The sequence below is a fragment of the Microbacterium sp. 05N427 genome (assembly GCF_056397105.1).
Map to the genome: position 1 here is coordinate 1 of NZ_JBFTMT010000017.1, position 56,671 is coordinate 56,671.

General features: G+C 69.3%; 49 protein-coding genes, 2 tRNA genes and 1 other RNA gene. 29 read left to right on the top strand and 23 right to left on the bottom strand.

The features are described 5' to 3' along the window. On the bottom strand, window positions 1–815 hold an 815-nt coding region (locus AC1DG4_RS15560), incomplete at its 3' end, for a DUF222 domain-containing protein (RefSeq protein ID WP_477421328.1). Window positions 816–995: 180 nt separating this feature from the next. Here AC1DG4_RS15560 and AC1DG4_RS15565 point away from each other — a divergent pair. From AC1DG4_RS15565 to AC1DG4_RS15580, 4 genes are all read left to right on the top strand, one after another. Beyond that, window positions 996–1,646 carry an FMN-binding negative transcriptional regulator gene (locus AC1DG4_RS15565; protein ID WP_477381497.1) on the top strand — a complete coding sequence of 217 codons (651 nt, stop codon included), beginning with the start codon at window positions 996–998 and terminating at the stop codon, window positions 1,644–1,646. Continuing rightward, window positions 1,643–3,151 (top strand): amidohydrolase, encoded by a 1,509-nt coding sequence (locus AC1DG4_RS15570; protein ID WP_477381499.1) that lies wholly within the window; start codon window positions 1,643–1,645, stop codon window positions 3,149–3,151. Before AC1DG4_RS15565 ends, AC1DG4_RS15570 begins: the two co-directional genes overlap by 4 nt. Before the next feature lie 108 nt (window positions 3,152–3,259). Further along, complete coding sequence (locus AC1DG4_RS15575) at window positions 3,260–4,624, top strand: sensor histidine kinase (protein ID WP_477381501.1); 1,365 nt, start codon at window positions 3,260–3,262, stop codon at window positions 4,622–4,624. Between the two features lie 61 nt (window positions 4,625–4,685). Continuing rightward, window positions 4,686–5,357: a response regulator gene (locus AC1DG4_RS15580; RefSeq protein WP_477421329.1), complete on the top strand. Its 672-nt coding sequence runs from the start codon at window positions 4,686–4,688 to the stop codon at window positions 5,355–5,357. Between the two features lie 30 nt (window positions 5,358–5,387). On the opposite strand, the gene AC1DG4_RS15585 is transcribed toward AC1DG4_RS15580, so the two are convergent. Continuing rightward, a complete protein-coding gene (locus tag AC1DG4_RS15585; RefSeq protein ID WP_233309955.1) occupies window positions 5,388–5,873 on the bottom strand; it encodes a Dps family protein in 486 nt (161 codons plus the stop codon). A 205-nt stretch (window positions 5,874–6,078) separates the two neighbouring features. Here AC1DG4_RS15585 and AC1DG4_RS15590 point away from each other — a divergent pair, with 205 nt between their 5' ends. The 3 genes from AC1DG4_RS15590 to AC1DG4_RS15600 all read left to right on the top strand — a co-directional run bounded on the left by AC1DG4_RS15590 (window position 6,079) and on the right by AC1DG4_RS15600 (window position 8,887). After that, window positions 6,079–8,187, top strand: a complete 2,109-nt coding sequence (locus AC1DG4_RS15590) for an acyltransferase family protein (protein WP_477381505.1) — start codon at window positions 6,079–6,081, stop codon at window positions 8,185–8,187. Window positions 8,188–8,227: 40 nt separating this feature from the next. Continuing rightward, a complete protein-coding gene (locus tag AC1DG4_RS15595; protein WP_477381507.1) occupies window positions 8,228–8,758 on the top strand; it encodes a gamma carbonic anhydrase family protein in 531 nt (176 codons plus the stop codon). Between the two features lie 55 nt (window positions 8,759–8,813). Then, window positions 8,814–8,887, top strand: a tRNA-Ile gene (locus AC1DG4_RS15600). Window positions 8,888–9,057: 170 nt separating this feature from the next. Here AC1DG4_RS15600 and AC1DG4_RS15605 read toward each other — a convergent pair. Both AC1DG4_RS15605 and AC1DG4_RS15610 read right to left on the bottom strand, forming a co-directional pair. Beyond that, window positions 9,058–9,327 carry a hypothetical protein gene (locus tag AC1DG4_RS15605; RefSeq protein WP_477381509.1) on the bottom strand — a complete coding sequence of 90 codons (270 nt, stop codon included), beginning with the start codon at window positions 9,325–9,327 and terminating at the stop codon, window positions 9,058–9,060. Between the two features lie 553 nt (window positions 9,328–9,880). Next, window positions 9,881–10,087, bottom strand: coding sequence for a CsbD family protein (locus tag AC1DG4_RS15610; RefSeq protein ID WP_477381511.1), 207 nt, complete (start codon window positions 10,085–10,087; stop codon window positions 9,881–9,883). Window positions 10,088–10,241: 154 nt separating this feature from the next. On the opposite strand from AC1DG4_RS15610, the gene AC1DG4_RS15615 reads away from it, so the two are divergent. Next, the gene (locus AC1DG4_RS15615; RefSeq protein ID WP_477381513.1) at window positions 10,242–10,559 is read left to right on the top strand and encodes an ArsR/SmtB family transcription factor; all 318 of its coding nucleotides are present in this window, start codon (window positions 10,242–10,244) and stop codon (window positions 10,557–10,559) included. Further along, on the top strand, window positions 10,556–11,080 hold the full coding sequence (locus tag AC1DG4_RS15620) for an SRPBCC domain-containing protein (protein WP_477381515.1): 525 nt from the start codon (window positions 10,556–10,558) through the stop codon (window positions 11,078–11,080). The genes AC1DG4_RS15615 and AC1DG4_RS15620 overlap by 4 nt, the downstream gene beginning before the upstream one ends. 38 nt (window positions 11,081–11,118) lie before the next feature. Here the strand turns inward: AC1DG4_RS15620 and AC1DG4_RS15625 are convergent, their stop codons facing one another. Both AC1DG4_RS15625 and AC1DG4_RS15630 read right to left on the bottom strand, forming a co-directional pair. Further along, complete coding sequence (locus AC1DG4_RS15625) at window positions 11,119–12,381, bottom strand: alpha/beta fold hydrolase (RefSeq protein WP_477381517.1); 1,263 nt, start codon at window positions 12,379–12,381, stop codon at window positions 11,119–11,121. After that, entirely contained in the window at window positions 12,381–14,381 is a 2,001-nt protein-coding gene (locus AC1DG4_RS15630; RefSeq protein ID WP_477381519.1) for a DUF262 domain-containing protein, read from the bottom strand. The genes AC1DG4_RS15625 and AC1DG4_RS15630 overlap by 1 nt, the downstream gene beginning before the upstream one ends. 174 nt (window positions 14,382–14,555) lie before the next feature. Here AC1DG4_RS15630 and AC1DG4_RS15635 point away from each other — a divergent pair, with 174 nt between their 5' ends. Further along, entirely contained in the window at window positions 14,556–15,329 is a 774-nt protein-coding gene (locus AC1DG4_RS15635; RefSeq protein ID WP_477381521.1) for a hypothetical protein, read from the top strand. Between the two features lie 199 nt (window positions 15,330–15,528). Next, a complete protein-coding gene (locus AC1DG4_RS15640) occupies window positions 15,529–16,029 on the top strand; it encodes a DUF3145 domain-containing protein (protein WP_477421330.1) in 501 nt (166 codons plus the stop codon). A gap of 251 nt (window positions 16,030–16,280) precedes the next feature. Here the strand turns inward: AC1DG4_RS15640 and AC1DG4_RS15645 are convergent, their stop codons facing one another. The 8 genes from AC1DG4_RS15645 to AC1DG4_RS15680 all read right to left on the bottom strand — a co-directional run bounded on the left by AC1DG4_RS15645 (window position 16,281) and on the right by AC1DG4_RS15680 (window position 26,251). After that, window positions 16,281–17,522 carry a beta-ketoacyl-[acyl-carrier-protein] synthase family protein gene (locus tag AC1DG4_RS15645; RefSeq protein ID WP_477381525.1) on the bottom strand — a complete coding sequence of 414 codons (1,242 nt, stop codon included), beginning with the start codon at window positions 17,520–17,522 and terminating at the stop codon, window positions 16,281–16,283. 84 nt (window positions 17,523–17,606) lie between these two features. Continuing rightward, window positions 17,607–17,855: an acyl carrier protein gene (locus tag AC1DG4_RS15650; protein WP_045250084.1), complete on the bottom strand. Its 249-nt coding sequence runs from the start codon at window positions 17,853–17,855 to the stop codon at window positions 17,607–17,609. 63 nt (window positions 17,856–17,918) lie between these two features. Next, the gene (locus tag AC1DG4_RS15655; protein WP_477381527.1) at window positions 17,919–18,917 is read right to left on the bottom strand and encodes a beta-ketoacyl-ACP synthase III; all 999 of its coding nucleotides are present in this window, start codon (window positions 18,915–18,917) and stop codon (window positions 17,919–17,921) included. Then, on the bottom strand, window positions 18,914–19,834 hold the full coding sequence (locus AC1DG4_RS15660; RefSeq protein WP_477381529.1) for an ACP S-malonyltransferase: 921 nt from the start codon (window positions 19,832–19,834) through the stop codon (window positions 18,914–18,916). The genes AC1DG4_RS15655 and AC1DG4_RS15660 overlap by 4 nt, the downstream gene beginning before the upstream one ends. A 111-nt stretch (window positions 19,835–19,945) precedes the next feature. Beyond that, window positions 19,946–21,154, bottom strand: a complete 1,209-nt coding sequence (locus tag AC1DG4_RS15665) for a PucR family transcriptional regulator (protein WP_477381531.1) — start codon at window positions 21,152–21,154, stop codon at window positions 19,946–19,948. A 31-nt stretch (window positions 21,155–21,185) separates the two neighbouring features. Next, window positions 21,186–23,909, bottom strand: coding sequence for a pyruvate dehydrogenase (acetyl-transferring), homodimeric type (aceE, locus tag AC1DG4_RS15670; RefSeq protein WP_477381533.1), 2,724 nt, complete (start codon window positions 23,907–23,909; stop codon window positions 21,186–21,188). Window positions 23,910–24,041: 132 nt separating this feature from the next. Beyond that, the gene (locus AC1DG4_RS15675; RefSeq protein ID WP_477381535.1) at window positions 24,042–24,803 is read right to left on the bottom strand and encodes an IclR family transcriptional regulator; all 762 of its coding nucleotides are present in this window, start codon (window positions 24,801–24,803) and stop codon (window positions 24,042–24,044) included. Then, entirely contained in the window at window positions 24,800–26,251 is a 1,452-nt protein-coding gene (locus AC1DG4_RS15680; RefSeq protein WP_477381537.1) for an aromatic amino acid lyase, read from the bottom strand. The genes AC1DG4_RS15675 and AC1DG4_RS15680 overlap by 4 nt, the downstream gene beginning before the upstream one ends. A gap of 122 nt (window positions 26,252–26,373) precedes the next feature. Here AC1DG4_RS15680 and AC1DG4_RS15685 point away from each other — a divergent pair, with 122 nt between their 5' ends. Beyond that, the gene (locus AC1DG4_RS15685) at window positions 26,374–27,702 is read left to right on the top strand and encodes an MFS transporter (protein ID WP_477381539.1); all 1,329 of its coding nucleotides are present in this window, start codon (window positions 26,374–26,376) and stop codon (window positions 27,700–27,702) included. A 45-nt stretch (window positions 27,703–27,747) separates the two neighbouring features. Here the strand turns inward: AC1DG4_RS15685 and AC1DG4_RS15690 are convergent. Next, window positions 27,748–27,820 (bottom strand) — tRNA-Val (locus AC1DG4_RS15690). 42 nt (window positions 27,821–27,862) lie between these two features. On the opposite strand from AC1DG4_RS15690, the gene AC1DG4_RS15695 reads away from it, so the two are divergent. Continuing rightward, entirely contained in the window at window positions 27,863–28,993 is a 1,131-nt protein-coding gene (locus AC1DG4_RS15695; RefSeq protein ID WP_477381541.1) for an aminotransferase class V-fold PLP-dependent enzyme, read from the top strand. 27 nt (window positions 28,994–29,020) lie between these two features. Here the strand turns inward: AC1DG4_RS15695 and AC1DG4_RS15700 are convergent, their stop codons facing one another. Beyond that, window positions 29,021–31,189, bottom strand: a complete 2,169-nt coding sequence (locus AC1DG4_RS15700) for a heavy metal translocating P-type ATPase (RefSeq protein WP_477381543.1) — start codon at window positions 31,187–31,189, stop codon at window positions 29,021–29,023. Window positions 31,190–31,259: 70 nt separating this feature from the next. Between AC1DG4_RS15700 and AC1DG4_RS15705 the strand changes: the two genes are divergently transcribed. After that, a complete protein-coding gene (locus tag AC1DG4_RS15705; protein WP_477381545.1) occupies window positions 31,260–31,664 on the top strand; it encodes a YchJ family protein in 405 nt (134 codons plus the stop codon). A gap of 48 nt (window positions 31,665–31,712) precedes the next feature. Continuing rightward, window positions 31,713–32,465 (top strand): zinc ribbon domain-containing protein, encoded by a 753-nt coding sequence (locus tag AC1DG4_RS15710; RefSeq protein WP_477381547.1) that lies wholly within the window; start codon window positions 31,713–31,715, stop codon window positions 32,463–32,465. Between the two features lie 13 nt (window positions 32,466–32,478). Here the strand turns inward: AC1DG4_RS15710 and AC1DG4_RS15715 are convergent, their stop codons facing one another. Further along, window positions 32,479–33,318 carry an aldo/keto reductase gene (locus tag AC1DG4_RS15715; protein WP_477381549.1) on the bottom strand — a complete coding sequence of 280 codons (840 nt, stop codon included), beginning with the start codon at window positions 33,316–33,318 and terminating at the stop codon, window positions 32,479–32,481. Window positions 33,319–33,460: 142 nt separating this feature from the next. On the opposite strand from AC1DG4_RS15715, the gene AC1DG4_RS15720 reads away from it, so the two are divergent. Next, complete coding sequence (locus AC1DG4_RS15720; RefSeq protein ID WP_477421331.1) at window positions 33,461–35,191, top strand: bifunctional 3'-5' exonuclease/DNA polymerase; 1,731 nt, start codon at window positions 33,461–33,463, stop codon at window positions 35,189–35,191. A gap of 12 nt (window positions 35,192–35,203) precedes the next feature. After that, an RNA gene (gene rnpB, locus AC1DG4_RS15725) (RNase P RNA component class A) lies at window positions 35,204–35,567 on the top strand. A 63-nt stretch (window positions 35,568–35,630) separates the two neighbouring features. Here rnpB and ppgK read toward each other — a convergent pair. Continuing rightward, window positions 35,631–36,374, bottom strand: coding sequence for a polyphosphate--glucose phosphotransferase (gene ppgK, locus AC1DG4_RS15730; protein ID WP_477381553.1), 744 nt, complete (start codon window positions 36,372–36,374; stop codon window positions 35,631–35,633). 66 nt (window positions 36,375–36,440) lie between these two features. Here ppgK and AC1DG4_RS15735 point away from each other — a divergent pair, with 66 nt between their 5' ends. From AC1DG4_RS15735 to AC1DG4_RS15750, 4 genes are read left to right on the top strand one after another with little or no spacing between them, the layout of a single operon-like run. Then, entirely contained in the window at window positions 36,441–36,644 is a 204-nt protein-coding gene (locus tag AC1DG4_RS15735) for an SPOR domain-containing protein (RefSeq protein ID WP_477381555.1), read from the top strand. A 5-nt stretch (window positions 36,645–36,649) separates the two neighbouring features. Continuing rightward, window positions 36,650–37,987 (top strand): glutamine synthetase family protein, encoded by a 1,338-nt coding sequence (locus tag AC1DG4_RS15740; RefSeq protein WP_477381557.1) that lies wholly within the window; start codon window positions 36,650–36,652, stop codon window positions 37,985–37,987. Window positions 37,988–37,999: 12 nt separating this feature from the next. Further along, window positions 38,000–40,975 carry a bifunctional [glutamine synthetase] adenylyltransferase/[glutamine synthetase]-adenylyl-L-tyrosine phosphorylase gene (locus tag AC1DG4_RS15745; RefSeq protein ID WP_477381559.1) on the top strand — a complete coding sequence of 992 codons (2,976 nt, stop codon included), beginning with the start codon at window positions 38,000–38,002 and terminating at the stop codon, window positions 40,973–40,975. 48 nt (window positions 40,976–41,023) lie between these two features. Beyond that, window positions 41,024–41,947: a diacylglycerol/lipid kinase family protein gene (locus AC1DG4_RS15750; RefSeq protein ID WP_477381561.1), complete on the top strand. Its 924-nt coding sequence runs from the start codon at window positions 41,024–41,026 to the stop codon at window positions 41,945–41,947. A gap of 54 nt (window positions 41,948–42,001) precedes the next feature. Here the strand turns inward: AC1DG4_RS15750 and AC1DG4_RS15755 are convergent, their stop codons facing one another. Continuing rightward, complete coding sequence (locus AC1DG4_RS15755) at window positions 42,002–42,607, bottom strand: TetR/AcrR family transcriptional regulator (protein ID WP_477381562.1); 606 nt, start codon at window positions 42,605–42,607, stop codon at window positions 42,002–42,004. Between the two features lie 120 nt (window positions 42,608–42,727). Between AC1DG4_RS15755 and AC1DG4_RS15760 the strand changes: the two genes are divergently transcribed. From AC1DG4_RS15760 to AC1DG4_RS15770, 3 genes are all read left to right on the top strand, one after another. After that, the gene (locus tag AC1DG4_RS15760; RefSeq protein ID WP_477381564.1) at window positions 42,728–44,170 is read left to right on the top strand and encodes an MFS transporter; all 1,443 of its coding nucleotides are present in this window, start codon (window positions 42,728–42,730) and stop codon (window positions 44,168–44,170) included. Next, the gene (locus AC1DG4_RS15765; RefSeq protein WP_477381566.1) at window positions 44,167–45,126 is read left to right on the top strand and encodes an alpha/beta hydrolase; all 960 of its coding nucleotides are present in this window, start codon (window positions 44,167–44,169) and stop codon (window positions 45,124–45,126) included. Before AC1DG4_RS15760 ends, AC1DG4_RS15765 begins: the two co-directional genes overlap by 4 nt. Before the next feature lie 63 nt (window positions 45,127–45,189). After that, a complete protein-coding gene (locus AC1DG4_RS15770) occupies window positions 45,190–47,478 on the top strand; it encodes an alpha-L-rhamnosidase (protein ID WP_477381568.1) in 2,289 nt (762 codons plus the stop codon). 52 nt (window positions 47,479–47,530) lie between these two features. On the opposite strand, the gene AC1DG4_RS15775 is transcribed toward AC1DG4_RS15770, so the two are convergent. The 3 genes from AC1DG4_RS15775 to glnA all read right to left on the bottom strand — a co-directional run bounded on the left by AC1DG4_RS15775 (window position 47,531) and on the right by glnA (window position 51,448). Continuing rightward, a complete protein-coding gene (locus tag AC1DG4_RS15775; protein WP_477421332.1) occupies window positions 47,531–48,979 on the bottom strand; it encodes a YibE/F family protein in 1,449 nt (482 codons plus the stop codon). A 180-nt stretch (window positions 48,980–49,159) separates the two neighbouring features. After that, complete coding sequence (locus AC1DG4_RS15780; protein ID WP_477381572.1) at window positions 49,160–49,783, bottom strand: hypothetical protein; 624 nt, start codon at window positions 49,781–49,783, stop codon at window positions 49,160–49,162. Window positions 49,784–50,023: 240 nt separating this feature from the next. Then, window positions 50,024–51,448 (bottom strand): type I glutamate--ammonia ligase, encoded by a 1,425-nt coding sequence (gene glnA, locus AC1DG4_RS15785; protein ID WP_477381574.1) that lies wholly within the window; start codon window positions 51,446–51,448, stop codon window positions 50,024–50,026. A 222-nt stretch (window positions 51,449–51,670) separates the two neighbouring features. On the opposite strand from glnA, the gene AC1DG4_RS15790 reads away from it, so the two are divergent. From AC1DG4_RS15790 to AC1DG4_RS15805, 4 genes are all read left to right on the top strand, one after another. Continuing rightward, window positions 51,671–52,576: a MetQ/NlpA family ABC transporter substrate-binding protein gene (locus AC1DG4_RS15790; protein ID WP_477381576.1), complete on the top strand. Its 906-nt coding sequence runs from the start codon at window positions 51,671–51,673 to the stop codon at window positions 52,574–52,576. A 5-nt stretch (window positions 52,577–52,581) separates the two neighbouring features. Further along, window positions 52,582–53,664 (top strand): methionine ABC transporter ATP-binding protein, encoded by a 1,083-nt coding sequence (locus tag AC1DG4_RS15795; RefSeq protein ID WP_477381578.1) that lies wholly within the window; start codon window positions 52,582–52,584, stop codon window positions 53,662–53,664. Beyond that, window positions 53,661–54,362 (top strand): methionine ABC transporter permease, encoded by a 702-nt coding sequence (locus tag AC1DG4_RS15800; protein ID WP_477381580.1) that lies wholly within the window; start codon window positions 53,661–53,663, stop codon window positions 54,360–54,362. The genes AC1DG4_RS15795 and AC1DG4_RS15800 overlap by 4 nt, the downstream gene beginning before the upstream one ends. A 108-nt stretch (window positions 54,363–54,470) precedes the next feature. Further along, window positions 54,471–54,899 carry an RDD family protein gene (locus AC1DG4_RS15805; RefSeq protein ID WP_477381582.1) on the top strand — a complete coding sequence of 143 codons (429 nt, stop codon included), beginning with the start codon at window positions 54,471–54,473 and terminating at the stop codon, window positions 54,897–54,899. Window positions 54,900–54,901: 2 nt separating this feature from the next. Here AC1DG4_RS15805 and AC1DG4_RS15810 read toward each other — a convergent pair whose 3' ends face one another. After that, window positions 54,902–55,393: an ATP-dependent zinc protease family protein gene (locus AC1DG4_RS15810; protein ID WP_477381584.1), complete on the bottom strand. Its 492-nt coding sequence runs from the start codon at window positions 55,391–55,393 to the stop codon at window positions 54,902–54,904. A 17-nt stretch (window positions 55,394–55,410) separates the two neighbouring features. Between AC1DG4_RS15810 and AC1DG4_RS15815 the strand changes: the two genes are divergently transcribed. Beyond that, on the top strand, window positions 55,411–56,607 hold the full coding sequence (locus tag AC1DG4_RS15815) for a RimK family alpha-L-glutamate ligase (protein ID WP_477381586.1): 1,197 nt from the start codon (window positions 55,411–55,413) through the stop codon (window positions 56,605–56,607). Window positions 56,608–56,671: the final 64 nt, after the last annotated feature.

The following is a 56,671-nucleotide window of genomic DNA, read 5'->3' on the forward strand; positions in this document are numbered from 1 at the left end:
TCGACGAATCGGGGTCCGCCGCGGCGGGGGCGGAGTGCGGCGTTGAAGATCGTGTCGAGGTAGGCGCCGCCTTCGTCGTCGAACGCGATCGAGGCGCGGCGGATCCCGTCGGGGTCGAACCAGGTCCGAAACGCTCGCTTCTCGTACCGCGCCAAGAACCGCAACTCAGCCCCGTCAGGGTCGAGCAGGTCCCGCACCGTGCGGGCCGAGGCCGCGAGTTCTTCCACGGTCCGCCGCCCCGCTTCGCCGACAAGCTGCACGGCGGCGTGTGCCCAGGCGTCGTCGGCGGCTTCGGGTGGGTTGCCGAGTCCGCGGCGGATCGCGTCGAACTGTGCCGACGTGAGCCTCCCGGATCGCAATCCCTCCCGCAACACCTGCCGCCAATCGCTCACGGGTGTGGGCTCCGGGGCAGGATCACCATCCGAGCCGACTCCAGCACCATCCGACCCGACTCCAGCACCCTCCACCACGGCATCGTCGAGGAGTGCTTCCCCGACCCGCACCTGCCTCGCAGCTTCGCMCTTCGTGATCCCGCCGAGCTCCTGCACCAGCGACGCCGCGGTCCGGTGCCCGCGCGACTGCGCCAACCCGGCATGCCCGGCGTCCCGGGTGGAGCGGCGGGCGATCACTCCGGCGCAGATCACCTGCACCTGTTCCACCAGCCGGCCGACCTCACCCGCCTCGCGAAGCACCGCCACCGCCTCCGCATCACCCAACCCCTCCACGACCGCCTGCACGTCCGACGCGCCCGCACCCGCACCGACCCGCCCGGCCAGGGCCGGGATCAGTGCCGCGATCGCATCCCACGTCCTCATACCCCCATCCTCCCCGCCACCACCGACATTCGAACCCCAGATCAACCCACATATCCAAACCGGAGACAACTCGGCCGAAGACCAGATTGTGGAGGACGAAACGCGACCCCCGCCCGAGGCGCTCCTGCGTAAYGATTCCGAAGACAGCCGCCCCGACCCCGCCGTGAATAGCATGGTTCCATGCGCCAGAATCCGAGCTTCGCCATGACGGACGTCTCCGAGCTACGGCGGGTCATCGCCGCCAACCCGTGGGCGACCCTCGTGGGTCGCGACGAGAACGGCATGACCGCGTCGCATTATGCGGTGCTCCTCGATCCGGAACGCGACGACCTCACGATCGTCGCCCACGTCGGCCGCCCTGACGACATCGTTCTGGGGCTGGGGGCGCAGGAGCTGATGGTGGTCTTCCAAGGGCCGCACGGCTACATCTCGCCCGGCTGGTACGGCGATGTCGCCGCGGTGCCCACCTGGAACTACGTCGCGGTGCACCTGTCCGGCGTGCCCGAACTGCTCGACGGCGAAGAGAACCTGCGCGTGCTGGAGCACCTCGTCGAACACTTCGAAGGCGGGCTCGCAGACCCCCGCGGCATGTGGAGTCCGCCGAACGACGAGGCGTTCGTCCGTCGTCTCGAAGCGGGTACCGTCGGCTTCCGGCTCACCCCGACCCGGGTCACCGCCAAGCGCAAGCTCAGCCAGAACAAGCCCGACGAGGTGATCGAGAACGTGATCCTCGAACTGCGGGGGGACGGTGCGTACGCGAATCCGTCTTTGGCCGCCGAGATGCAGCGCGCCCACGACGCGCGCCTCGCCGCGCGGGCGGACGCCCGGTGACGGCGGCGGAGGCCGGCACGCATCTCGACGGGATCCGTGCGGTACGCATCGCCACAGCGGATCGCCGGCTGCTCGCCGTGGACGGTCCGGTGGACGTGCTGCTCGAGGACGGTCGGATCGCCGACATCGCACCGACTGGAGCACTCCCGCTGCGGGGGCGGGTGTGGGAAGGCGACGGCGCGTGGATCGTCCCCGGCCTGTGGGATCACCATGTGCACACCGTGCAATGGGCCCTTGCGGCGCAGCGCGAAGACCTCTCCGGCGCGACGAGCGCCGTCGACGCCGCCGCACGTATGGCGCGCGCGGCCGTGCTGGGCGATGGGCGCAGGGTCGGCACCGGCTTCCGCGACGTGCGCTGGCGGGACCGGCCCGACCTGGCCCTGCTCGATGAGCACACGGGCGAGGTCCCGACCTACCTCATCAACGCCGACGTGCACAGTGTGTGGCTGAACTCGGCGGCTTTCCGCAGAGAGGGCTTCTCCGCCGCTGCGGACGGGGTGCTTCGCGAGGAGGACGCGTTCGAGATCTCGCGTCGACTGAACGCCGCGGATCCGGTGGTCGCCGATGAGGCGGTGCTGGAGGCCTCGCGGCAGGCGGCGAGCCGTGGCGTCGTAGGGCTCGTCGACTTCGACATGGCATGGAACGCCGAAGCCTGGACGCGGCGCCTCGCGCAGGGCTTCGACACCCACCGCGTCGAATTCGCGATCTACCCGCACGACCTCGACCGCGCGATCTCCGAGGGGCTGCGCACCGGACAGGTCGTGGCCCCTGATCCGCACGACCTCGTGCACGCGGGGCCGCTCAAGATCATCTCCGACGGCTCGCTCGGGACGCGCACGGCCGCGTGCAGTCACGGCTACTCCGACGATCCGCACAATCACGGCGTGCTCACCGTGCCGCCCGCCGAGCTGCAGGAGCTGTTGCTGCGCGCCACCGGGGCGGGGCTCGAGATCGCTCTGCACGCGATCGGTGACCTGGCGGTCTCCGCAGGGTTGGATGCGTATGCCGCGACCGGCGCACAGGGGACGATCGAGCACGCCCAGCTCGTGAGCCACGGGGATCTCGCCCGGTTCGGCCGGCTCGGCATCGCGGCGAGCGTGCAGCCCCAGCACGCGCTCGACGACCGGGACGCCGCGGATGCGCTCTGGGCCGGGCAGACCGCCATCGCCTATCCGCTCGCGGCGCTGCACGGCGCGGGCGCGACGCTGCGTTTCGGATCCGACGCGCCCGTGGCGGCGCTCGACCCCTGGCAGGCGATCTCCGCGGCCGTCTTCCGGACCGATGACGCCCGCGCGCCCTGGCATCCCGAGGAGCGCCTGGACCTGCAGACCGCCCTCGCCGCGAGCGCGCGAGGCGGAACCGGTGGCGACGCGGGCATCCGCCCGGGGGCGGTGGCCGACCTCGCTCTCCTGGGCGCGGATCCCGCGACCGCCGACGCGAGCGCACTGCGCGCGATGCCGGTCGAGGCGACGATCGTCGCCGCCCGGGTGACGTACGGGGGTTAACCCCCCGACGGATCCGGCAGTCCGCGCCCTGTCGGGCGCGGCCCCGGAGCGGCATCGTGGTATCAGGCGCCGATCCGCGCCTTCAGACGCACGACATAGGAGACCTCGATGACGACCGCCACGCGACCCCTCGACTCGCGCCTCTCGGCGCCGCCGACCGCGCCCCGACGCGGATACGGACGTGCGTGGGCCGCGGCCCCCGGGAACGCCCTCTTCCTGGTGCTGCTGTCCGTGCCGCTCGCGATCGTGGCGATGGCGGTCACCTGGGTGGTCTTCGGCGTCGGCATCGGCGCGCTGCTGCTGGTGATCGGCGTGCCGGTGCTGGTCGGGTCCCTCTATGTCGCCCGTGGCTTCGCCGAGGCGGAGCGGGCGCTTCTGCGGACGACGGACCACCCGGCGATCCCGGTGCCGGACTGGAGCCGCGGCACGAAGAAAACCGGCTTCTGGGTGCGTCTTACCCAGCCGCTGCGGAACGCGCACTACTGGATGGCGTTGCTGTCGAGCCTGCTCGTGCGACCGATCGTGGCGATCGTGACGTTCGCGGTCGCCACAGTGTGGATCGTGATGGCCCTCGGCGGCCCGACGTACTGGTTCTGGTCGCAGTTCGTCCCCGACGGCAACGCCGAGAGCATCTGGGTTCCGTGGGCGGTGCAGCACATCTTCGGCGGGGTCGACCCGTCTCCGGATCCGCACCAGTGGGCGTCGATGCTGTACCTCGGCGTCGGGATCGTGTTCCTGGCCACGCTGCCGCTCGTGCTCAGCGGTCTCGTTCGACTGCACGGCACGGTCGCCGCAGCACTGACCGGGCGGTGGGAATCCGACGACCTCGTCGCTCAGGTCGAGGGTCTCGACGCCTCTCTCGACGCCGCCGTGCAGGCCGAGGATGCGGGCCTGCGCCGCCTGGAGCGGGATCTGCACGACGGCCCTCAGCAGCGCCTGGTGCGCCTGCAGATGGACCTCGCCGCCCTGGAACGGCGCGCTGCGGACGGCGATGCAGCCGCTGTCGCGACACTCGCGCAGGAATCCCGCGTCCATGCGCAGGCCGCGCTCGACGAGCTCAGGGCGCTGGCCGGCGGCGTGGCGCCGCCGCTGCTGCAGGACCGCGGAGTCGCCGAGGCGATCACCGGGCTCGCGGCCGCCAGCGCGCTGCCGGTCCGGGCCGATATCGCGCCCGAGATCACCGCGGCGCTGAGCCCGGAGGCCGCACGCAACCTGTACTTCGTGGTCTCTGAGCTGCTGACCAACGCAGCCAAGCACGCGGGCGCGCACAGCGCCACCGTGTCCGCAGTTCGCGAGGGTCTCTCGGTGCGCGTGACCGTCCTGGACGACGGCCGCGGCGGCGCGGCCCCGCGGCCCGGGGGCGGGCTCGAGGGTCTCGCTCACCGTGTGCAGGGTCTCCGTGGCACGATGCACATCGACAGCCCGAAGGACGGCCCGACCATCGTGACGGTCACCGTGCCCGTCTCCGCCTGATCCTGCGGGCGAACAGGGGAGGAGCCGGAGGCGCGATCGCCCGCCCCCTATCCTGAAGGGCGTGATCGATCAGCAGACTCCGTTGCGGGTGATCCTCTTCGAGGACTCCATCCTGCTGCGCGAAGGGCTCGTGCGCCTCTTCGCCGAGGCCGGCTTCGAGACCGTCGGCGCGCATGCCGATGCCGAAGACGTGGTCGACCGCACCGAGGCAGCCGCGGCGGAGGTCGCGGTGCTCGACGTGCGGATGCCTCCCACGTTCCGGGACGAGGGCATCCGCGCGGCGCTGGCCCTCCRGGCGGCGCTCCCCGAGGTGGGGATCCTCGTCCTCAGCCAGTACGTCGAGGGGGTCTACGCCAGAGAGCTGCTCAGCGCGGGCGACGGCGGAGTGGGCTACCTCCTCAAGGACAGGGTCACCTCGCTCGAGGAGCTCTCCGCGGCGGTCCGGCAGGTGAGCCGGGGTGGCACGGTGCTGGATCCGCGCGTGGTGCAGCAGCTGATGCGCACCGGACCGGATCCCGTCGGCCGGCTCACCCCGCGGGAGCGCGAGGTGCTCGAGGCGATGGCAGAGGGGCGCAGCAACGTGTCGATCGCTGCGGGCATGAGCGTCGGGGTGGGGGCGGTCGAGAAGAACGTCTCCGCGATCTTCGCCAAGCTCGGTCTCGAGGACTCCGGCACCGACCACCGCCGCGTCCTGGCCGTGCTCGCGTATCTGCAGAAAGACCCCCGTCCCTGAGCGAAACGGGGGCCTTTCGCCGAAGCGGTATCAGGCGGCGACGTGCGACACGAGGAACCAGCGGTCCTTCTCAAGACCGCGCTGGATCTCGATCGCGACGTCCTGGCTCGTGAGGTCGATCTCGTCGAGGCCCTCGACGGCGGCCTTGACGTTCACGAGGATCGCGTCGATGTCGGCGATCACGGCGCGGACGAGGTCATCCGAGCGGGTGAAACCGGCCGGCACCTGGGTTGCGCCGGCCTTCTCTGCGACCACGGTGGCGCGGGCGTCGATCGGAAGGCCGAGGGCGACGATGCGCTCCGCGGCGGTGTCGGCGAAGTCGCCGGCGTGGTCGACGATCACGTCGAGCAGCTCGTGCACGCCGACGAAGTTCGCACCACGCACGTGCCAGTGAGCCTGCTTGCCGTTCACGGTGAGAGCCTGCAGGCCCAGCACGACCGGGGTCAGGAACTGGGCGGCGCCGGCCGCGACGGTCGGGTCGACGGAGGTTGCGGTGATGGTCTCGGCGTTGCTCATGGTGTCTCCTCGATGATCATTCAGATCCGTGCGTGCTGATGTCTTGACCCCAACGCTACTCAGCTCAGAATGTTCCGCAAGCAAGCTGAGGCAACGCTAACCCGCAGATCACGCCGTATTTCGGCAAGGCTTGCCTTCCCTGCGGATTCGGCCGAGCGCCGCGTGGATCACCGGCGGGCACAGCGATCCGGGATACCTTCGTCAGGTGGCAACAGCTGGTACCTCCTCCCGTGCGGCCCTGCGCCGTTCCCGCACATCCGCAGCGCAGAAGGTCGGATCGAACTTCATCCCTCATGTGCAGGGTCTGCGCGCGATCGCGGTTCTCGCCGTCGTGCTCTACCACTTCTGGCCGGGACGGCTGACCGGCGGCTACGTCGGCGTCGACATCTTCTTCGTGATCTCCGGCTTCCTGATCACGGCGCATCTCGCGAGAGAGCTGAACGCGACCGGCCGGGTGAACCTGGGCCAGTTCTGGGCGCGTCGCGCCCGTCGTCTGCTGCCGGCCTCGCTGCTCGTGCTGCTGTTCTGCGCGATCGTCGCGGCGATCCCGGTGCTGTCGCCGCTGTCGCAACTCCCCGCGGAGCTGCAGGAGATCGTCGCCTCCACCTTCTACGTGGAGAACTGGTTCCTCGCGCTGAATTCCGCCGACTACCTCGCGCACGCAGGCGACCCGACCATGGTGCAGCACTACTGGTCGCTCTCGCTCGAGGAGCAGTTCTACGTGCTCTGGCCGCTGATCATGCTGCTCGCGGCATGGATCGCGGTCAAGTACTTCCGGGGCTCCCGGCTGCGCGCGGCGGCGATCGCGATCGGTGTGGTCTCGGTGGCCTCCTTCGTGTTCTGCGTGTGGTTCACCCTCACGAACCCCGCGCCCGCGTACTTCGTCACGTTCGGCCGCATGTGGCAGTTCGGCGTGGGTGCGGTGCTCGCCCTCGTGCCGCGCCTGCGCGTGAGCAATGCGCTCGGCAGCTTCGTCCTGGGCTGGGGCGGCATCATCGTGCTGCTCGTCGTGATCTACCGCTTCGACGGGCAGACGCCCTTCCCCGGCTACATGGCCGCGATCCCCACGCTCGCGGCGGCCGCGATCATCGCCGCCTCGAACACGGAACGGTGGTGGTATCCGACCCGCATCCTCGCGATCCGCCCGATGCGCTTCACGGGCGACATCTCGTACAGCCTGTATCTGTGGCACTGGCCGCTCATCATCATCGCGCCGTCCCTGCCCTTCTGGGGCCTCACGATCTATCACCGCATCGCTCTGGTCGCCATCTGCTTCGTGCTCGCCTGGCTCACCAAGAAGTTCGTCGAGGACCCGACCCGCACCTGGAAGCCGCTGACGTCTCGCAAGCCCCGGCTTTCTCTCTGGGCGGCCTTCGCGGCGATGGTGATCGTCGCAGGAACGGCCGGTGCCGGCTGGGCCGCGAACGCGGGCACCTACCAGCAGGGAGTGCAGGCCATCGCCGACCTCCGCGCCAACCCGCCCGCCTGCTTCGGTGCGGCGGCCGTGCTGGACGAGTCCTGCGCGGGTACCAAATCCGATGAGATCCTGCCCGCACCCGGATTCGCAGGTGTGGACCGTCCCGAGCAATCGCAGTGCTTCGTGCAGCTCAACGATGCGCGTGCGGTCGCGTGCGAGTTCGGATCGAAGGATCCGAAGGCCAAGCAGGTCGCCCTGATCGGCGACAGTCACGCCTATCAGCTGCTCACGACGTTCCAAGGCATCGCAGAGAAGGAAGGGTGGCACCTCACCACGTACTTCAAGGGTGCCTGCCCGTGGAACACCACGCCGTTGTCCACCGGCGGTGCGTTCGGCGACGCGTGCACGCAGTACCGCGCCGCGGTCGCGAAGCAGCTCGAGCAGAAGCACTTCGACGCGATCTTCACCGCGGCGCTCTCCACGACGCCGTTCGCGGCCGGGGATCACGGATCCTCCTACGACGCGGCAGTCGCCGGATACCGCGAGGCGTGGGCCACGCAGACGTCGAAGGGCACGCCCGTGGTCACTGTCGTCGACAACCCGGTGTGGGAGACCGACCCGAACAAGTGTCTGCGTACGCGCGCGCAGAGCGCCTGCGACGGCGCGCGTTCCGATCTGCTCACGGAGAAGGATCCGCTGCGCGCGGCCGCGGACGGCCAGAAGGACGTGACACTGCTCGATTTCACGAAGGTCTTCTGCGACGACGAGAACTGCCGTGCTGTCGTCGGCGGCGCGAACATCTACCGCGACCAGGACCACATCACCGTCACGTTCGCAAACTCCCTCGCGCCGCAGTACACGGCGGCGCTGAAGAGCGCGATGGGGATCGGCGGCTGATCGGATCCGTGCGCGGGGACAGGGCGGATAGGGTCGCAGTATGAGCGACGACGCCACGATCCTGTCCCTGCCCGGTCGCCGTCCCGCGATCGATCCCACGGCGTTCCTCGCCGCCGGAGCGCGCGTGATCGGATCCGTGACGATCGGCGAGGGATCCAGCGTCTGGTACAACGCGGTGCTGCGCGCCGACTCGGATGCGATCACGATCGGGGCGGGCAGCAATGCGCAGGACAACGTCTCCGTGCACGTCGATCAGGGGCACCCGGTCGTGATCGGTGACGACGTCTCGATCGGTCACAATGCCGTGGTGCACGGCTGCACGATCGGCGACGGCTCGCTGATCGGGATGGGCGCCGTGGTGCTCTCGGGTGCCGTGATCGGCGCGGAGTGCCTGATTGCCGGGGGTGCGCTGGTGCTGTCGGGGACGGAGGTGCCCGACGGTTCTCTCGTCGCCGGGGTGCCCGCCAAGGTCCGGCGCGCGCTCACCGCCGACGAGCGCGAGGGCCTCAGGGAGAACGCGCGCGTCTACCGCGACCACTCGGCGACGCATCGCGAGGCCATGCCCGCCTGACCCCGTGCGCGAGGCGTGCTCGATCGACCTCGGGGACCGGTAGTCTCGAAGACCCGGGGCGGTGGCCAAGCTGGTGAAGGCAGTGGGCTCATAACCCAACGATCGCGGGTTCAAGTCCCGCCCGCCCCACTCGCACCTTCGTCGACAGCATCGCGGCCGTCCGCCCTGTTTGCTCAGTTCCGCTGAACCCGGTCGCCGCGTGCGTCGGTGACGACATACGCGCCTTGGGTCGCCTCCCGTTCTCGTGACGCCGGGAGAACAGAGCGGAGACCCCTACCGGGGCCTCCGCTCGCCGCTATTCAGTCAGCTTCGTCACTTGTGCGGCGGGGCGCACCGAGGCGGCTCGTGAGGTTCGAGCCAACGAGGAACGCGAGGAGTCCGACCAAGAGATAGCTGGCAAGCCCTCTCCCTTCCGCGCTATCGAGAGTGTTCGTCGACGCCAACCACGCCAGGACGCCGAACCACACCAGAACAGGAACAACGGCGAGGATCGTGCCAAGCGTTCGGCCGACCCTTCCCGCTAGCGCGCCCCAGCCGAGAAGAATGACCCCAACGAGGAAGTAACTCATCGTCGGTCCTAGCACTTCCTGATCCAGGGCCACCACACACCTGCAGGTCCGCCGACTCCGACGAGGTAGTGGTTCGAGACGCAGCGTGTGTCCACCGTTGCTCCATCCCGAATAGCGGGTGACGATGCTTCGGCCGGGGTCGGCACTCCGACCGCGGCAAGCTCTGCCTTCTCGATGACATCAGCCACGGAATCGGCATCGATGGTCGTCGCGTCCTGCCCGCTCGAATCGGTCCGGTGGACAGAAGCCATAGCAGGGGGAGCAGTCACCGCTGCCCCGAACGCTATCGCGACGACGAGCGCCCCGCCTCCGAACGTCGTGCTCAATCTGCGTGTGCTCATGCTTCTCCAGTCGTCGTACAGTTACGGCGGCCCGAGCATCACCACACTATTTCAAAACTGGTTCCAAAATCTGTCCCCCGTTCGGAGGACGAGCACCAACAGCAACACCACGCTTCTCGCCGTTGCGCCCCGTCGAGGACCGTGCTGACTTCCTGCGATTCCTGAGCACCCCGCCGCCTGCTGCTCGCACCCGGCGGGGTGCCACAGGTGCGTCAGTCGTTCATCGCGTCCTTGACGTGATCTCCGGCCTTCTTCACGTCGTCCTTGAGGTGCTCGCCGGCCTCCTTGAGATCGGCCTTGGCCTGATCCATCCGGCCCTCGTTCTCGAGCTTCTCGTTGTCGGTGACCTTGCCGGCAGCCTCCTTGGCCTTCCCGCCCATCTTCTCGGCAGCGTTCTTCACGTGATCAGCAGCGCTCATTGTGCGTGCTCCTCTCTTGTGGTCGTGAACCCCACAGTCACAGACCTGCCCCGGGATGGCCACGGGGTTGACGGGAGCGTGCGGCGCCGCTAGTGCAGGGGCCGTTCAGGAATGTACCCTTGTAGGTACGTAACCACACAGGTACGTTAAGTTCATGGACGCAGTACTGCAGGCTCTCGCCGATCCGAGTCGTCGTGTCGTGCTGTGCATCCTGCGTGATCACGAAGCGACGGCGGGCGAACTCGCCGAGGCGCTGCCGATCGCGCGGCCAGGGGTGTCACGACATCTGCGCGTGCTGCGCGAGGCGGGTCTGGTCGACGTGCGGCAGGACGCGCAGCGGCGCATCTATCGCCTGCGTCCGGAGGCACTGAGGGACCTCGACGAGTGGCTCGAGGAGTACCGCGATCTGTGGGTGCAGCGCCTGGACGCTCTGCACACCGAGATCGCCCGAGGGAAGAAGGACAGGACATGATCGCGACCGGGACGATGTGGGATCTCGACGACACCCGCGGGGCGATCCGCGTCGAGTGCGTCTACGACACCGATGTCGACGACCTCTGGCAGGCATGCACGGATCCGGAGCGGCTCGCGCGCTGGATCGCCCAGGTGTCGGGCGAGTTCCGCGTCGGCGGAATGCTGGACGCCACGTTCACGAGCACCTGGACCGGACCGATGCGCATCGACGTCTGCGAGGCTCCGCGCCATCTGGTTCTCGCTCAGGAGCCGGGCACCGACGAGGAGACCGTGATCGAGGTCTGGCTCTCCGCAGAAGGCGAGAAGTCGCGGCTGGTGGTGGAGGAACGCGGGCTGGGCATCGGAGTGCTGCACTTCCACGCCGCCGGGTGGCAGGTGCACCTCGAAGATCTCGGCCGCTCGCTGCGGACCGCGGCCGCCGCGCATCCGTCCGGCTGGTCATCCTCAGAGCCGGCGCCCGCCTGGAAAGAGCGGTGGCAGGCGCTGCTCCCGGAGTACGAGGCGGTGCGCACAGGCTGATCGCGGGCGCGCACGACGCCCCGTTGCGTCGAGACGGCTCAGCGCACCCGGCGGTCGTGGGCGAGGTCGACCAGGTGCTCGAGCACACGCCCGGCGCGCAGGCCGTTGTGCTCGTGCTCGCTCGTGATCCACAGGCGGAGGTCCGGAAGCAGAGCAGCGGTCTCCAGCGAGTACTCGAGCGGCACGTAGGGGTCGTTCACGTAGACCGAGGCTGCGCCGCGCGCGCCGGATGCGGCGAGGGCCGTCGGATCGTAGATCGCGGGCCACTCGTGCTCCGCGAGCGCGAGGGCGACCTCGCGCCAGGGCTGGAAGGCCGGGACCGTCTCGGTCCAGTCGCGGCGGATGTGCTCGCCCGTGAACAGCGTGACGTCATCGACGAAGTCGGCGGGCTCCATGCGCTCCGCAGACCAGCGGGTGACGTGGCCGTTCGCGTAGCTGGACTCGTGGAACACGAAATACAGCGGGTTGCGGCCGCCGAACGGCATCGCGCCCGCGAGGTCGTACCGGAAGGCGTTGGTCGTGGGATCCAGCTCGAGCAGCTGCCAGAGCGTCTGCCAGCCGTCGTTGGTGCCGAGGGCCGATCCCACTGAGCGCAGCCGGGACGGTGAGACGACCTCGCCGCTGGGCAGTACGATCTCGCCGGACGCGGCGAGATCCACGAGGCGGCGCATCCGCTCGCGGTGCTCCGGGAAGCGCCGGTAGTAGCGTTCCGAAGCGTCGCGCATCTTGTCATAGCAGAGCGCGTACACCTCGTCGGGGCCGCGGGTCACGGTGCTGAGCCCGCCGGTGAGGTACGCGCGGTCGATCGACGAGGCATCCGTGGAGAGATAGGCGAGGGTCGTGAACCCGCCGAACGACTGCCCGAGCATGTTCCAGCGGTCTGCGCCGAGGTGCTCGCGCATGGCCTCGCAGTCCCGCACGATCGCGTCCGCGCGCAGGTGCGTGAGTTGCTCGGCGACCGCCTCGGCGCCGTGGGACAGGATCCCGTCGCCGACCGGCGTGGAGCGTCCGGTCCCGCGCTGGTCGAGCATGACCACCCGGTGGTGTGCGAGGGCCTGATCCAGCCACGACGGCGCCGCCGGCGCATGCAGCGCGCGCGGGGCCTCGGATCCCGGGCCGCCCTGAAGGAAGACCAGATAGGGGAGATCCTCGCCGCCTTCACGCGACACGACAGAGGCGAAGACGTCGATCGTCCGGGTGTCGGACGGATCCGACCACACCAGGGGCACCGTGAGCGTGTGCTCCTCGAGGGTGAGGTCCATCATCCGGCGGCGGATCACAGGGGCGGCAGAGATCGTCATCACATCACATTCCCGATATAGGAGTACTTCACGAACACTTCCGCGGCCAGGCCCGACTCCTCCAGGAGGCCCTGCACCGCGCTCATCATGTACTTCGCGTCCCACCCCATGTAGAGGAAGTGATCCGCGTCGAGCTCGTCCCATGTGCCGTTCCACGCCTTCTCGTCGTAGATCGGTCCGCCGTTGCGGGCGTTGAACGCATCGAGGGCCTCGCGAGTGTCGGTCCAGCCGCGCCGGAACACCCGGTTGAACAGGTACTTCACGTCGGGCACCTCCCAGCGCTCACCGCGGTACTCGACGTAGTCGAACTCCCGCTCCCAGCCGGTCGGCCAGCCCCGTCGCCGTACGGCGTCGAGGATCGGGGTGAGCCCGTCGTCGTCGATCTCGACGACCGCGGGCCGGCGCCAGACCTGGACGAACGCGTCGGTGAGCGCTGCGGTGCGCTCGGCGATCGCGGCAGTGCCCCAGGAGTCGAGGCCTGCCAGGGCTGAGTTCTCGTCGACCCGGCTGCGGCGGTAGGCGTCGCGCTTGTCCGGGAAGGACGCGCCGTACACGCGTTCGGCGAGCCGCTCCTCGAGCAGAGTCAGGTTTCCCAGCGTCCCGGCGAGGGCGCGGTGGCTGTTCTGCTCGTCTTCGGAGTACTCGCTCCAGGGACGAACGCCGTCACCGGACCACGCGTCGTGCGGGGCGGCCGGCACGATCTGCTCGACGTCGAAGCCGTGCGGATCCGGGATGCCCTCGATCCGGCCCAGCACGTAGAGCGCATGCGGCAGATCGGTGAACTTGAGCGCCACCCGGATGCGCTCGTCCGAGGGCGTGATCCGGGCGAAGGCCCGCAGCAGCTGCTCCGGCCCCTGCGACCGGGCGCGGCACAGCCGGGCGATGAGGCGGTCGTTCGAGACCCCGACCACGGCACGACGCAGCAGCAGCGACTGGATGCGCTCCAGCGTCTGCACGAGCTCGTCCTTCGAGATCGCACCGAGCCGATGATCACGGTAGGCGCTGAGCACCAGAGGATACGTCGAGCGGCCGAACGTGTTCACGTACGCCAGCTGCCGGCGGATCTCCGGATCCTCCTCCTGGGACGGATCCAGGAGGATCCGGTAGATGTCCGAGAACTCGCGCCACACGCGGGCCTGTGCGGGCAGATCCTCGAGGCCCATGTGCGGGAATTCGTGGCGGAAGGCGCTGTAGACGCCGTGCTCGCCGGCGACCGAGACCTCCCGGCCCGTGGTCATGATGAGGAAGTGGCGCCAGAACGCGCCGATCGCCTCGCCGGTGTTGCGCTCGATCGGCAGCCAGAACTCCTCCTCGACCTGCTGCTGCTCGGCGTGCGACAGGCCCATGAGGATGTAGTTGTGGATCAGCTCGTGATCGCGCAGCGGCTCGCCGGTGGAGTTGAGGCTCTCGAAGATCTGCTGTGCGTTGGCGGCCTCGCCGAGGGTGATCGAGACGTGCTCGAGCTTCTGCAGGCCCCGCCAGATCCTCGGCGCCTCGTCGGCGTGCACCTGCGAGCGGAAGAACGCATAGTTGTCGTCGAAGCGCGACTCCGGCAGCTCGGTGCCGCGCCGGTCGAGCACCACGGACTCGAACAGACCCGCCCAGGCCTCGTGCGGGCGGAGCTTGGTGCGGCTCGCGTCGTCGGGGCGAACCAGCACCCGCGCCAGCTCGGCGGCGAACTGCGGATCCACCTCCCGCACGGCGTGGTGCAGTGCGGCGATGAGCAGCATCAGCGTCGTGATGCGCTGCTGACCGTCGATGAGGATCAGGTCGGCGTCGGGGTGGGCATGGTCCTCTGCGGAGAGGATCGAGCCGATGAAGTGCCGGTGTGCGTCGTCCTCGTCTGCCACGGCGCGGATGTCCGACAGCAGCTTCTCGCAGCCGCCGATGTCCCACCGGTACTGGCGCTGATAGACGGGCACGACGATCGTGGTCGCGGGGGAGGAGAGCCACTCGATCGTTGAGACTGCGGTTGCTTCGACGTTGGTGGCCGTGCTCATGCTGCTGTGCTTCTCCTCGGATCGCGTGCTGCCCGCACCAGTCTATTCAGCGCCCGGCGCCGCCCGGATATTCACGGCTCTCCCTCCCGGGGCGCTGGAGGGGCGCTGTTAGGCTGTCCTAAGAAGGGCCTGTTAAAACGTGCTGGCCCCTTTATGAAAGGACATGACTCGCTCATGGCATACATCAAGTCCGCCGCCCTCGAGGAAAAGGGCTTCGTCGTCCTCGACAGCTACAACCAGGAGCTCGACCCCAAGGAGTGGCTCGACATCGAGTACAACGACTGGAAGTCCTCGGGAGACACGCGCTTCGCGCCGCTCGCGTCCGCCAAGGGCGAGATCGAGTGCAACGGCTTCTGGAACCACGTGCCGCCGCGCACGGACAAGGACGGCGTCTGGATCGACGAGCAGACCGCCAAGGCTCCGAACCTCACGCGCCGCGCGCAGGAGCCGGGCGCGAACGTCGGTCGCTGCCGTGTCATCGAGCTGCAGCCCACGCCCTACGGCGAGTGCCTCTACAACCTCCACCAGGACGACAACAACCGCCTGAACCCGGACGGCACCGGCTGGGTCGTGCGCGGCTTCTTCAACCTCACCGATGACAAGGACAGTTACTTCGTCCTGCGCGAGAACCGCACCGACCCGAGCGTCGAGTACCGCATCGCCCTCCCGGCCGGCGCGCAGCTGATCGTCGACACGCAGCGCCTGTGGCACGCCGCCACCCACAACGGCACCGAGCCGCGCTACTGCCTTATCACCTCGTGGACCTCGGGTCCCGAGCTGGACGCCTACATCGAGAAGTACCACGGCACCGATGACGTCGAGAGCTACCCCGTCGATCAGGAGATCCTGGATGCGGGCTACGAAGAGCAGGCGCGTCGCGACGCCGCCCGCGCCGCCTATTACGCCGCCAAGGGCCAGCAGGAGAAGATCGCGATGAGCGAGGCCTGACTCCCTCCGGTCCCTGAGTCTGTCGAGGCTCTATAAACGGTCCCCGGCGCTGCGGCGCCGGGGACCGTTTCCTTTTCGCAATGAGTTACACAGTTGTGATTTGGCTGAGGATCGGTGAGAATGGGCGCATAACCGCATAAATGCCGTGCTTCGCGGATCAGGTCGTAGGGGAAGACGCACCTGATGAAACGGAGACACCATGGCAGCACAAGCACGCGGAGTGGTGTACATCCACTCTGCACCGCGCGCGCTCTGCCCGCACCTGGAATGGGCGGTCGGACGCGCTATCGGGCGCGCCGTCAATTTCGAGTGGTCGGAGCAGCCCGTCCTCGACGGCGCCCGCCGCGCGGAGTTCTACTGGGACGGCCCTGTCGGCACCGGGGCTGCTCTCGCGACCGCGATCCGCGGCTGGGAGCACCTGCGTYTCGAGGTGACGGAGGACCCCACGCCTCGAAGCGACGGCGGCCGTTGGCTGCACACGCCCGACCTGGGCGTGCACTACGCGCAGACCGATGCCGCCGGCAATATCGTCGTCGGCGAGGATCGGATCCGCTACGCGATCGAGATCGCCGCAGGTAGCCCGATCGAGCTGCAGCGCGAACTCGACGTCGCCCTCGGCTCCGCGTGGGATGAGGAACTGGAGCCGTTCCGTCACGCGAGCGACGACGCCCGCGTCGTGTGGCTGCACAAGGTCGGATAGGACTCGTGTGATCCGGTCCGCATGCTTCGACAGGCTCATCAGCCGATCGAAGGGTCCGGATCACACGAAGGGACGAGGATCGGAGGAGGCGTGACTATCGGGAGTCGGAGAGCAAGGACCCGGAACCCGAGAAAGCGAATCCCCGGTCCTGGGCCGGAGAGATAACAGAACAGCACAACAGAAAAGGAAACAAGAATCGCCCCGACCGCTTCGAGGAGGAAGCGACCGGGGCGATTCTCGTCGCGGCAGGATCAGCCGTCGTACGAGCGGAATGCGACGACCGCGTTGTGACCGCCGAAGCCGAACGAGTTGCTGATCGCGAGCTGCGGGCCGTCGCCGAGCGGCTGTGCCTCGCCCGACAGCTTGAACGGCACGGCCGGATCCGGCTCTGTCATGTTGATCGTCGGCGGGGCCACGCGGTCGCGCAGTGCCAGGATCGTGAAGACCGCTTCGAGTGCGCCGGTGCCGCCGAGCAGATGCCCGGTGGACGCTTTGGTCGCCGACACCGGGATCTCGTCGATCCGGTCGCCGAAGACGCGCTTCAGGGCGCCGTACTCGTTCGGGTCGCCGACCGGGGTCGACGTGGCGTGCGCATTGATGTGCGTGACCTCGTCGGGGCTCGCGCCGGCCTGCGCCAGCGCCTGCTCCACGGCGCGCGCCGCGCCGTGCCCCTCTGGATCGTTGCCGGTGATGTGGTACGAGTCGGCGGAGACGCCACCGCCCACGACGTAGGCGTAGATCTTGGCGCCGCGGGCCTTGGCGTGCTCCTCGGTCTCCATAACCAGGGCCGCCCCGCCCTCGCCCATGACGAAGCCGTCACGGTCGATGGCTCCGGGCCGCGAGGCGTGCTCCGGATCGTCGTTGCGGCGAGACAGCGCCTGCGCCGACGCGAACGACGCCATCGTGATCGGGTGGATCGCGGACTCGGCGCCGCCGGCGATGATCACGTCGGCCAGGTCGTCCTGCAGATGCTGATAGGCGTTCGCGATCGATTCCGTGCTGGAGGCGCACGCGCTGACGACGGTGCGCGCGAAGGCCTTGGCGCCGAAATGCAGGGACAGGTTTCCGGCGCCCGCGTTCGGCATGAGCATCGGGACGGTGAGCGGCATGACCCGGCGCGGGCCCTTCTCGCGCAGCGTGTCCCAGGCGTCCAAGAGCGTCCAGAGTCCGCCGATGCCGGTGGCCCAGTCGATGCCCAGGCGTTCGGGGGCGATGTCAGGGGCTCCCGCATCCGCCCAGGCCTCGCGAGCGGCGATCATGCCGAACTGCACGGACGGGTCGAGGCGCTTGGCCTCGTGCCGGGGAAGGACTTCCTCCGGTCGTACGGAGGCCTCGGCGGCGAACGTCACGGGGAGCTGGTAGGTCTCGATCCAGTCGTGCGTGAGCGTGTGCGTGCCGGAGACGCCGGCGAGCAGGTTCGCCCAGTTCTCCGGGGCGGTGCCGCCCAGGGCGGACGTGGCGCCGATGCCGGTGACGACGATGCGCTTGGTCATGGGTGATCCTTCTCGGGGAGCGTTAGGGGAGGCAGAGGCGGAGGATGCCACGCCCCGCGAATGCGGGGGTGGCATCCGCAGGTGTCACTCCTGGCCGGCGACGATGAAGTTCACGGCGTCACCGACGGTCTTGAGGTTCTTGACCTCATCGTCGGGGATGGTGACGCCGAACTTCTCCTCCGCGTTGACGACGATCGTCATCATGGAGATCGAGTCGATGTCGAGGTCGTCGGTGAAGGACTTCTCCAGAGCGACCTCCGAGGCGTCGATGCCGGTCTCGTCGGTGATGAGCTCTGCAAGGCCGGCGAGGACCTCGTCGTTGCTGAAAGCCATGATTTCCTCTTTCTATGGGTGGTTTCGAACCGGTGAACAGTCTAGGAGGTCGCGTCAGCCCGCTCAGGGCAGCACGACGACCTGCGCGCCGAACACCAGACCCGCGCCGAAGCCGATCTGCAGGGCGAGGCCGCCGCTGAGCTCGGGGTGCTCCTGCAGCAGGCGGTGCATCGCGAGCGGGATGGACGCCGCGGACGTGTTCCCCGTGGTCTCGATGTCCCGGGCGATCACGGTCGTCTCGGGGAGCTTCAACTGCTTCGCGAACTCGTCCACGATGCGCATGTTCGCCTGGTGCGGGATGAAGGCGGCCAGATCCGAAGCCTCGATGCCGGCCTGCTCGAGCGCTTGCTTGGCGACCTTGGCCATCTCCCAGACCGCCCAGCGGAACACCGTGGGGCCCTCCTGGCGCAGCGTCGGCCACGGGGCCTTGCCGTCGCGGAAATCGGTGAGGGTGTGGTTCATGCCGACCGCGTCGGCCTTGGAGCCGTCCGATCCCCACACCGTGGCGGAGATGCCGGGGAAATCRCTGGGCCCGACCACGACGGCGCCCGCTCCATCACCGAGGAGGAACGAGATGCTCCGGTCCGTGGGGTCCACGACGTCGGAGAGCTTCTCCGCGCCGATCACGAGCGCATACCGGGCGGCGCCGGCGCGGATCAGCGCATCGGCCTGGGCGACGGCGTAGGCGTAGCCTGCGCACGCCGCGTTGAGGTCGTAGGCTGCGGCCGGGTTCGCCCGGACCCGGTCGGCCACGATGGCGGAGACGGAGGGGGTCTGCTTCGGGTTGCTGATGGTCGCGACGATCACGAGGTCGATGTCGGACGCCGCCACTCCGGACTTCTCGATCGCCTCGATCCCGGCGGTCGTGGACAGATCGATCGCGTCGGTGGTCGGCACCGCGCGGGCACGGGTGATGATGCCGGTGCGCTGCCGGATCCACTCGTCGCTCGAGTCGATCGGGCCGATGAGGTCGTCATTCGGCACGGCGTTCTCTCCGCGGGCGGCACCCACGGAGTAGATGCGCGTGTAGGCGGGTCCCGTGGCCTGCTTGAGCATGGTCATGCTGCTTCTCCGTTCAGCAGCGCCAGCGCCGCGTCGAGGTCGTCCGGGGTCTTCACGGCGACGGCGGGAACGCCGCGCAGGCCGCGCTTGGCGAGGCCGGTGAGGGCGCCGGCAGGGGTCAGCTCGATGAGGCCGGTGATGCCGTTGTCTGCGAACGACGCCATGCACAGGTCCCAGCGCACGGGGGAGGAGACCTGCGTCACCAGGTTCTCCAGCGCGGTCGTGCCGTCGGCGAGGACGGATCCGTCCTTGTTGGTCCAGAGGGTCACCGTCGGGTCCGCGGCGTCGACGTCGGCGACGGCCTCGCGCAGAGTGTCGACGGCCGAGGCCATGTACTGCGTGTGGAACGCCCCGGCGACCTGCAGTGCGATCACGCGGGATCCGCGCACGGGGGTCTCGGCCAGTGCCGCGAGGGCGGGCAGGGCGCCCGCGGCGACGATCTGGCCGCCCCCGTTGTAGTTGGCAGGGGTGAGATCGAGGTCGGAGAGCAGTGCGAGCACGGCTTCCTCATCGCCGCCCAGGACCGCGCTCATGCCGGTCGGAGTCCGCCCGGCCGCCTCCGCCATCGCGCGCCCGCGGATGCCGACCAGGCGCATCGCCGTCTCGGGGGTGAGCACGCCGGCGTCCGCCACGGCGGCGAACTCTCCGACCGAGTGTCCGGCGACGCCGTCGGGTCCGCGGCCGGCCCGCTCCCGCAGGACCTTCGCGGCGATGAGCGAGGCGGCGACGATGAGCGGCTGCGCGATGCGCGTGTCGCGGATCGTGTCGGCGTCGGAGACCGTGCCGTGCTGGACCAGGTCGACCTCGGCGGCCTCCGAGTAGCGGGCGAGGTCATCGGCGACGCCGTCGAGCTCGAGCCAGGGAGAGAGGAAGCCAGGGGTCTGGGAGCCCTGTCCAGGGCATGCGAAGACGATCACGTTCCCAGTCTGCCAACGTTTCGCCGGAATCGGTGGCTCAACCCTCACAAGAATCCGCAGATCGGTTATCCGAGACGTACAACGCGGGTTTCCGGGACGGACGTGCGGGCGTCAGCGGGGCCTGCGGGGTCGAAGACCGCGCCGAACCGGATCCGCCGTGCCGATCGTGCCCAGCACGAGTGCCGTCTGCAGGATGAACGCTTCGCGGGGGCCGGTCGCATCCCAGCCGATGACCTCGCTGATCCGCTTCAGGCGATAGCGGACGGTGTTCGGGTGCACGAACAGCTCGCGCGCGGTCGCCTCGAGCGAGCGGCCGTTGTCGAGATAGCTCCACAGCGTCGTCACGAGGTCGGTGGAGTGATCGTGCAGGGGCCGGAACACCCGCTCGATGAGCGTCTGCTTGGCCAGGGGATCCCCGGCGATGGCGCGCTCCGGCAGCAGTTCGTCAGCGTCCACCGGTCGCGGTGCGCCCCGCCAGGCGCGCGCCACGGCGAACCCGGCCAGCGCCGCGCGGGCGCTCTGCCCTGCGTCGACGAGCGCGGCGACCGCAGGACCGACCACGACGTGCCCCGGGCCGAACGATGGCTCGAAGGTGCGGGCGATCTCGGCGAAGGAGAACTCGTCGGGCTCCGCACCTTCGGCGGCGTCCTCGCCCGCGGCGGGCTTGGCCCGTCCGACCACGAGCACGAGCCGGGATCCCTGCACGCCGATCAGCACGTCGACCGCGAGCTTGCGGGCGGTGCGACGCACCTGGTCCACGTCGAACTGAGGCGGCGTGGTTCCCACGATCACGCAGACCTCGCCGTGTCCGTGCCAGCCGAGGGCGGCGATGCGGCTGGGAAGCTCCTCATCCGCCTCGCCCGTGAGGATCGAGTCGACGACGAGCGCTTCCAGGCGCGCGTCCCACAGGCCCCTGGCCTCGGCGGCGCGCGCGTAGACGTCGGCGGCTGCGAAGGCCACGTCCCGCGAGTACAGCAGGATCGCATCGCGCAGGTGCTGGCCGTTGCCCGCCACGCGCTCCTCCGTCACCTCGACCGTGACCCGGATGAGTTGCAGCGTCTGCTGCAGGCTCACGCTCCGCAGCAGCTCACGGGGAGCTGCCGCGAAGATGTCCGCGGCGATCCAGGGTGTCGACGTGGGGTCGTCGTACCACTGGATGAATGAGGTGATGCCGGCCTGCGCCACCAGCCCGACGGCGGAGCGTCGGGCCGGTGGCATCTCGGCGTACCACGGCAGCGAATCCTCGAGACGCTGAAGGGTCGCCGTGGCGAGGTCCCCGGAGATGCGGCGCAGCCACGCCAGCGTCTCCTCCTTTGTCATCTCGGGAGGTCTGCTCATCGTGCCGCGCGGGTCAGCTCTCGCCGCCGGCGTTGCCGCTGGTGCCGGCGTTCACGTTGTACAGGTCGTACTTCGCGATCGCCTGACCCACGACGGAGCGGTCGATGCGGCCCTGGTCAGCCAGTGCCTGGAGGGCGCGGACCACCATGGACGGTCCGTCGATCTTGAAGAAGCGGCGGGCCGCGGCGCGCGTGTCGGCGAAGCCGAAGCCGTCGGCGCCCAGCGTGTAGTACGCGCCGGGGACCCACTGGCGGATCTGGTCCTGGACCGCGTGCATGTAGTCGCTCGTCGCGATGAACGGGCCCTGGGCGTCCTTCAGCTTCTCGGTGAGGTACGCAGACTGCGGCTCCTCCTCCGGGTGCAGGAAGTTGTGCTCGTCGGCGGCGAGGCCGTCGCGGCGCAGCTCGGTCCACGAGGTGACCGACCAGACGTCGGCGGACACGCCCCAGTCGGCCAGCAGCAGCTCCTGGGCCTCGATCGCCCACGGCACGCCCACGCCCGATGCGAGCAGCTGCACGCGCTGGCCCTCGCCGGATCCGACCGAGATGCGGTGCAGACCCTTGCGGATCCCCTCGGCGTCCACGTCCGCGGGCTCCGCGGGCATCCGCATCGGCTCGTTGTACACCGTGAGGTAGTACATGACGTCCGGATTCGGATGGCTGCCGCCGTACATCTGCTCGATGCCGGCCTGGACGATGTGCGAGACCTCGTAGCCGTACGCCGCGTCGTAGACGAGCGTCGCGGGGTTGGTCGACGCGAGCAGCGGGGACTGCCCGTCCGCGTGCTGCGTGCCTTCACCCGTCAGCGTCGTGCGTCCGGCCGTGGCGCCGATGATGAAGCCGCGGCCCATCTGGTCGCCGGCCGCCCAGAAGGCGTCGCCGGTGCGCTGATAGCCGAACATCGAGTAGAAGATGTAGATCGGGATGAGCGGCTCGCCATGCGTCGAGTACGCCGTCGACGTGGCGGTGAACGCGGCGGCCGCGCCCGCCTCGTTGATACCGACGTGCATGATCTGCCCCTGCGGGCTCTCCTTGTACGCGAGCAGCAGCTCCCGGTCGACCGCGGTGTAGTTCTGGCCGTTGGGGTTGTAGATCTTCGCAGTCGGGAAGTACGCGTCCATACCGAACGTGCGCGCCTCGTCGGGGATGATCGGGACGATCCGCTCGCCGAAGCCCTTGACCCGCATGAGGTCCTTGACCATGCGCACGAAGGCCATGGTCGTGGCGACCTCCTGGTTGCCGGAACCCTTCTTCGGCAGCGCGTAGTCCTTGTCCTCGGGGAGGTTCAGCCCCACGTGCGTCGTGCGGCGCTCGGGAAGGAAACCGCCCAGATCGTGGCGGCGGTCCAGCATGTACTGGATCGTCTCGTCGCTCTGTCCCGGGTGGTAGTACGGCGGACGGTACGGGTCGGCCTCGAGCTGCGCATCCGTGATCGGGATGTGCATCGTGTCGCGGAACAGTTTGAGGTCGTCCAGCGTCATCTTCTTCATCTGGTGAGTCGCGTTGCGGCCCTCGAAGTGCGGACCCAGGCCGTAGCCCTTGACGGTCTTGGCGAGGATGACGGTGGGCTGGCCCTTGTGCTCCATGGCCGCCTTGTAGGCCGCGTACACCTTGCGGTAGTCGTGGCCACCGCGGCGCAGGTGCCAGATGTCGTCGTCGGAGTAGTCCTTGACCAGGGCGAGCGCGCGCTCGTCACGGCCGAAGAAGTTCTCGCGCACGTAGGCGCCGCTCTCGGCCTTGTACGTCTGGTAGTCGCCATCCGGGGTGACGTTCATCAGGTTCAGCAGCGCGCCGTCGGCGTCGCGGGCGAGCAGGTCGTCCCACTCGCGGCCCCAGACGACCTTGATGACGTTCCAGCCGGCGCCGCGGAAGAAGCTCTCCAGCTCCTGGATGATCTTGCCGTTGCCGCGCACGGGGCCGTCGAGGCGCTGCAGGTTGCAGTTGACCACGAAGGTGAGGTTGTCCAGGCCCTCGTTCGCTGCGACCTGGAGCTGACCGCGCGACTCGACCTCGTCCATCTCGCCGTCGCCCAGGAACGCCCACACATGCGAGTCGTTGTCCTTGATGCCGCGGTTGGCGAGGTACTTGTTGGTCATCGCCTGGTAGATCGCGTTGATCGGGCCGAGGCCCATCGACACGGTCGGGAACTGCCAGAACTCGGGCATCATCCGCGGGTGCGGGTAGGAGGGCAGGCCGTTCGGTGCGCCGGACTTCTCCTGGCGGAAGGCGTCGAGCTGCTGCTCGCTGATCCGGCCCTCGAGGAAACCACGGGCGTAGGCGCCGGGGGAGGCGTGGCCCTGGTAGAAGATCTGGTCGCCGCCGGACGGGTGGTCCTGGCCGCGGAAGAAGTGGTTGAAGCCGACCTCGTAGAGCGACGCCGCCGAGGCGTAGGTCGAGATGTGGCCGCCGACCCCGATGCCGGGACGCTGCGCGCGGTGCACGGTGACCGCGGCGTTCCAGCGGATCCAGTGCCGGTAGCGGCGCTCGAGGTCCTCATCGCCCGGGAACTCGGCCTCGTTCTCCGGGGCGATGGTGTTGATGTAGTCCGTGGTCGGGACCATCGGGACGCCCAGGTGCAGATCCTTCGAGCGCTTGAGCAGGCTGAGCATGATCTCGCGGCCGCGGCCGTGACCCTTCGCATCGACGAGCTCGTCGAGCGATTGCTGCCATTCGCTGGTCTCTTCGGGATCGCTGTCGAGCGGGCCCTGGGAGTACGGATCCTGGTCGTGAACAGTCACAGGAGGCCTTTCGTCTGTCTGGCAGGTCATGCCAACGAAGTCGGGATGCGGCGCCGGGGAGGCTTGTCGACTCCGCACAAAGGCGCGCGGGATTCAGCCTAGCCCTCCTGACGGTCGGGGTGGCACGGCCGGTCAGTGCCGGTCGATGCCCGATGCGATTCGTGCGGAGTCCCCGGAGCGGAGCGCCCGCGTCAACTCCTGCGCGGCCTCGCTGACGAGAATGCCGAGATCCTGAACGCGATCCGCGCCCATGCGGAAGCTGGGCCCGACGATGCTGATCGCCGCGACGATGGCATCTTCGTTGTCGAGCACGGGAGCCGCGATGACGGTCGCGTCGGGCGCGGATACCGCGCCGAGAGTCACGAAACCGCCGCTCGGAGTCTGGCCGTCCAGGACGGCGCCGACCGCGGAGCCATCCATCTGCACGGTGCGTCCCGCCCAACCGGCGAAGCCGACATGACGGATCGGCTGGTCGCTCTGTACCTCGCGCAGATAGATGCAGCTGCGTCCCGGGCCGCGAACGGTCAGGTAGCTCGACTCGCCGCTGCGTTCGGTGAGGCGTTGGAGGACCTCGCCGGAGCGCTCGAACAGCTGCTCCGCGCTGGCGGGCTCCGCGTCGAAGCGCGAACGGGCGAAGCGGTGACCGGCGACGTAGCCGCCGTAGGGAGTGCGAGCGACGTAGCCCCAGTGCTCCAGGGCGCGCAGCGAACGCAATGTCGTGCTCGTGGGCAGACCGCTCGCTCGCGCCAGTTCGGTGAGCGGCTGCGGGCCCGACTCGACCACGATCGTGAGCAGTTCGAGCGCCCTGTGGACGGAGCGCGGACCCGATCCGGAATCGAGCGCCTCGACGGTCTCCTCGGTGGCAGGGACCGCACCTGGTGTGTTCGGGCTCATCCGCGTCCCTCCATCTGCTCGTCCGACTCGCTGAGCCGAATCCTATCGAGCGCGGACGCCGCATCAGCCAGCTCGCCGCTGAGGTCGCGGTCCTCGAGCCCGCCGTGTCTCTCCGGCAGCCCGAGCAGCAGATCGTCCACGCCGGGAAGACGGCGAAGAGTGATCGCGAAGCAGGCCAGCATCGTGCGGTAGCTCTCGGTCGCGCGGTGCAGCCGGCGCACGGCCTGAGGCGTGAACGGCGCGTGCTCTTCGGCGCCGAGTGAGAGATGCACACCGTGGCCGCCGTGGGGGGCCGCCAGGTCGCGGATGTCGGCGAGCGCTGCCGCCGCGACATATTCGAGCATCATCGCCCCCGTCGCGTCGGGCAATCCGTCGCCGAGGAACTCGGCGTGACCGGTGTAGCGAGGGTTCATGAGCAGCCCGAGTCGCGCGAGCAGCAGGCTCGCGTCCTGAGCGAGCGCGCGCAGCACCGTGCCGCAGGCGAGTTCCAATTCGACGGTGTAGAAGTTGCCGGTGTGCGCGACCTGCTGCTCCGCGGTGAACACCCGCGGGTTCTCGTGCGCGCTGTTCGCCTCCCCGAGCATGGCGTCCCGGCAGCGCTCCCAGGACAACCGCACGGATCCGAGCGATTGCGGCAGCAGGCGCATGGAGAAGGGATCCTGCACGCGGACGCCGGGATCCGCGCCGGACGGAGCGAGCCGGGCCGCCACCTCGCGCACCGCGGAGTGCCGGCCCGCGAACGCCGCCGCCGCGAAGTGCTCTGCCGTCGTCCCGAGCGTTCTCGCGGTGGCGGATCCGAGCACCGTGGCCGTCTCGAGCGCGCGATCGAGATCGATGAGGGTGAGCGCGGCGTCGGCGAGCGTCAGCGCACTGCTGCTCATGAACGGAAGGCCGTCCGAGGCGGCGAAGGGACCGCTCGGGCGGTCCGCGGTGATCTGGAGCGCGAGCGCCCCGAGCGCGCCGAGATCCCCGGTACCGAGTGCACCGCCGAAGGCGACCGTCGGGAGGTCCTCGCCGGTCGTCGCGGCGAGCAGGGCATCGGCGAGAGCCGGGCTGACGCCGGATCCGCCTTGCGCGAGCTGGTTGGCGCGAATCAGCAGCATCGCGCGGACCCTCTGAGCATCGACCGCGGGGCCGAACTGGAGCGCATGGCTTCGCCAGAGGCGCAGGCACGACTCCCGGTCGCGCACGACGGACACGCTGCGGCGTGCGCCGACCCCCGTGGAGAGCCCGTACACCGGACGCGACTCGGCGAGGCGCAAGAGCGTCTCGTGGGCCAGCGCGATGGTGTGAACAGCCGTCGGCGAGTACTCCGCCCGTGCGCCGTCCTCTGCGAAGGCGCGGATGTCGTCGAGATCCAGTGGTCGATCGCCGAGAACGATCGTGGCGCGCGCGGATGCTGTCGCCGGCGGGTGGGTTCGATTCGATGGCCCCTTCGCGTCGATCATGGGACTCCTTCCGCCGGCGCCTCGTCGCACTCGGATCTTGACATTCTGGCAGTGAGCAAGTTTCATGTGGTGAACAAGACCTATTTCACTACATGGCAAACTTTGTGGCAAGGGAGCTGCTGATGAATTCCGCCATCACCGACGAAGCCCAGGAACCGGTCCCCGACGGGAAGATCGCCCTCGACCAGATCCCCTTCGGACGGTTCCACTTCAAGGTCACGATGATGACCTTCGGCGCCAACTTCTCGGACGGCTACGCCCTGGGAATCATCGGGAGCGCGCTGCCGCTGCTGTCTCAGCAGTGGCACGTCGACGGGTTCTGGCAGGGCATGCTCGCGAGCTCGGCGTTGATCGGTCTGTTCTTCGGATCGCTGATCTTGGGTCGGATCAGTGATCGGATCGGCCGCCAGCGCGTCTACGTCCTGAACTTCATCCTGATCGCGGCCGCATCCCTTGCGCAGTTCTGGGCGCCGAACGTCGAGACGATCTTCGTGCTGCGTCTGCTGATCGGGTTCGGCCTCGGGGCCGACTACGCCGTGGGCCCGACCCTGCTGTCGGAGTTCGCGCCGCGCAAGTCCCGCGGCCTGATGCTCTCCTCGCTGACCGTGCTGTGGACCGTCGGCTATGTCATCGCCAACGTGCTCGGCGCGTCCGTGAACGTGGGCCCTGACACGTGGCGCTGGCTTCTCGCCTCAGGGTTCATCCCGGCGCTGTTCGTGCTGATCGTGCGTATCGGCTCTCCGGAGTCGCCGGGATGGCTCATCAGCAAGGGCCGGGGCGAGGAGGCCGCGGCGATCGCAGAGAAGTACCTCAAGACCGGGAACATCTTCATCCCGGCCGCTCACGTCGAGGAGAAGAGCAGCTACAGCGAGCTCTTCCGTCCCGCGCTCCGCAAGAGCACCTGGTTCGGGATCCTGTTCTACAGCTGCCAGGTGCTCCCGTACTTCGCGATCTACACATTCGTCTACACGATCCTCGAGGCGATGAAGGTGTCGGACGTGAACATGCAGAACCTGCTGATCAATGCCTTCCTACTGGCCGGAGGCGTCGCCGGCCTGTGGGCGATCGTGAAGTTCCCCCGCAAGGCCTTCACGTTCTGGACCTTCGTCATCATGACCGTGACGCTGGCCCTGCTCGGACTCCTCGCGGAGGCATCGCCCTGGCTGATGCTCATCCCGTTCGTGGTGTATTCGTTCGTGATGTCGGCGGCATCGAACATCACCCAGGTGTACCCGCCGGAGCTGTTCCCGACGCACCTGCGCGGCAGCGGTGTGGGCCTGCTCAACGCGACCAGCCGCATCGCCTCGGCGATCGGAACGTTCCTGCTGCCGATCAGCCTGGAGAAGTGGGGAGTGTCGGTGTCGATGTACTGGCTGTCGGCGGTGCTCGCGCTCGGCGCGCTGGTCACCTGGCTGTGGGCGCCGAAGACGGAGGGCAAGAAGCTCGTCTGATCGGTGGGGGCGTCGCGCGGGTCCGGCACCCCCGCGACGCGGCGGTGCGCCCAGAGAGACTCGAACTCCCGACCACATCCGTGTAAAGGACGTGCTCTACCAACTGAGCTATAGGCGCGTGACCTCCAGCCTAGCGGGGCCGGTGTGCCAGGCTGGGCGCATGAACCTTCCGCACGACGATGTCGATCCCGACGGACTGCTGGAGTACTCGGTGGTCTTCACGGACCGCTCCCTGAATCACATGTCCGCGCGCTTCGTGTCGGTGATGCAGAGCGTCCAGTCAGATCTGCGCGCCGCCTACGGCGCGACGACGACCGCGATCGTCCCCGGCGGCGGCACCTATGCGATGGAGGCGGTGGCCCGGCAGCTCGCCACCGGACGGCGTTGCCTCATCGTCCGCAACGGACTGTTCTCCTACCGCTGGTCTCAGATCCTCGACGCGGGCGACATCGCGCAGAACACGGTGGTGTGCACGGCCCGCCCTGAGTCGGACGACGCGCAGTCCGCGTGGGCGCCGACGCCGATCGACGAGGTCGTCGCGGCGATCCGCGCGCAGCGCAGCGAGGTCGTCTTCGCACCGCATGTGGAGACCGCAGCGGGCATTCTGCTGCCGGACGACTATGTGCGCGCCCTCGCCGACGCGGTGCACGAGGTCGGCGGACTGCTCGTGCTGGACTCGATCGCGTCCGGCGCGCTCTGGGTCGACATGGAGGCTCTCGGCGTGGACGTTCTGCTGAGCGCCCCGCAGAAGGGGTGGAGCGGATCCCCGGGGGCCGGCTACGTCATGCTGCGCGATGCGGGTCGCGAGGCGGTGACCTCGCGCACCTCGTCGAGCTTCGCGATCGATCTCGCCCGGTGGCTGTGGATCTCGGAGGAGTACGTCGAGGGACGCGCTCCGTACCACGCCACGATGCCGACCGACACGCTCGCGCGCAACGCCGTGGCCATGGCGGAGACGCGGCAGCGCGGTTTCGACGCGCTGCGAACCGCCCAGTGGGATCTCGGCACGCGCGTACGCGCCCTGCTGACCGAGCGCGGTCTGCCCTCCGTGGCCGCGGAAGGCTTCGCCTCGCCGAGCGTCGCGGTCGTGCACACCGCGGATCCGGGACTCCGGACGGGTCTGCTGTTCCGTGAGCAGGGGCTGCAGATCGCCGCCGGCGTGCCGCTGCACTGCGGTGAGCCGGAGTCGTTCTCGACGTTCCGGATCGGGCTGTTCGGCCTGGACAAGCTCGCCGACGTGGATGGCACGGTCGATCGGCTGGCGGCCGCTCTGGACCGGATCGGACTCTGAGCCCGACCCGGTCCCCACGTCCGGGGCTCAGCGCGAGCGGTGCTCCGCCGTTGCGGCGACGCGCTCGGGCCGCAGGTCGAGACGCCGCAGCAGCTGCGCATTGAGCGCGACGACCACGGTGGACACCGACATCAGGATCGCGCCGACAGACATCGGCAGCACGAACCCGATCGGGGCGAGCACCCCCGCCGCGAGCGGGACGGCCGCGAGGTTGTAGCCGGCGGCCCACCACAGGTTCTGCCGCATCTTGCGGTACGCGGCCCGAGACAGTTCGATCGTGGCGACGACGGAGCGCGGATCCGAGCTGGCCAGCACGACTCCGGCGGATCCGATAGCCACGTCCGTGCCGGCGCCGATCGCGATGCCCACGTCGGCCCTGGCGAGCGCCGGAGCGTCGTTCACGCCGTCGCCCACCATCGCGACCGTGCGTCCCTCGGCCTGCAGCTCGGCGACCCGTGCCGACTTGTCCTCGGGGCGCACCCCGGCGAAGAACCGCTCGATGCCGAGCTCTGCGGCGACGGAGGCGGCCACGGCCTCGGCGTCCCCGGTGATCATCACCACGTCGACGCCCCTCTGCTGCAGCGCGTGCACCGCGGCCCGGGACTCCTCCCTGATCGCGTCGGCGAGCCGGAGCGCGCCTGCGGCGCGGCCGTCCACGACCACATGCAGGATGATCGCACCCTCCGCGCGCCATCCTGCCGCCTCTGGCAGCTCCGACGCACCCGCCTGCCGGAGCAGAGCCGGTCCGCCGACTTCGACCGTGCGCCCGTCGACGATCGCGCGCACGCCGAGTGCCGGCTCGGAGCGGAACCCGGACACCTCGCCGCGGGCGAGGCCACGACTCTCGGCGGCGGTCCGGATCGCCGCCGCGAGCGGGTGTTCGGAGTCGGACTCCGCTGCGGCTGCCAGGCCGAGCATCTCGTGCTCGGTGAAGTCCGCGGTCACGGCCATGCCGGTCACCGCGGGCGCCCCCTCGGTCAGGGTCCCGGTCTTGTCGAAGAGCACGGCGTCGACCTGGCGCATCCGCTCCAGCGCCATCCGGTCCTTCACGAGGATCCCGCCGCGCGCTGCGCGCTCGGTCGCGATCGACACCACGAGCGGGATCGCGAGGCCCAGGGCGTGCGGGCACGCGATCACGAGGACGGTGATGACCCGCACGACCGCGGCATCGGGGAGGCCGATGGCCGTCCACACCACGGCGGTCAGGACACCGGCGCCGAGGGCGAACCAGAACAGCCAGCCCGCCGCGCGATCCGCGAGGCGCTGCGCACGGGAGGACGACGACTGCGCCTCGGCGACCAGCCGCCCGATCCCCGCGAGAGCCGTGTCGTCTCCGACCGCGGTCACCCGGGCGCGCAGCGCCGAGTCCGTCGCAATCGTTCCGGCGACGATCTGGTCGCCGGTCGTGCGCGGCACAGCGCGGGACTCGCCGGTGATCATCGACTCGTCCAGGTGCGCGGATCCGTCCACGACCATCGCGTCGGCGGGCACCCGGCCTCCGGGGCGGATCAGCACCACGTCACCGACACGGAGGTCGGCGGGGGAGACGAGCTCGACGTCGTCGCCCGTCACGCGCTCGGCCTGGTCGGGGATGAGAGCGGCGAGGGAGTCGAGGGCCGATGTGGTCTGGGCGAGCGAGCGCATCTCGATCCAGTGCCCGAGCAGCATGATGACGATGAGGAGTGCGAGTTCCCACCCGAAGTCGAGCTCGTGGTCGAGGAGTCCGAGTGTCGCGCCCCAGGAGGCGAGGAACGCGACCGTGATCGCGAGCGCGATGAGCAGCATCATTCCGGGGCGGCGCCCGCGGATCTCCGAGATCGCACCGGTCAGGAACGGTTGCCCGCCCCAGACGTACAGCACCGTGCCGATCACCGGCGGGATCGCCTGCAGCGCGAACACGTCGGGCACGTGGTACCCGACGAGCATCGCGAACATGGGGGAGAAGGCCACGACCGGCACCGCCAGCACGAGCATGATCCAGAACAGGCGCCGGAACCGTGCGACGTGATCGCCGTGCCCGGCGTGGCCCGCGTGGGCGCCGTGGTCCGACGTCTCAGCGTGTCCGTGTCCGTGATCCGCGTGGGCACTGTGCAACTGCGCATCGTTCGTCGCGGCGTGCATCTCGTGTCTCGCTCCGTGATCCTGCGTCGCGATGCCGTCCGCGGGGTGGCCGCCGTGCGGCGTTCGTTCGTCCATGATGGGCCCAACCATGTACCCCCCTGGGGTATTCCAGAAGGGGAGACTGGGAACCAATAGGCTGAAGACGATGACTGATGGATCGAACGTTGAACCGGGCGCGCAGCGGTGTCCGTGCGGCAGCGGCGACGTCTTCGACACCTGCTGCGGACCGATCCTCGCCGGACGCCCTGCGCCCACCGCGGAGCGTCTCATGCGCTCGCGGTACACGGCGTTCGCGATCGGCGACGCCGCGTATCTGCTGCGTTCGTGGCATCCGTCCACCCGCCCGGTGAACCTCGAGATCGATCCGGAGGTGCGCTGGCTGCGCCTCGACGTCCTCGCGAAGGTCGGGGGAGGGCCGTTCGACGTGGACGGCGTCGTGGAGTTCGAGGCGATCCACCGGGATACGAACGGACGCGGAGTGCTGCACGAGCGCAGCCGCTTCGTGCGCGAGCGCGGGCACTGGCTCTATGTGGACGGCGACGTGTCCTGACGCGCCCGCGTGCGCCGCGGCACAGCCGGCTGGCGTAGGTTTAGGGGCGTGAAAGCCAACCCCGCGCATCAGATCGTGCTTCTCGACATCGCCGACATCGACCGCCGCATCGTGCAGGCCGACTACGCGCGGACGCATCCGGTGCAGGGGGAGCGGATCAACGAGCTCTCCGCTCAGCGGCAGGGTCAGCTGCGTGAGCTGACCGGTTTGTCGGGTCAGCGCGACGACGTGCAGGCGGAGCTGAAGCGCCTGGAGTCGGACGTCGCCCTCGCCGCGCAGCGTCGAGACAGGGATGCCGCGCGACTCGCGGCCACGCAGAACCCGAAGGACGCCGTCGCCCTCGAGCAGGAGATCGCGAGCCTCGGGCGCCGGATCAGCGACCTCGAGGACGCCGAGCTCGAGCTCATGGGTCGCCTCGAGGATGCGGAGGCCGCCGTCTCCGCCCAGCAGGCGCTCATCGATGAGACCGTGGCCGAAGGGACGCGGCTGACGGCGGAGGCCAAGGCCCTCATCGCCGCAGCGACGAGCCAGGGCGAGCAGCTCGCCCGGGATCGCGTGGCGCTCGTCGACTCGGTCTCCCCGTCCCTCATGGCGGAGTACCAGCGCCGTGTGGGACGCACTGCGGGTGCGGCCCTGCTGCGCCGCGGCACGTGCGAGGGCTGCCGCATGGTGCTCTCGGGGATCGATCTGAACGTGATCCGCCAGGCCGCGGACGACGAGGTCGTGTCCTGTCCTGAGTGCGGCTGCATCCTGATCCGCACCGACGAGTCGGGGCTGAAGAGCTCCGCGCCGGCCGACTGATCCCGGCGGGTCCTCAGAACTCCTCGTGGGTGGCGGGATCCGCGTCCCAGAGGCGCCCGTCCGGCGCGCCGAGCGCCGTGATCGCGGCGATCTCTTCGGCGCTGAGCCGCACCTGGGCGGACGCGAGGTTCAGCGCCTGGTGCTCGGGGGACGCCGCCTTCGGGATCGCAATCACTCCGCGACCCGCGTGCCAGGCCAGAACGGCTTGCGCGGGTGTGATGCCGTGCGCGGCGGCGACGCGGGTGATCGTGGGATCGTCCAGGACGTCGCCGGCCCGGCCGAGGGGGCTCCACGCCTCCGTGAGGATGCCCTGTGCGCGGTGGTACGCCAGTGCCTCCTCCTGGGGGAACCGCGGGTGCAGCTCGATCTGGTTGACCACGGGCCGCACCCCCGTCGCATCCTCGATGCGCTCCAGGTGCTCCGGCAGGAAGTTCGACACGCCGATCTGGCGCACGAGCCCGCGCTCGCGCGCCTCGACGAGCGCCTGCCAGGCCTCGACGTAGGAATCCACACGAGGCAGCGGCCAATGGATGAGGAACAGATCGATCGCATCGACGCCGAGGCGGAACCGGCTCTCCTCGATGGCGAAGAGCGCCTTCTCCCGCTCATGATGGCGGCCGGCGAGCTTCGAGGTGACGATGAGCTCCGCGCGGTCCACAGCGGCGCCGGAGACGCCCCAGCCGACCGCGCCCTCGTTCTCGTAGTTGAAGGCGGAATCGATGAGACGGTATCCGCTCTCGATGCCGCTGCGGACCGCGTCCGCGCCCGCCTCTCCGCGGAAGTCGTAGGTGCCGAGACCCTGCGTGGGCAGGGCGAAGCCGTTGTGGGCGATGAAAGGGGATGCATCGGACATGGGGGGACTCCTCTCCGGTGACTCCACGCTAACCGTCGCCGGCCCGGACCGCGCGGTGGGCGATACATGCCGACACACCGCGGAACGGCTCCGCCGCGAGGCGGTGCCGTTCGGAGTGCGATGAGGGCGTAGATTCGAAGACATGATCGAATCGGCTGCTCCGCACGAGATCGTGCTGGGGCGGTCGGCTCGCCCCGACGCATGGTCGCTGGTGCTGTTCGACGACCAGGGGGTGGAGCAGGGTAGGCGCGAGGTCGCGGCATCCGAGCTGCCCGTCGAGGTGTCTCGCCTCGAGGGAGGGGCCAGCCCGCGCTGGGTGGTCCGGCATCTCCGCGAGGTGTACCCGCCGCTGCTCGCCGCCGGGATCRGGATCCGCCGCGCCCACGATCTGCTGCTGTGTCATGCGATCCTCCGCGACACGACCAGCCTCGCGGACCCGATCCCGGCCTCGTCACGATGGGTCAGGGCGGATCCGATGGTGACGACCATCGAGCTGCCCGCGTTGTTCGACCTGCACGAGGTCTCGCCGCACGGCTCCGGCGAGCCGTATGCCGAGATCGACGAGCTCCTCGCCGAATACGCCCGCCAGCGCGCCGCTCTGCGCGGTGCGGCGGACGGCCGCCTCGCCCTGCTGTGCGCGGCGGAATCGACCGGGGCCCTCATCGCGGAGGAGATGACGGCCGCGGGTCTGCCGTGGAGCACCACGGTGCACGAGCGGCTGCTCGTCGACGCACTGGGTCCGCGGCCGGCGCCCGGTGCGCGGCCGATCCGGATGGCCGAGCTCGCGGTCGCGATCGGCGATTCCCTCGAGGACACCACGGTGAACCCGGATAGCCCGCCGCGTCTGCTGAAGTCGCTGCGCCGGGCCGGGATCCTGGTCGACTCCACCTCGCGCTGGGAACTCGGCGAGATCGATCATCCCGTCGTGGAACCGCTCCTGACGTACAAGAAGCTCGCTCGCCTCTACACGGCCAACGGCTGGTCCTGGCTGGCCGAATGGGTGCACGAGGAGCGCTTCCGCCCGATCTACCTCACGGGCGGCGTGGTCACCGGCCGCTGGGCGTCGAGCGGCGGGGGAGCGCTGCAGATCCCGCGCAGCCTGCGCCCCGCTGTGCGCGCCGACGACGGCTGGACTCTGGTCTGCGCCGATGTGGCGCAGCTGGAGCCGCGCGTGCTCGCAGCCATGTCGAAGGACACGGCGATGGCCGCGGCTGCGAAGGGTGCCGACCTGTATGAGGGGGTCGTGCGCTCCGGGGCGGTGCAGACCCGGCAGGAGGCGAAGTACGCGGTCCTGGGGGCGATGTACGGCGCCACGACCGGTCCCAGCGGCCTGCTCGGGCCGCGACTGCGGAGCGTCTTCCCGCGCGCGATGGCGCTCGTGGACGCGGCGGCGAAGACGGGGGAGGACGGCGGCGTGGTCTCGACGCTCCTCGGCCGGAGTTCGCCCAGGCCCGACGCGATGTGGGCGGCCGCGCAGGCGCGAGCGAGCGATCCGGACGCGGACGGCGCCGACGAGCGGGTGGCGCGGAGCAGGGCCAGGGATCGTGGCCGCTTCACACGCAACTTCGTGGTGCAGGGCACCGCGGCCGAGTGGTCGCTGCTGTGGCTGGCCGAGATCCGGCACCGCCTGTCGGCGCTGCCCGATGCGCGCGACCCTGCACTGCGCTCCGGCCCGGTGTTCGCCCGGCGCTCGCACTTGGCGTTCTTCCTGCACGACGAGGTGATCGTGCACGCGCCGGTCGAGCAGGCAGACGATGCCGCTCGCGTGGTGCGGGACGCGGCGGAGGCGGCGACCCGCCGGTTGTTCCCCGGATTCGAGATCGAGATCCCGCTCGACCTGCGGATCGCCGAGGACGCGGGCAAGGACTCGTAGACTGGAGACGAACGGGTCGGCTGGACGGTCGCGTGGCGGGAGACCGCACCGAGGAACGTCCGGGCTCCACAGGGCAGGGCGGTGGGTAACACCCACCCGGAGCAATCCGCGAGACAGTGCCACAGAGAGAAGACCGCCCCGAAAGGGGTAAGGGTGAAAGGGTGGTGTAAGAGACCACCGGGGGCCGTGGCGACACGGCCTGCCAGGTAAACCTCGCCCGGAGCAAGGCCAGACAGGGGATGTTGACGCGGCTCGCCGAGTCCCCGGGTAGGCCGCTGGAGCGGCGCGGCAACGCGTCGCCGAGAGAGATGACCGTCGAAGGGACGCCCCGAGAGGGGCCCCGGAACAGAACCCGGCGTACAGGCCGGCCCGTTCCTCTCACGAAGAAGGCCCGGATCCGCTGCGCAGCGGATCCGGGCCTTTCGGCGTGCAGGGGAGCTCAGTCGCCCGCGAGCGAGGCTGCGCCGATGATGCCGGACGAGTTGCGATGGATCGCCGCGACGATCGGCGTCTTCAGATCGAGCAGCGGAATGAACTTCTCCGGGTGCTTGGAGACGCCGCCGCCGACCACGAACAGATCGGGGCTGAACAGGAACTCCACGTGCGAGAAGAAGTCCTGAAGCCGTGCGGACCAGTCCTCCCAGCTGAGCTCGTCGCGCTCCATGGCCGAGTAGGCGGCCCACTTCTCGATCGACTCGCCGCGGAAGTTCAGATGGCCGAGCTCGGTGTTAGGCACGAGCACGCCGTCGTACAGGAACGCGGAGCCGATGCCGGTGCCGAGAGTCGCCAGGATCGTGAGCCCGCGCGCGTCGCGCGCCGCGCCGTGGCGGCTCTCCGCGACTCCGGCCGCGTCCGCGTCGTTCACGAAGTGGATCTGACGGCCCAGACCGTTCTCGAAGAACTGTTCAGCCTCGAAGCCGATCCACTCCTTCGAGACGTTCGCCGCGGACAGGGTCTTGCCGTACTTCACGATCGCCGGGAAGGCCACGCCCAGGGGCAGGGTCGAGTCCTGCACGCCCAGCGTCATGAGCACCTCCTTGACGGCCTCGAGCACGTCGGTAGGCGACGCGCCCTTCGGCGTGGGGACCCTGATGCGGTCCGAGTCGAGGGTTCCGTGCTCGAGGTCGACGATGCCGGCCTTGATGCCGGTTCCGCCGATGTCCACGCCGATCGCTTTTGCCATGCGCAACAGCCTAGCGAGACGCGGGCGCGCCAGTAGGATCGTGACAAAGGCCCAGGAGGAGCAGTGATGTCCGGCGAGAACAAGTACTGGTTCAACAGCAGCACCGGTGAGGTCGAATACGGTCTGGAATCGCCGTCGATCGACCGGATCGGCCCGTTCGACACCGCCGAGGAGGCCTCCCGTGCCCCCGAGGTGCTGAAGGAGCGCGCCAAGGCGTGGGCCGACGAGGATGCGGCCGAGGACAACTGGGGCCCGGACGGCGCTCGATGAGCGGGATGGACAAGCAGCGAGACTTCGTCCTGCGCACCATCGAGGAGCGCGGCGTCAAGTTCATCCGCCTCTGGTTCACCGACGTGATCGGCACCCTGAAGTCGGTCGCGATCGCGCCGGCCGAGGTTGAGGGGGCGTTCGCCGAGGGCATCGGGTTCGACGGCTCCGCGATCGAGGGGCTCACCCGGACCTTCGAGTCCGACCTGCTGGCGCAGCCGGATCCGACGACCTTCCAGATCCTGCCGTGGCGTGGCGAGATCGACCCGACCGCGCGCATGTTCTGCGACCTGACCACCCCGGATGGGCGCCCGGCCGTCGCCGACCCGCGCCATGTGCTCAAGCGCACCCTCGCCAAGGCGGCCGATGCGGGCTTCACGTTCTACACGCACCCGGAGATCGAGTTCTACCTGCTGAAGTCGTCGCAGTTCGGCCCGGAGGGACCCGTCCCGGCGGACTCCGCGGGTTACTTCGACAACGTGCCAGGCGGCACGGCGCACGACTTCCGGCGCAGCGCTGTGCGGATGCTGGAGGACCTCGGCATCTCAGTGGAGTACAGCCACCATGAGGGCGGTCCCGGCCAGAACGAGATCGACCTGCGTTACGCCGACGCGCTGACCACCGCCGACAACATCATGACCTTCCGCACCGTGGTCAAGGAGGTGGCGATCGAGCAGGGCGTGTACGCGACGTTCATGCCGAAGCCTCTGAACAACCACCCCGGCAGCGGCATGCACACGCACCTGTCGCTGTTCGAGGGCGACCTGAACGCCTTCTACGAGGAGGGCGCGAAGTACCAGCTCTCCCGCACGGGGCGCCAGTTCATCGCCGGCCTCCTGCGGCACGCCAACGAGATCGCGGCGGTGACGAACCAGTTCGTGAACTCGTACAAGCGGCTCTGGGGCGGGGACGAGGCGCCGAGTTTCGTGACCTGGGGCCACGCGAACCGCTCCGCACTGATCCGCGTGCCGATGTACAAGCCGAACAAGGGCCAGTCCACGCGCATCGAGTACCGCGCGCTGGATTCCGCGGCCAACCCCTACCTCGCGTACGCGCTCATGCTCGCCGCGGGCCTCAAGGGGATCGAGGAGGGCTACGAGCTGCCGCCTGAGGCCGAGGACAACGTGTGGTCGCTGAGCGACGCCGAGCGCCGCGCCCTGGGTTACGCGCCGCTGCCGGCCAGCCTCGACCACGCGCTCGAGCTCATGGAGGAGTCGGAACTGGTGGCGGAGACGCTCGGCGAGCAGGTGTTCACCTACGTGCTGCTCAACAAGCGCAAGGAGTGGGAGGCGTACCGCGGTCAGGTCACGCCGTTCGAGCTCAAGAGCAACCTCGAACTGCTCTGATCGGGGACCGCGGTGCCCCGGTTCGACGACTCGCTCTCCCTGTCCGCGCTCGCGCGGCTCGGTTTCGTGGGGCTGTCCGACGCGTCCGCGGGACTGCGCGAGCTCGGTGAGATCACCGGCGTCCCGCCTTCGGCGCTGATCGCGTCGCTGCGCAGCGCGGATCCGGACGAGGCGCTGGCCGGCCTCATCCGGGTCGGCCGACGGGACCCGTCCGCGGTCACCGCGGTACTGTCCGACGAGGCGGCCCGCGCCCGCGCTTGGGCGGTCTTCGGCGCCTCGCCGGGGCTCGGCCGGTTCTTCGAGCGCCGCCCGGAGGAGCTCGCGCTGCTGTGCGAGGACCGTGCCGCGCTGCCGACCGCGGATCAGCTCCGCGCGACCCTGCTGTCGGCGGTGGGCTCCGCGGACGGGTTCGCCACGGCCGACGACGCGGCGGTGCGGCTTCGCGTCGCGTACCGGCGCGCGGTGGCGGGGATCGCCGCCTGGGACCTCGCCGCGGCGGATCCGGTCGAAGCCGTGGACGCCGTTTCGGCCGCCCTCGCGGATGCCGCTTCCGCGGCTTTGGAAGCGGGGCTCTCGGTCGCCCGCACGACGGTCGCCGGTGACTCGCCCGACGCGCGCCGCGACACCGCCCTCACCCGGCTCGCGATCATCGGGATGGGCAAGACCGGGGCGCGCGAACTGAACTACGTGAGCGACGTCGATGTCATCTACGTCGCAGGCACCGCGGACGAGGAGCGGCTGTCCGAATCCCGCGCGATCGACATCGCCACCCGCCTCGCCCGCGAGACCATGCAGGTCCTGGCGGGGATCGAGGCCGAGCCCCCGCTCTGGGAGGTCGACGCCGCGCTGCGGCCGGAGGGCAAGCAGGGCGCACTGGTGCGCTCGCTCAGCTCGCATGTCGCCTATTACGACCGCTGGGCGAAGAGCTGGGAGTTCCAGGCGCTCCTCAAGGCGCGGCCGATCGCCGGCGATACCGAGCTGGGCGAGGCTTATGTGCGCGCTGTGCAGCCCAAGGTGTGGTCGAGCGCGGCCCGGGAGGACTTCGTCGGCAGTGTGCAGCGGATGCGCGAGCGCGTCACCGACCACATCGCGCCGGAGGACGTGCCGTATCAGCTCAAGCTGGGCCCCGGCGGGCTGCGCGACATCGAGTTCACCGTGCAGTTGCTGCAGCTCGTGCACGGTCTCACGGATCCGCAGATCCGCACCAGGGGCACCCTGGAATCGCTCGACGCGCTCGTCTTCGGGGGTTACATCGGCCGCGCCGAGGCCGGGCTGTTCGCGCACGACTACCGGGTCCTCCGGCTCATCGAGCATCGGCTGCAACTGCGCGAGATGCAGCGCACGCACCTCGTGCCGCGCGAGGAGGAGGCGCTGCGGGTGCTCGGCCGTGCCACCGGCCTGGCCGAGACGGCGGGTGGCATCCGGCGCGTGTGGGAGGACGTGCGTCGCGAGGTGCGCGACCTGCACACCCGGCTGTTCTACCGTCCGCTCCTGAGCGCGGTCGCCTCGCTGCCCGAGGAGGAGCGCACGCTCTCCACCGATCAGGCGCACGACCGTCTCGCGGCGATCGGCTTCCGCGACCCCGCCGGCGCGCTCCGGCACATCGGCGCACTCACCACCGGGCTGAGCCGCAAGACGACGATCCAGAAGCACCTCATGCCGATCATGGTGCGCTGGTTCGCCGATGGCACGGATCCGGACTACGGTCTGATCGCGTTCCGCCGCATCAGCGAGCGCCTCGGTGACACCCCGTGGTTCCTGCGGATGCTGCGCGACTCCTCGGGGGCGGCGGAGCGGCTCACCCGCGTGCTGTCCTCGTCGCGCTACGTCGGCGAGCTGATGGAGTGGATCCCCGAGTCCGTCGCGTGGCTGGAGAGCACGGAGCAGCTCCGGCCCCGGCCCCGGCAGGCCCTCGACGAGGAGGCCAGGGCGATCCAGACCCGGCATGACACGATCCTCGACGCCATGCGGTCCGTGCGGGCGCTGCGGCGGCGCGAGCTGCTGCGCACGGCGATGGGCGCGGTGCTGGATGTGCTCACGATCGACGACGTCGCCTCCGCCCTGACCGGGATTATGGACGCCACGATCCAGGCGGCGCTGCGGGCCGTGCGCCGCGACGTCGTGCCGGAGCAGGACGACTCCCTGGATTTCTCCGTGATCGGGATGGGGCGCTTCGGCGGTGCGGAACTCGGATTCGGATCCGACGCGGACGTGCTGTTCGTCTACGACGCGAACGGCGTCGAGCCGCAGCGCGCCCAGCAGCTCGCCACTCGGATCGTGGCGGGGCTCAGGGATCACCTCACCGACCATCGCCTGCCGCTCGACCTCGACGCGGACCTTCGCCCTGAGGGGCGCAACGGTCCGCTCGTGCGCACGCTCGACGCCTACGCCGCCTATTACCGCCGCTGGTCGTTGTCCTGGGAGGCGCAGGCACTGCTGCGCGCCAGAGGCGTCGCGGGCAGCCACAAGCTGATCGAGCGCTTCCTCGAGCTCGCCGACGGCGTGCGCTACCCCGAATCGCTGGATCTGGCGTCGGTGCGGGAGATCAAGCGCATCAAGGCCAGAGTCGAGGGGGAGCGGCTGCCGCAGGGCATGGATCCGCGCCGCCACCTCAAGCTGGGCCCAGGCACGCTCAGCGACGTGGAGTGGCTGATCCAGATCGTGCAGCTGCAGCACGCGTACGCGGTGCCGGCGCTGCGGACCACATCCACGCTCGCGGCGCTGGACGTGGCGGTGACATCAGGGTTCGTGCCGGAGAAGTCCGGCGAGCTCCTGCGCGAGGCGTGGCGGCTGTCCAGCCGGCTGCGGTCGGCGATGACGCTGCTCACCGGGCAGACGAAGGACGTGCTTCCGTCCGATCCGCGCGAACTCGACGGCGTGGGCAGGATCCTCGGCTATCCCGACCGTTCCGCCGCGGCCGTCGAGGAGGAGTACCTGCGGGTCACGCGCCGAGCCCGGAAGGTCTTCGAGACGCTGTTCTACGGTTGACGGACTCCGTTCACGGCGTTCCGGCCGTGGAACAGGGAGGATGGATCCATGACGATCATCGGCGTGGTCCGCAATCCCGTGAAGCTCGAGTCGGAGGACGAGGTGCGCTCGGCGATCCTGGAGGGAAGCCCGGACGCCGAGATCCACGTCTTCGACACGACGGAGGACGACCCGGGCCAGGCGATGGCGCAGCAGGCGATCGACGCCGGATGCACCCTCGTGTTCGCCGCCGGGGGAGACGGGACGGTCCGCGCGGTGGCCGGGGTGCTGGCAGGGACCGACGTCGCGCTCGGGATCCTCCCGCACGGCACGGGCAATCTGCTCGCGCGGAATCTCGGGGTGCCCCTGACGGGGACGTCCGATGCCGTCGCGCACGCGCTCTCCGCGGAGGCCCGGCGCATCGACGTGGGCACGATCGAGGTGACCGACGGCGACGCCGAGGGCGAGCACGTGTTCGTCGTGATGGCCGGCCTCGGCCTCGATGCGCGCATGCTCGAGGAGACCGATGACGACCTCAAGGCGAAGGCCGGCTGGCTCGCCTACGTGAAGGCGCTCGGAGCTGCCGCGGCCGGCACCGAGCTCGTGCCGGTGGAGCTGAGCGTCGACGACGAGCCCCGGGATCGTGCGCGCGTCCACACCCTGATGATCGGCAACTGCGGCACGATCCAGGGCGGGATCACCCTGCTCCCGGATGCCGTGCCGGACGATGGCCAGCTGGATCTGCTGCTCATCAGCGCGGACGGCGTCGCGGACTGGTTCGAGACGGTCCGTACCGTGGTCTGGGACAACGGCCTGCGGCGGCTCCTGGGTGGTGAGACGACGAGCACCGACGTGGTGCGGCATGCGTCGGCCCGCAGCATCGACGTGGAGCTGGGTCGCCCGCAGTCGTTCCAGATCGATGGTGAGGAGCGCGGCCAGGTGCGCTCGTTCCGGGCCGGAATCCGTCCCGGCGCTCTTCTGGTCCGCGCCTGAGCGCGCCCTCGCTGCGGGGATCAGCCGCCGCGGCGGCCCCGCGCCAGTCGCCTGTCAGAGCTCGACGGTCAGGAGGCGCTGGATCTCTTCGCGCACGAGCGCGACCATGTCGACGCCGTCCCGGTTCAGCAGCCACTGGGTCTGGACGCCGTCCGTCAGGGCGATGAGCGTGCGCGCAGCGGATTCCGGATCCACGCCGGCGACAAGGTCGCCACGTGCCTGTAGCGCAATGAAGGTGTCGCGGAGGAAGGCGACCGCGAAGTCGTAGCGCTCCCGCAGGTACTCGTGGAGCGGATGGTCGGCGGACGTGGCCTCGGCCGCGAGCGTCACCTGGAGCTCCACCATCCGCTGTGCGCCCTGGTTGTAGCGAGCCGCCTCGATCCACTGCCTCAGCACTTCGAGGGGATCCTCCGAGGAGGACATMCGCCGGATCGCCTGCTCGTCCCGCCAGCCCAGCACGGCGTGCAGGAGGTCGAGCTTGGTCGGGAAGTAGTGACGCACGCCCGCGTGGGTGAGCCCCGCCTTCGCGGCCACCTCGCGCAGTCCGCCGGTGCGGTAGCCCGCGGTCGCGAACACGTCGAGAGCGGCCTCCAGGATCGCCGTCCGGCGCGCCTCGCCCTTCGGATAGCGCCGCGGGGCGGCGGAGGGATCGGTGCTCACGGGTTCGAGGCTACCCCAGCGGATCCGGGTCGCGGAAGAAAAACCACCCAACTGGATGGTTTTCTGTTAGTGTCATCGCGAGTCGAGCCGATCGGGCTCGCACGATCCCCTGGAGCAACCATGGTCAACGCCGACCCGACGCTCGTCCCCGGAAACCCCGACACCCCCGATCCCGACCCCGTGCCGGGGACCTCGGTGCTGTACCGACGCGGTGCGCACTTCCGCCGCTATCGCGTGAGCTATCTGGTGGCGGGGATCTCGATCGCGGCGATCTGGGGTGCGGTGGGCGGCATCCTGCTTCCGCTGCACGTGCAGCAGATCGAGTTCGGTCACTTCTTCACCGGTGCGGACGCGGGCGTGGACCTGCAGTCCCTCACCGCCCTCAAGTACGCGGTCGATGCGGGGAGCACGGTTCCGAGCGCCGACCAGAGCCGCTTGCTCGGCCTGCTCGCCGAATTCGAGGCGGCCCGGGCGCTCGGCCTGTCGTCGATCGCCGTCGTCTCCTCGATCTTGACCATGCTCATCCAGCCGATCGCCGGCATCCTTTCGGATCGCACGCGCTCGCGCTGGGGTCGGCGCGCCCCCTGGATCATCGCGGGGGCCGTGATCGGGGCCGCCCTTCTTGTGGCGATGAGGTTCTCGCCGACGATCGGGCTGCTGCTGGTGACCTACTCCGTCGCCCAGCTGGGATTGAATCTCGCGTCGGGGCCGCTGAACGCGACCGTGGCCGACCGGGTGCCGTCGGCGCAGCGCGGGTCGATGTCGGCGTTGTCCGGCTTCTCCTCGCTCATCGGCGGCGCGATCGGTTCGATCGTCGCGGGGGCCTTGTTCGCGAGCATCGGTCTCGACGCGTACTTCCCCTTCGTGGTCGCTGTGATCGTGTTCACCGTGCTCTTCGTGCTGCTCGCGCGGGATCGATCCTCCCGGGACCTCGTCGTTCCCCCGATGACCCTGAGGCAGGCGCTGGCGTCTTTCACGGTCGCGTTGAGCGATCGCGACTTCCGCTGGCTGTGGATAGCCAAGGTGGCGTTGCTGTTCGGCGGTGGCGTGTCCGGTGCGTTCGGGATCTACATGCTGCAGAGCTACATCCGGCCGGGACTCTCGGCCGCCGAGGCCGCCCAGATCTCACCGCTGCTCGCGATGGCCGGGATTCCGGGGACCGTGGTCGCGCTGCTCGTCGCCGGCTGGTGGTCGGACCGTGTTCAGCGGCGCAAGCCGTTCGTCATCGGGGCGACGTTCCTGATCGCCGGATCGATGTTCATCCCGCTGCTCAGCCCGACCCTGCCGGCCCTGTTCATCCAGGGGGTCATCGCCGGGGTGGGGGTCGGCACATTCCTCACGGTCGACCAGGCCATGTTCATCGACCTGCTCCCGGACCGTGACGCCGCCGCGCGCGATCTCGGCGTGAGCACGCTGGGCGGCAACCTCGGACAGGCGCTCGGGCCGCTGCTCGCAGGTGCGGTCGTCGCGGTGACGGGCGGCTACACGGCTCTGTGGATCGTCGCGATCGTGATCGTCGTGATCGCCGCGCTGCTCGTCTTCCCGATCCGGCGGGTGCGATGAGCGTGCTTCCGCCTCCGCTGCGTCCCACCGTGGCGAATCAGCTGCTCGCGCGGATGCTGCTGCGTACCGCGGCCCGGTTCATGCCGGAGGAGACCACGACCAGCGCCGAGCTCATCGCGCTGGATCCGGAGCTCAGCGTCGTGGACACGGAAGACGTCGCCGTGCCGGGCCCCCGCGGGCCGATCCCGGTGCGCCTGTATCGTCGGCGCGACGCGGAGCCTCGCGCGGGCTTCGTCTGGGTGCACGGCGGCGCCTGGATGTTCGGCACCCTCGATTCCCCGGAGGCGCACGCGGTCGCGATGTCGATCGCGGCGCGCGGGATCGCGGTCGCATCCGTCGACTACCGCAAGGCTCGCGGGCGTACGTGCTTCCCGGTGCTCTCCGATGACGTGCTCGCCGCCTGGCAGTGGGTGCAGACCCACCTCGAGCGCCTGGGAACGACGCAGCAGCGCCTCCATCTGGGAGGTGCGAGCGCGGGCGCCAATCTCGCCACGGGCGTTGTTCGACGACTCATCGCGGCAGGGGAGCGGCCGCCGGCGACCCTGGTCGCGGCGTACCCGCTGCTGCACTTCGCGCTGCCCCCGCTCCCGGACGATCTCGTCGCCGCGCTCGAGAGCGCGCCTCCGCCGTTCCGCTTCACGCCGCGCATGGTCAGCCTCCTGAACCTCAACTGGGCGGGAGTGCGCTATCACGAGGATCCGGTCGCCTTCCCGGCGCTCGGACCCCTGGACCGCATGCCGCCCACGTTCGTGATGGATGCGGAGTCCGACGAGTTGCGGGCATCGTCGGCGGCGTTCGCGGCGGCGCTGCGGGCGGCCGGCGTCGAGACCGGCTACGAGACCGTGCCGGAGACCTTTCATGGCTATCTGGCTCAGCCGGGGACGCCTGCCGCGCAGGACGGCCTCCGCCGGATCGTCGACTGGATCGACCGGCACCGACCACAGGACCAGCGCTGACCTGCCCGATCCGCACCGCCCCTCCGTCCGCCGCATCTGACGCCCCACCGAGAAGGACAGCACGTGACCACGCCACCCACCGCCCTCATGATCACCCCGGACCGGCCGATCGACGGCGCCCCCGCCGTCCGCCGGGTGTTCGCACTCGACCAGGATCACGGGGCGGTCGCGCGCGCGGAGGTGCTCGCGACCGCGCTCGGAGTCTGCGAGGTGCGGGTGAACGGGGTGCCCGTTACGACCGACCTGCTGACTCCCGGCTGGACCAGCTACGAGTGGCGGCTGCGATACGCGCAGTGGGATGCGACGCCGCTGCTCGTCGGGCTGCCGGACGATCGGGCGGTGATCGAGGCGGTCATCGGATCGGGCTGGTACTCCGGGCATCTCGGATGGGACGGCAGCAGCGAGGTGTACGGGGCGGAGCGCGCCGCGCTCGTCGAACTGCGGATCGTGTTCGCGGACGGCCACGTGCAGACGGTCGGAACCGACGAGACGTGGACCTCGGTGCCGACCGAGACCACCGCCGACGACCTCTACGACGGGCAGCGGATCGACCGCCGCGTCCGGGCGGCCGAACGGTTCGCCGCGGCTCCGGTGCCAGGAGAGGGCGGAGTGCGGGTCGTGCCCTTCGATGCCGAGCGCCTCACCGCCTACACCTCTCCGCCGGTCCGCAGGCAGACCGAGATCGCGCCGATCTCGGTCTGGCGGTCCCCGGCAGGAGCTCTGCTCGCAGACTTCGGCCAGAACCTCGTCGGATGGACCCGGCTTTCGGTGCGCGGGATCGCGGGTCAGGAGATCACCGTGCGTCACGCCGAGGTCCTCGACGAGGAGGAGCTGGGTACGCGCCCGTTGCGCCGGGCACGCGCGACCGACGTCTTCGTGCTTTCGGGCTCCGACGACGTCTTCGAGCCCACGCTCACCTTCCACGGATTCCGGTATGCGGAGGTCTCCGGCTGGTCCGGTGCCGATGACGACCTCGCCGCGGCCCTGCGGGCGGTCGTGATCGGATCCGATCTGATCCGCACCGGCACCTTCCGCAGTTCGCACCCGCTCCTGAATCGCCTTCACGAGAACATCGTCTGGGGCATGCGCGGCAACTTCGTCGACGTGCCCACCGACTGCCCCCAGCGCGATGAGCGCCTGGGCTGGACGGGCGACCTCGCCGCTTTCGCGGAGACCGCGGTCTATCTCTACGACACGGAGGCGTTCCTCGCCGACTGGCTGCGCGATCTCGCCGTCGAGCAGGAGCATGCCGACGGCCGCATCCCCATCGTCGTGCCGGACAACCTGAAGTACGAGGAGATCGGCGCGATGGCTGCGGCGATGGGGTCGAGCCTCGTCATCGCGCTCTGGAACGATGCGGCGTGCTGGGTGCCCTGGGCGATGTACGAGGCCTATGGAGACGCACGCGTGCTCGCGGACCAGTACGCCTCGATGACCGGGCACGTCCGCCGGGTGGGCGCCGCACTGTCTCCACGTGGTCTGCTGGAGGGCGGCTTCCAGCTCGGCGACTGGCTCGATCCGACGGCGCCGCCGGACGCGCCGTACATGGCGAAGGCGGATCCCTCGGTCGTGGCGACCGCCTGCGTGCGCCGCTCCGTCGTGATCGCGCGCGACGCCGCGCTCGTGCTCGGACGGGAGGACGACGCGGCGGAGTTCGATGCCTTGGCGACGCGCATCGGGGACGCCTTCGTCGAGCACTGGGTGCGCGACGGCCGGATCCACAGCGATGCACCGACCGTGTACGCGCTCGCGATCGTCTTCGGGCTGCTGGACGGGGCCGATCGCGCCGCCGCGGGCGACCGGCTTGCGGAGCTCGTCGCGGAGGCCGGGCACGTGATCACGACGGGCTTCGCCGGAACGCCGTTCATCCTTACGGCGCTGTCGGAGACGGGGCACCTGGAGACGGCGTACCGACTGCTGCTGCAGGAGCAGTGCCCCTCCTGGCTGTACCCGGTCACGATGGGCGCGACGACGATGTGGGAGCGCTGGGACTCGATGCTGCCGGACGGCACGATCAACCCCGGCGAGATGACCAGCTTCAACCACTACGCGTTCGGCGCCGTCGCGACCTGGCTGCATCGGGTCGTCGCGGGTCTTGCGCCCGCCGCACCGGGACACGCCCGCGTCCGCATCGCGCCGCGCCCGCCCGCGGCCGGACTGACCTCGGCGGAGACGACGCTCGAATCGCGCCATGGCACGATCGCGACGGGGTGGAGTGTGGACGGCGGGGTGCTCCGGGTGACGGCGACGATTCCGGACGGCGTGGTCGCGGAGGTCTCGCTGCCATCGGGATTCGCGGTCGAGGTCGGTGCGGGCGTGCACGAGTGGAACGAGTCGTTCTCGGCGGCATGACCCGGAGCGCTGCGTGAGTTCTGTCGGGATCCTCGACGGGGGAGTCGGCGGGCTAGGCCCGTTCGTCGACGGTCCTCGCGTCCGCGCCGGGGAAGAGTGGACTCTCGACGGTGCGGAGCGTGCGCAGCCACTCGACCTTGGCGGCATCGTCCTCGCGCAGCTCCGGTGACGCGGGATCTCCGTCGGAGGTCGCCGCTCGTGGCGGCACCAGAGCAACGGCGATGGCGGTGGTGAACGGCACTGCGAGTACGAGTCCGATGCCGCTGCACAGGGTGCGGACGATCTCGGTGGCGATGTCCTCGATGCTCAGCAGGTTCAGCATCGGCTGGTTGTAGACGTAGAGCAGGAGCACGACGCTCAGCGACGCACCGACGTAGGCGAACACGATCGTGTAGATCGTGGAGGCGATGTGGTCGCGTCCGATCCGCATGGCCCGGTTGAAGAGCTGTCGGCGGGAGAGGTCGGGGGCGACCGCGCGCAACTCCCACACCGAGGAGCTCTGCGTGATGGTCACGTCGTTGAGCACGCCCAGCCCGGCGACGATGATCGCGCAGGTGAGCAGTCCCTGGAAGTCGACCTGCGGCAACATCGGGGCCAGGAAACCGGCGCTCTCGTCGATGCCGCTGAGTCGGGTGGTGCTCACGGCGAGCTGCGCGAGGATCGCGGTGACGACGACTCCTGCCAGTGTCCCGGCCAGGGCGGCGCTCGTGCGCATCGAGACGCCGTGGGCGAGATACAGCACGACATAGAGGATCGCCGAGGCTCCGACGAGCGCGATCGGGATCGCCGGTCCCGCATGCAGGAGCGCAGGAAGCATGAACATCACGATCATCGCTCCGCTGAACACCAGCCCGATGAGCGCGAGCAGGCCGCGGAGAAGCCCGACGGCCACGACGATCAGGACGAACWGCCCGACCCACACCGCCAGGGGGATGGTCCGCACGACGCCGAACGCCGAGATCCCGGGATCGACCCCTCCCGGCTGCACGACGCCGGGGGTCGTGGGGCGCCGGACATCCATTAGCTCGAGCCGGTCCCCGGGACGGAGCCCGGCGTGGGCGAAGGGACCGTTCAGCATGATGGTGACGGAGTCGCCCGCACGCGGACCCGATTCGATCTTCACTTTCGCGATCGCGCAGGCCGATGCGGATCCGGATCCAGCTGCTGCGCCCGTCGCTGATCCAGCCCTGCCGTTGGAGGAGGCGGACCCGCCGGAGGGGGAACCGGTGCCGTTTGTCGAGCCGGAGCCATCTGCGGACGGGGCGACGCCGCACCCCGGCGTGATCGTGAGGATCTCGCCCGTCGGGTAGTTCGTGCCCTGAGCCGGGGCAGCGCCGGAGGCCGGACCGGAGGGTGCGCCGCCGGAGGGCCAGAGGAGGAGCAGGCCCACGATCGTGGCCACTCCGATGACGACCAGGATCGTCAGCAGGATCCGCTTCGGCGTGCGGGCGATCGAGACGTCCCTGGGCGTCGACGATGCGTGCGAGTGTCCATGGCCCATCACAGTCCTCCTCCGCCCCCTGGGCAACGCTAAGCCTCGGAGGGCGTTGAGCCTGGCATGCCGGTGCGCGCGTCGAGGCCGCTGCGCGGCGGGGGTTCCAGCGCAGAGAACTCCGGAGCCGTACGGGCCGGAGTCGAGCACGAGGCCACCAGAGTGCCGGGCGGCGTCGTCGCTACGTGATTACTGAAACACCAACGGCCTGCCGACGCCGATGCTCACGTCGACGTTCACTCCGTCGACGGACAGCCTGAGCTTGCCATTCTTAGCGAGGGATCGTGCGGTCTCGCTCGTATCGGAAGTCTCGACGGTGACTGTTCCGGTGGCCTCGTCCACCACTGCGATGGTCGGAGTGATCCCGTACTCGCTGACGAGGATCGAATCCTTGCCTGAAACGTGCTGCGCCACGTCGTAACTCTTTTCAAGGTCGAACGTGAAGGGCACGAGCTCGACAGGGAGGGGCGCTTCCTTCTGCACCTGCTTGAGCGCTTCGAGTAGGCGAGCGGAGGCAGGATGACTCGTTGAGTAGCGTGCGAGAAGCTTGGTTCCGCCGTCGATCTGCTCCAAACTGTAGGCGCCCCTGTACTCCGCGTCTCGCTGGTCAACACTGTATTTCTCAAGCAGAGCCATCGTCTGCTGCATCTTCGGGTTCACCGTCGGCGCCAGCAACGCCTCCACGGACGGGTCAGTCGTTTGGTCCGGGTCGGCGTTGGCCGCGTAGGCGGCGCTGCCGGTGCCGGCGATACACAGCGCGGCCGTCGCGGCGAGAACGCCATAGCGATGGATGAGCGTGCGTCGTTTCCCCATGAGATGTCCCGATCTGCTCGACGGATGCTGAGCGCACGCTATCACGTCCCTACTGCCGACCAAGAGCCGCGCCGCGGGACTGCATTCAGGCGGCCGCCTGGAACGGATGACGCGTCGGCGCGATCACACAGCAGCCCCCGAAGCACGAAAGAACCCGTCTCAGCCGGGGGACACTGAGACGGGTTCTTGAGGTTCTACGGACTGACTGCGGACCAAATCCGCTCCAGCCGCGGAATCTTCTTACACGCCGAAGTAGAGCTCGTACTCGTACGGGTGCGGGCGCTGGGCCATCGGGAGGATCTCGTTGTTGTACTTGTAGGAGATCCAGGTCTCGATGAGCTCCTTCGTGAACACGCCGCCCTCGAGGAGGAAGTCGTGGTCGGCGCGGAGCGCCTCGAGCGAGTCCAGCAGGGAGTTCGGCACCTGCGGGATGTTCTTGGCCTCCTCCGGGGGAAGCTCGTAGAGGTCCTTGTCGATCGGCTCGAGCGGCTCGATGCGGTTGCGGATGCCGTCGAGGCCGGCCATGAGCTGCGCGGCGAAGGCGAGGTACGGGTTGCCCGAGGCGTCCGGAACGCGGAACTCGATGCGCTTGGCCTTCGGGTTGGAGCCCGTGAGCGGGATGCGGATCGCGGCGGAGCGGTTTCCGGCGGAGTAGGCCAGGTTGACCGGCGCCTCGAAGTGCTTCACCAGACGGTGGTAGCTGTTCAGAGTCGGGTTGGTGAAGGCCAGCACGGCGTGCGCGTGCTTGAGGAGGCCACCGATGTACCAGCGGGCGGTGTCGCTGAGCTGGCCGTAGCCGTTCTCATCGAAGAACAGCGGCTTGCCGTCCAGCCACAGGGACTGGTGCGTGTGCATGCCTGATCCGTTGTCGCCGAACAGCGGCTTCGGCATGAACGTGACCGTCTTGCCCCACTCCGCGGCGGTGTTCTTGATGATGTACTTGAACTTCAGGATGTCGTCGGCCGCGTGCACCATGGTGTCGAAGCGGTAGTTGATCTCCTGCTGACCGGCGGTGCCGACCTCGTGGTGCGAACGCTCCAGGTGGAAGCCCGCGTCGATCAGGTTCAGCGTCATGTGGTCGCGCAGATCGGCGGTCTTGTCCACCGGCGCGACGGGGAAGTAGCCGCCCTTGAACGGCGTCTTGTTGCCGAGGTTGCCGCCCTCCTCCTCGCGACCGCTGTTCCACGCGGCCTCCTCGGAGTCGACCTTGTAGAAGCTCTCTCCCGCCGTGACGGAGTAGCGCACGTCGTCGAAGATGTAGAACTCGGCCTCGGGGGCGAAGTAGGCGGTGTCGGCGATCCCGGTCGAGGCGAGGTACTTCTCGGCCTTCTTGGCGACCTGACGCGGGTCCTTGCTGTAGATCTCGCCCGTGCGGGGGTTGTAGATGTCGAACAGCATGACGAGCGTGCTGGCCTCGCGGAACTGGTCGATGTAAGCGGTGGTCACGTCGGGGATGAGCTGCATGTCCGACTCGTGGATCGACGCGAAGCCGCGGATCGAGGAGCCGTCGAAGAGCTGACCGTTGACGAAGAAGTCGTCGTCGACCGTCGCAGCGGGGATGTTGAAGTGCTGCTGCACGCCGGGCAGGTCGGTGAAGCGGATGTCGAGGAACTTGACGTCGTTATCGCGGATGTACGCGAGCACGTCGGCGGGGGTGGTGAACATGCATCAACTCCTGGAGGAACGGGTGCGGTCGAGTGACCTGCAAGCAGGTTACGAGGAGGGGATGACGCGATCGTGTCTGGAATGTTTCGGGCGTGTTACACAATCGGGGCCTACTGCGATCGCATTGGCGGATCCTTCCCGTGTTTCGTCGTGTGGCCATGGATGACCAAGAGTGTCGCGTTCGCGAGCGGCGGGGGCGCCGACGATGGTTCGATCCTGGTCATGACAACGCACCGAGTGAACCGCCTCCTTTCCGCCCTCGCCGTCACGGCCGTCGGGATGATGGCGCTCGCCGGCTGCGCGCCCGGATCGGGCTCGGCCTCGTCGTCCTCCGATGCGAAGCACATCGTGATCGGCGCCGACGACGGGAACGAGCAGTACTGGACGATCCTGAAGGGGAAGCTCAAAGCCGAGGGCATCGACCTCGAGGTGCGCACCCTCAACGACGGCGTGCAGCTGAACCAGGGCGTCCAGGACGGCGCGCTGGATGTGAACCTGTTCCAGCACTTGATCTTCCTGTCGCAGTTCAACGTCAAGAACGGCGGCACGCTGGTCCCGGTCGGCGCGACAGCGGTCTATCCGCTCGCGCTCTACTCGGAGAAGTACCACGATGTGAAGGATCTGCCGGAGGGCGCCACGGTCGCGGTTCCGAACAATCCCAGCAACCTCGCCCGCGCGCTGCTGAACCTGCAGAAGGCGGGTCTGCTCACCTTGAAGGACGGTGGCAGTGCGCTGGCCGCCCCGAGCGACGTGGTGACCTCGTCGATCACGCTCAAGCCGGTCGATGCCAACCAGACGGTCACGGCGCTCAAGGACGGCAGCGCCCAGGCGGCTGTGGTGAACAACACCCAGGCACAGAAGGGCGGCCTCGGCGACGACCTGATCGTCTTCAAGGAGAACCTCGACGATCCGAAGCTCGCCCCGTACATCAACGTGTTCGTCACCCGCGCCGACAAGAAGGATGACCCGCGCTGGGAGAAGCTCGTGGCGGCGTACCACTCTCCCGAGGTCGAGGCGGCGGTCACGGCACTCAATCAGAAGAACCTGAAGTTCCAGACGAGCTGGACGGCGGCGAAGCTGGGGGAGGAGCTCACCTCGCTGCAGACGGCGCTCAAGGCCAAGGGCTGAGCGGGATGGCATCGGTCATCTCGTTCGATGCCGTCTCCAAGGCGTATCCCGTCGGAGGCTCGGGGCGATCCCGGGCTCCCGGCGGGTTCGTCGCCGTGGAGGACGCGAGCTTCACCGTCGAGCCCGGCTCGATCGTGGGCGTCATCGGCTACTCCGGCGCCGGCAAGTCGACGCTGGTACGCCTCATCAATGGCCTGGAGCGCCCGTCCTCCGGCGTGGTGCGCGTGCTCGGTGTGGATGTCGGCCGGGCGTCCGCGGCGGAGCTGCGCGGTCTGCGCGGGCGCATCGGCATGATCTTCCAGCAGTTCAACCTCTTCCACGCGCGTACCGTTCACGGCAACGTCGCCTACCCGCTGCGGGTCGCGGGCTGGAGCAAGGCCGACATCGACGCGCGGGTCGCCGAGCTCCTGGACTTCGTCGGCCTCGCGGACAAGGCGGGCCAGCGGCCGCGCCGGCTCTCCGGCGGTCAGAAGCAGCGGGTCGGCATCGCGCGCGCCATCGCGACGAGCCCCGAACTGCTGCTCGCGGATGAGGCGACCAGCGCGCTGGATCCGCAGACCACCGCGGAGGTGCTGGACCTGCTCAGCGAGATCAATCGCCGTCTGGGCATCACGATGGTCGTGATCACGCATCAGATCTCGATCGTTCATGAGCTTTGCGATCGGGTCATCGTGATGGACCAGGGGAGGATCGTCGATCACGGCGACACGTATCGGGTGTTCGCGCACCCTCGTGCCGCGCTGACCGCGCGCTTCGTCGACGCCGTCACGCAGGGGGTGCCTCAGGGCGAGACCCTGGAGGCGCTCAGAGTGCGAGGCGGCGCGCTGCTCAGCGTCGACGTGAACGAGGTCACGAGCGACGACGTCACCGCCGTGCTGGATCGGCACGGCGTGCGAGGCACGGTCGTCTACGGCGGTGTGACCGACATCCGCGGTCAGCAGCTCGGCACCCTCACGTACCGGATCGACGCCGACCGCACGGTCGTCGCGCGGATCGCGGCGGAGCTCTCCGCGCGCACCCGCGCCGTACTGCTCGAGGACGCGAGGCTGCTGGAGGGCACCGCGCCGACGCCGGAGAGTCCGCGATGAACCCCGTCTCCGCTGTGCGTGCGGCGCTGCTGCTCCCGTGGTCGGACTGGGGATCCCTCGCGCCGGTTCTGCTCCAGTCCGTGCAGGAGACCGTCATCATGGTCGTCGTCACGCTGTTGATCGGAGGGGTCGCCGGTCTGCTCCTCGGTGCGCTCCTGTATGCCACTCGCCCGGGGAACCTGTTCCAGAACGCCGTGCTGTTCCATGCCCTGAACCTCGTCGTGAACCTGATCCGCCCGATCCCGTTCATCATCTTCCTGACCGCGGTCGCGCCCGTGACGAAGGCGGTGGTGGGTTCGACGCTCGGGACCGCCGCGGTGATCGTCCCGATGACGATCATGGCCGCGGTGGTCATCGGTCGTGTGGTGGAGCAGAACCTCGTGGCCGTGGATCCCGGCATCGTGGAGGCGGCCAGCGCGATCGGCGCCCGCCGGATCTCGATCCTCTTCACGGTCGTCATCCCGGAGGCGCTCGCCCCGCTGATCCTCGGCTACACCTTCATGTTCATCGCCGTGGTCGACATGTCGGCGATGGCCGGCTTCATCGGCGGAGGCGGACTGGGCAACTTCGCGATCCTGTACGGCTACCAGCAGTTCGATGCGCAGGCGACGTGGGTCACGGTGGCGATCATCGTGGTGATCGTGCAGGCGGGACAGTTCCTCGGCAACCGGCTCGCGCAGAGGATCCTGAACCGCTGAGGAGGCAGTCCCCGCCTGGCACTTCTGCGGGCGGGGAACCGGGCGAGCGTGCCGCGGACGGGCCAGGGCGGGGCGGGGCCAGCGGTGCGCGTCGCCTAGGCTGGAGGGATGTCCGACACCGCGCAGACCTACCCCGGAGAACGCCTCGGCCTCCCCAAAACCGGTGCCGGCAGCGTCGGACGGATCGGCCGGCGCATCGCGGCTCTCGCGATCGACTACGCGGCGGCGTCGATCATCGCCAGCGCCTTCCTCGGGTTCCAGCAGTTCGCGTTTCCGAAAGAGGCTGGCATCACCCAGTTCGCGCCGATGATCGTGTTCGCGGTGCTGCAGATCCTGTTCATCCCGACGATCGGCGGCAGCCCAGGGCATCGCATCGTGGGCCTTCGCGTGGTCATGGTGAACGGCGGCTGGGTCGGGCTATGGCGTCCGATCGTGCGCACCGTGCTGCTCGTCTTCGTGATCCCCGCGGTCGTCTTCGACGCCGATCAGCGCGGGCTGCACGACAAGGCGGTCGGAACGGTCCTCATCCGCGCCTGAGCTCAGGCGGCCGTGTGGCCCTGGTTGAGGCGGCGGAACGTCTTCGGGGCCTTGCCGCCCAGGAACGAGCGCGCAGGATCGATCGTGAAGCCCTGGCGCAGCGCCTCGCGGCCGATCAGCATCCGGAAGCCCATCTCGCTGCGGTTGCTGAGCGTGACCTCGGCGGTGACCCTGCGGCCGACCAGCACGAGATCCAGCAGCACGACCAGACGACTCTGCGCGTGCCCGGACGAGGAGCGCACGTCGCGGCGGTCGAAGATCGGCAGTTCCACGGGGACGAGCTCGTGCGCGCCCTGCCACGGACGGACGTCGAACCGAACCCAGGGGGCGCCGTCGCGCTCGAACTCGCGGATGTGCTGGGCGTGCAGCGACGAGCTGCGCGCACCGGTGTCGACCTTCGCCTTGATCCAGGGGATTCCGACGTCGGGGAGGGACACCCACTCCCGCCACCCGATTAGGGTGCTTGAATGAGTAGGTCGGTCCACAACACACATCCTGGCAGGAAATCACCGTGAAGCTCGCCGTGCTCTCGCGCGCCCCGCAGTCCTACTCCACCCAGCGCCTCCGCGCCGCCGCTCTTCAGCGCGGACATCAGATCCGGGTGCTGAACACCCTGCGCTTCGCGATCGACCTCACCGCCGATGAACCGGATCTGCATTTCCGTGGGCGCCGTCTGAGTGACTACGACGCGATCCTGCCGCGCATCGGCAACTCGATCACCTACTTCGGCACGGCCGTCGTCCGACAGTTCGAGCAGATGGACGTCTACACGCCGAACACCGCGAACGGCATCTCCAGCGCGCGGGACAAGCTCCGCGCGAACCAGATCCTGTCCCGGCACAACATCGCGATGCCTCCCACCGCGTTCGTGCGCAACCGCGCCGACGTGCGCCCGGCTATCGAGCGCGTCGGTGGTGCGCCGGTCGTCATCAAGCTGCTCGAGGGCACGCAGGGGATCGGCGTCATCCTCGCCCCTCAGGTGAAGGTCGCCGAGGCGATCATCGAGACGCTGCACTCCACGAAGCAGAACGTGCTGATCCAGAAGTTCATCTCGGAGAGCCGAGGCCGGGACATCCGCGCCCTCGTCGTCGGCGATCGGGTGGTCGCCGCGATGCGGCGGGTCGCGAACGGCGACGAGTTCCGCTCCAATGTGCATCGGGGCGGCACGGTCGAAGCCGTGCAGCTCGACCCCGTCTACGAGCAGACCGCCGTCCGCGCCGCGCAGATCATGGGGCTGCGCGTGGCGGGTGTCGACATGCTCGAGGGGGAGAGCGGACCTCTGGTCATGGAGGTGAACTCCTCGCCGGGTCTGCAGGGCATCGAGGCCGCCACCGGACTGGATGTGGCGGGCGCGATCATCGACTTCATCGCGAACCAGGTGAACTTCCCCGAGATCGACGTGCGCCAGCGCCTCAGCGTCTCCACGGGCTACGGGGTCGCGGAGCTCGTCATCCACGCCGGCGCAGAGCAGGTCGGCAAGCAGCTCGGCGACCTCGGCCTGTGGGATCGCGACATCACTGTCCTCACCCTGCACCGCGGCGTCACCGTCATCCCGAATCCGCGCAAGCACGTGGTGCTCGAGGACGAGGACCGGCTGCTGTGCTTCGGCAAGCTCGACGAGATGCGCTCGATGATCCCGGAGCGCCGCCGCCGCCGGGCGAAGGTCCGCAAGCTCCCGAAGGAGCACATGCGGGACACGACGGCCTGATCGGATCCGCCACGGGAACGACGAGCGCCCGGCCCCGCGAGGGGACCGGGCGCTCGTGGCGTTA

Bases quoted from the DNA above. Each gene is read 5' to 3' on its own strand.
- AC1DG4_RS15565 (WP_477381497.1), top strand. From the start codon at position 996: ATGCGCCAGAATCCGAGCTTCGCCATGACGGACGTCTCCGAGCTACGG.
- AC1DG4_RS15575 (WP_477381501.1), top strand. From the start codon at position 3,260: ATGACGACCGCCACGCGACCCCTCGACTCGCGCCTCTCGGCGCCGCCG.
- AC1DG4_RS15585 (WP_233309955.1), bottom strand. From the start codon at position 5,873: ATGAGCAACGCCGAGACCATCACCGCAACCTCCGTCGACCCGACCGTC.
- AC1DG4_RS15595 (WP_477381507.1), top strand. From the start codon at position 8,228: ATGAGCGACGACGCCACGATCCTGTCCCTGCCCGGTCGCCGTCCCGCG.
- AC1DG4_RS15605 (WP_477381509.1), bottom strand. From the start codon at position 9,327: ATGAGTTACTTCCTCGTTGGGGTCATTCTTCTCGGCTGGGGCGCGCTA.
- AC1DG4_RS15610 (WP_477381511.1), bottom strand. From the start codon at position 10,087: ATGAGCGCTGCTGATCACGTGAAGAACGCTGCCGAGAAGATGGGCGGG.
- AC1DG4_RS15615 (WP_477381513.1), top strand. From the start codon at position 10,242: ATGGACGCAGTACTGCAGGCTCTCGCCGATCCGAGTCGTCGTGTCGTG.
- AC1DG4_RS15620 (WP_477381515.1), top strand. From the start codon at position 10,556: ATGATCGCGACCGGGACGATGTGGGATCTCGACGACACCCGCGGGGCG.
- AC1DG4_RS15625 (WP_477381517.1), bottom strand. From the start codon at position 12,381: ATGACGATCTCTGCCGCCCCTGTGATCCGCCGCCGGATGATGGACCTC.
- AC1DG4_RS15630 (WP_477381519.1), bottom strand. From the start codon at position 14,381: ATGAGCACGGCCACCAACGTCGAAGCAACCGCAGTCTCAACGATCGAG.
- AC1DG4_RS15635 (WP_477381521.1), top strand. From the start codon at position 14,556: ATGGCATACATCAAGTCCGCCGCCCTCGAGGAAAAGGGCTTCGTCGTC.
- AC1DG4_RS15645 (WP_477381525.1), bottom strand. From the start codon at position 17,522: ATGACCAAGCGCATCGTCGTCACCGGCATCGGCGCCACGTCCGCCCTG.
- AC1DG4_RS15650 (WP_045250084.1), bottom strand. From the start codon at position 17,855: ATGGCTTTCAGCAACGACGAGGTCCTCGCCGGCCTTGCAGAGCTCATC.
- AC1DG4_RS15665 (WP_477381531.1), bottom strand. From the start codon at position 21,154: ATGACAAAGGAGGAGACGCTGGCGTGGCTGCGCCGCATCTCCGGGGAC.
- AC1DG4_RS15675 (WP_477381535.1), bottom strand. From the start codon at position 24,803: ATGAGCCCGAACACACCAGGTGCGGTCCCTGCCACCGAGGAGACCGTC.
- AC1DG4_RS15680 (WP_477381537.1), bottom strand. From the start codon at position 26,251: ATGATCGACGCGAAGGGGCCATCGAATCGAACCCACCCGCCGGCGACA.
- AC1DG4_RS15685 (WP_477381539.1), top strand. From the start codon at position 26,374: ATGAATTCCGCCATCACCGACGAAGCCCAGGAACCGGTCCCCGACGGG.
- AC1DG4_RS15695 (WP_477381541.1), top strand. From the start codon at position 27,863: ATGAACCTTCCGCACGACGATGTCGATCCCGACGGACTGCTGGAGTAC.
- AC1DG4_RS15700 (WP_477381543.1), bottom strand. From the start codon at position 31,189: ATGGACGAACGAACGCCGCACGGCGGCCACCCCGCGGACGGCATCGCG.
- AC1DG4_RS15705 (WP_477381545.1), top strand. From the start codon at position 31,260: ATGACTGATGGATCGAACGTTGAACCGGGCGCGCAGCGGTGTCCGTGC.
- AC1DG4_RS15715 (WP_477381549.1), bottom strand. From the start codon at position 33,318: ATGTCCGATGCATCCCCTTTCATCGCCCACAACGGCTTCGCCCTGCCC.
- ppgK (WP_477381553.1), bottom strand. From the start codon at position 36,374: ATGGCAAAAGCGATCGGCGTGGACATCGGCGGAACCGGCATCAAGGCC.
- AC1DG4_RS15735 (WP_477381555.1), top strand. From the start codon at position 36,441: ATGTCCGGCGAGAACAAGTACTGGTTCAACAGCAGCACCGGTGAGGTC.
- AC1DG4_RS15740 (WP_477381557.1), top strand. From the start codon at position 36,650: ATGGACAAGCAGCGAGACTTCGTCCTGCGCACCATCGAGGAGCGCGGC.
- AC1DG4_RS15750 (WP_477381561.1), top strand. From the start codon at position 41,024: ATGACGATCATCGGCGTGGTCCGCAATCCCGTGAAGCTCGAGTCGGAG.
- AC1DG4_RS15760 (WP_477381564.1), top strand. From the start codon at position 42,728: ATGGTCAACGCCGACCCGACGCTCGTCCCCGGAAACCCCGACACCCCC.
- AC1DG4_RS15765 (WP_477381566.1), top strand. From the start codon at position 44,167: ATGAGCGTGCTTCCGCCTCCGCTGCGTCCCACCGTGGCGAATCAGCTG.
- AC1DG4_RS15780 (WP_477381572.1), bottom strand. From the start codon at position 49,783: ATGGGGAAACGACGCACGCTCATCCATCGCTATGGCGTTCTCGCCGCG.
- glnA (WP_477381574.1), bottom strand. From the start codon at position 51,448: ATGTTCACCACCCCCGCCGACGTGCTCGCGTACATCCGCGATAACGAC.
- AC1DG4_RS15790 (WP_477381576.1), top strand. From the start codon at position 51,671: ATGACAACGCACCGAGTGAACCGCCTCCTTTCCGCCCTCGCCGTCACG.
- AC1DG4_RS15795 (WP_477381578.1), top strand. From the start codon at position 52,582: ATGGCATCGGTCATCTCGTTCGATGCCGTCTCCAAGGCGTATCCCGTC.
- AC1DG4_RS15800 (WP_477381580.1), top strand. From the start codon at position 53,661: ATGAACCCCGTCTCCGCTGTGCGTGCGGCGCTGCTGCTCCCGTGGTCG.
- AC1DG4_RS15805 (WP_477381582.1), top strand. From the start codon at position 54,471: ATGTCCGACACCGCGCAGACCTACCCCGGAGAACGCCTCGGCCTCCCC.
- AC1DG4_RS15810 (WP_477381584.1), bottom strand. From the start codon at position 55,393: ATGTGTGTTGTGGACCGACCTACTCATTCAAGCACCCTAATCGGGTGG.